Source organism: Klenkia sp. AC732 (assembly GCF_979256525.1).
On the sequence record NZ_CEEDOS010000012.1, the window covers coordinates 1 to 56,323 of the forward strand.

The window sequence follows — 56,323 nt, forward strand, 5'->3', positions numbered from 1 at the left end:
GTGTCGTGCCCGAGCCCACCGCGGCACCCGGCGCCCCCGCCCCGGACACCACGACTGCCGGCGCCTCCGCCGCCCCGGGCTCGCCGGGCAGCCCCCCCTCCGGCACGGCCGCGGCGGGCTCCGGGACCCCGGCAGCCACGGCGGCGGCCGGGACGGCCTCGGCCGGCTCGGCGCTGGCCACCACCGGCGTCGAGACCCTGCCGATGGTCGCCGCGGGCGCCGGCCTGCTGCTGGCCGGTGCGGGTGCGGTCGTCGCGGGCCGTCGTCGCGCCCGCCAGCACTGACAGTCCCCGCACCCACGATGACCCGTCCCGGTGGCTCGCTCTGGTACGCCCGCCACCGGGACGGCGACCTCGGGGTCCACGTGCTCACCGGCATCGCCTCCGACGCGTTCCCCGACGGCACCCTCGTCGACCTCCCCGGCGTCCCCGACCGGCCGCCGGGCTGGCAGGTGCAGGCCACCGTGCCGGTGGCCGGCCGGGTGCCGTCCCGGGTCGTCGTCTCCCGGGTCGTGCTGCCGCGGACCCCGCACCTGTGGTGCGTGCTGGTCCCGGCCGCAGCGGACCGTCCCGGGCGCCTGGACCTGGTCGGCTTCTCCACCGCCGACCACCCCGACGGCGCGGTCATGGGCCCGGACACCTTCACCGGCACCGGCATCGCCTGGTCCAACCAGGTCGGTGCCCTGCGCTGGGACCCGACGAGCGGCGTGGTCGAGCAGGTCTACGTCTCCCCCGCGCACCGCCGACTGGGGCTGGGCACCGCCCTCACGCTGGTGGCCGCCGGCATCCGGCGGTCGATGGACTGGGCGCCCCTGCGCAGCGATGGCCGGCTCACCGACCTGGGCGACACCTGGGCCCGGCAGGCGCCGGCCTGGTGGGCCTCGCGGGTGCCGCCGCGCACCGCCCACCTGCCGCCCATGACGCCGCCCGGCCCCGCCTGACCGCTGACGAACCAGCCGGCTGAACACCGAGACCAGCGGTATCGGTAAGACCGTGTTCTAGCGACTGTTTTCGCCCGGTTTTCCGCCCACTCCACCGCGCCACACCCGAGGTCCGGTCCGACTCGGGGGTTCCCAGCAGGCATTCCCCAGGACGTCTTGACGGTGACTCAACCCACACAGCAGGGTCACAGACGGCAATGACGCAATCGGTTTCGGTCACCTCGGCACAGCTCCGCGGGGCCCGGCCACCACCCTGAGGAGAGCCCGTGCAAAGACGCACGTCCGTCCTGACCGCCCTGGCCCTCGCCGTCGGGCTCGCGGTCACCACCCCCGCGAGCCCCGCCGTCGCGGCCGGCAACACGCTCACCGTCGACGTGGGCACGGCCGTCCGGCCGGTCACCCACGTCGGCGCCGGCGGCCTCTACTCGGTCGGGTCGGACTCCCGACCCACCACCGAGCAGCTGCTCCCGCTGAGCGTCAACCAGTTCACCCAGCCGCCGCCCGGCACCACCCACCTGGGCAACGGCGCGACCGAACCCTGCTGCTCGGGGCTCGACGTCGCCGCCAACATCACCCGGGCCGGCGGCCAGCAGTTCCTGCGCCTGCCCGACGTCTTCCCGACGTTCCCCTACCAGTGGACGTCCTGGGAGGACTGGGAGGGCAAGGTCCGCCAGATGGTCCAGGCCCGTCTCGCCGCCACGACCACGACGAACATCAACGGCTACGAGCTCTGGAACGAGCCCGACCTGACCTGGCAGCCCGACCGGGCCGGCCCCTACCTCGACGGCTGGACCCGCACCTACCGGCTGGTGGAGAGCCTGGACCCGGTCACCCCGATCGTCGGGCCCAGCTTCACCCGGTACGACACCGACAACATCACCAACTTCCTGCGCCACGCACGGGACACCAACACGCTGCCCGACGTGATGGTCTGGCACGAGCTCTTCGACATGGGTTGGACCGGCTTCGGTGACCGCGTCACGGAGTACCGCTCCATCGAGCGGTCCCTGGGCATCGCGCCGCTGCCGATCTCCATCAACGAGTACGGCTCCCCCAACCAGGTCGACATCCCCAGCGCCGCCGTGCACTGGCTGTCGGTCTTCGAACGCCACGACACGCGGGACGCGCAGCGGGCGTACTGGTACGAGGCGGGCACGTTCGACGGGCTGTTCACCACCTCCGGGCAGCCCACCGCCTCCTACTGGGCCTACCGCTGGTACGGGTCGATGTCGGGCAACGTCGTGCGCACCACCCCGCAGAGCTGGCTGGACGGGGTGGCCTCCTACGACGCCAGCCGGCAGGTCGTCACCACCGTCTTCGGCGGCGACTCCGGCAGCAACACCGTGCGGCTGACCGGTCTGGGGTCCTTCGGCTCCCAGGTCCGGGTGACCCTGGACTCGACCCCGGGCACCGGCCGCAACACCGCGGTCGCCGCCGCCACCCGGGTCTCCTCCACGACCTACCCGGTGGTGAACGGCGTGGTGACCGTGCCGGTGCAGGGCATGTCCGCCGAGAGCGCCTACCAGCTGGTCGTCACCCCGGTGAACGGCCCGACGACGCCGTTCCAACAGGTGTACGAGGCGGAGAACGCCACCGTCGTCAACGCCGCCACCCGCACCTCCCCGTCGGCCTCCAACGGGGCCTACGTCGGCGGCATCGACGGCAGCGGTGACGCCCGCCGGGACAGCTTCGTGGACTTCGTGGTGAACGTGCCCGAGGCCCGCTCGTACTCGCTGTCCATCCGCTACGCCAACGGCACCGGCGCAACGTCCACCCAGTCACTGGCGTTCAACGGCGGACCGTTCCGGACCGTGAGCTACCCGCCGACGGGCGCGTGGGGCTCATTCGGCTCGGCGGCCGTGACTGAACAGGTCACCCTGCGGGCCGGCTACAACGTCATCCGCCTGGCGAAGGGCTCCCCCTTCGCCACCGGTGGCACCGGGTTCGCCGAGCTGGACAGCATCACCGTCCGCTGACGCGACACCCGACGACGGGCCTCTCGACCACGGTCGAGGGGCCCGTCCCCGTCGCGACGGACACACCTAGGCTGCCCGGCGTGAGCCAGCCGAGCGTGACCGTCGTGGGCAGCCTCAACGAGGACGTCGTGGTGACCGTGCGACGGCTGCCCGGCCGCGGCGAGACCGTGATCGGCAGCGCCGTCGAGGTGCTGCCCGGCGGCAAGGGCGCCAACCAGGCCGCCGCCGCGGGCCGGCTCGGCGGGGGCGTGCACATGCTCGGCCGGGTCGGTGACGACGACGCCGGGGCCCGGCAGCTGGCCGCGCTGACCGATGCCGGCGTGGACGTGACCCGGGTGCACCGCACCGCCGGCGCCCCCACCGGGTCGGCCACCATCCCGGTGGAGGCCGAGGGCGGGGAGAACCTGATCGTCGTCGTCCCCGGTGCGAACGCCGCCCTGACCGCTGCAGACGTGGACGTCGAGCCCGTGCGCCGGGCCGGGGTCGTGCTGCTGCAGCTGGAAACCCCGATGCCCACCGTGCTGGCCGCGGCCCGGGCCGCCGGGGGCACCGTGGTGCTCAACCCGGCGCCGGCCCAGCCGCTGCCGGCGGAGCTGCTCGGCGTGGTCGACGTGCTGGTGCCCAACGAGCACGAGCTGGTGCAGCTGGCCGGGGCGGTGCCCGTGGCCCGCACGCACGCCGAGCTCGCGGAGCTGGCCCGTGGGCTGGCGGCGCGGTCGGTCGTGGTGACCCTGGGTGGGGACGGCGTCCTGGTGGTCCCGGCCGACGGGCCCGCCGTGCACCAGCCCCCGCTCGGCGTCGAACCGGTGGACACCACCGGCGCCGGGGACTGCTTCTGCGGCGCGCTGTGCCGGGCGCTGTCCGCCGGGCAGGAGCTGCCCGGGGCGGTGGGCTACGCGGCGACGGCGGCGGCGCTGTCCACCACCGGTCCCGGGGCGCGGGGCGGCCTGCCCGACGACGACGCCGTCCGCAGCGCGCTGGTCCGGCTGCCCGCCGCCCGCGCTGTCTGAGCCCTCGACGGTTGGCCCGCACACCCAGCGGGCAGGGGCAGGGCATGACCGAGACCACGCCCACGCACCCCGAGGACCCCGCCGAGGGCGCCGACACCACCAGCACCGACACCACCAGCAGCGACGGGGCCGGCCGCACCCCGCACCCGGACCAGCCCGCCGAGGGCGGCGACCCCGACACCGAGCAGCGCGCCTCCGACGGGCTGGACCCGGAGAACCGGGTCACCGGCATCTAGCCCTCGCGGACCCGCAGCTCCCGGCGCAGGATCTTGCCGCTGGGGGACTTGGGCACCACGTCGATGAACTCGACCCGGCGGACCCGCTTGTAGGGCGCGGTCCGCTCGGCGACGTGGGCCAGCACGTCGTCCTCGGTGAGCTGCGAGCCCGGCGCCCGGACGACGAAGGCCTTGGGCACCTCGTCGCCGCGCTCGTCGTACACCCCGATGACGGCGGCGTCGGCGACCTCCGGGTGGGCCAGCAGCACGGCCTCCAGCTCGGCCGGGGCGACCTGGTAGCCCTTGTACTTGATCAGCTCCTTGACCCGGTCCACGACGTGCCACCAGCCCTCGGCGTCGACAGTGCCGATGTCGCCGGTGTGCAGCCAGCCCTCGGCGTCGATGAGGGTGTCGGTCTCCTCCTGCCGGCCGAAGTAGCCCTTCATCCGCTGCGGGCCGCGGATCCAGATCTCACCGGGCTCGCCGTCACCGACATCGGCACCGGTGGCCGGGTCGACGAGGCGGCCCTCGGTGGAGGGGAACAACCGGCCGATGCTGGCCGGCGGGGCGTCGGCGGCCAGGCCGTCGGGCACCAGGTGCGTGCCCGGGGACAGCTCGGTCATCCCGTAGGCCTGGCCGACCTCGCAGCCCAGCCGGGCCGCGGCGGCGCCGGCCAGGTCGCCGTCCAGCGGGGCCGCGGCCGACATGAGGAACGTCAGTGCGGAGAAGTCCCGGCCCTCCACGGCGGGGTGCTTGGCCAGCGCCAGCACCACCGGCGGCGCCACGTAGGCCCGGGTGATCCGGTGCTGCTCCAGCACGTCGAGGAACTGGGTCAGGTCGAAGCGGGGCAGCACGACGACGGTGGCGCCGTGCCGCAGCGGCAGGTTCATCAGGATCGTCATGCCGTAGATGTGGAAGAACGGCAGGACGGCGATGACCCGGTCGCCCTCGTCGACCCGGTGCAGCGCGTGGATCTGAGCCAGGTTCACCCCGATGCTCGCGTGGGTGAGCATCACGCCCTTGGGCAGGCTGGTGGTGCCGCTGGAGTAGGGCAGCACCGCGACGTCGCTGCCGGCGTCGACGGGGACGTCGGGCACCGGGCCCTCGGAGTCCAGCAGCTCGGTCACGCAGCGGTGCCCCTCGACCCGGTCACAGGTCCACACCGGGCGGTCCCCGGCGGCCTCCACCGCGACCGGCAGCAGCGCGCCGACGGTGACCACCAGCGAGGCCCCGGAGTCGCTGAGCTGGTTGGCCATGTCCTTGGCCGTGGTCATCGCCGACAGCGTGGTGACCGTGGCGCCGGCGCGGCTGGCCGCGTAGTAGACGACCGGGTACAGGACCGTGTTCGGGCTGTGCAGCGCGACGACGTCCCCGGGCCGGACCCCGACCTCGGCGAACCCGGCGGCCATCCGGTCGACCATCGAGGCCAGCTGGGCGTAGGTGATGGTGTCCCCGGTGATCCCGTCGACCAGCGCCGGGTGGTCCCCGCGGGCGGCGGCCCCGTCGAGCACCAGCCGGTGGATGGGCTCGGTGGGGACGGCGACCGGGGGCTGGTCGGACAGCAGCACCCGGCCCGCGGACGGCGTCGTGCGGCGGGGCGGGGCGGTGGGCTTGCGCACCTGACCGGCGGGCTCGATGGGCATGGTCTGGCCTCTCAGTAGGACCGGGGCAGCTGGAGGTCGTGCTGGGCGATGAAGTTCAGGACCATCTCCCGGCTCACCGGGGCGATCCGGGAGAAGCGGGAGGAGGTGATCAGCGCACCGATGCCGGTCTCCTGGGACAGGCCGGACCCGCCGTGGGTCTGCACCGCGGCGTCCACGGCGTGCACCACGGCCTCGGCGGCGGCGTACTTGGCGCTGTTGGCCGCCGACGCCGCGTCCGCGCCGGTGTCGATGAGCCAGGCCGCCTTGAGCGTCATCAGCCGGGCCAGCTCGACCTCCACCTGGGCGGCGGCCAGCGGGTGCGAGACGCCCTGGTGCGCACCGATCGGGGTGCCCCAGACCCGGCGGTCCCGGGCGTAGGCGGCGGCCTTGGCCAGCGCCAACCGGGCGGTGCCCAGCGAGTAGGCCGCACCCATCACCCGCTCGGGGTTGAGCCCGGCGAACAGCTGGGCGATCCCGGCCTCGGGCGAGCCGACGATCGCGTCGGCGGGCAGCCGGACGTCGTCCAGGAAGAGCTGGAACTGGTGCTCGGGGCTGACCAGCTCCATGGGGATCGGCGTCCTGGACAGTCCCGGCGCGTCCACCGGGACGACGAACAGCGCCGGCCGCAGCGTGCCCTTGGCCGAGTCCGCCAGCTTGGCCACGACGAGCACCGCGTCGGCGACGTCGACACCGCTGATCCACACCTTCTGGCCCGACAGCACCCACCCGTCGCCGTCCCGGCGGGCCACGGTGGTGATCTCGTGGCTGTTGGAGCCGGCGTCGGGCTCGGTGATGGCGAAGGCCATGGTCAGCGACCCGTCGGCGATGCCGGGCAGCCAGCGGTCGCGCTGCTCGGGGGTGCCGTAGCGGGCGATGATCGTGCCGCAGATGGCCGGGCTGACCACCATCATCAGCAGCGGGCAGCCGGCCGCGCCGAGCTCCTCCAGCACGATCGACAGCTCGACCATGCCGCCGCCCCCGCCGCCGTGCTCCTCGGGCAGGTTGACCCCGAGGAACCCGGCCTTGCCGGCCTCGTCCCACAGCGCCCGGGTGGTCCCACCGGTGCGGGACTGCTCCAGGTACCAGGAGTGCCCGTACCGGGAGGCCAGGTCGGCGACCGCCGCGCGCAGGTCGCGCAGCTCGTCGCCCTCGTCGAAGTCCAGCGTCACGTCGTCTCTCCGCTCTCCAGGACGGTGAGGACCGCGCCGGCCTCCACCTGGGCGCCGACGGCCACGTCCACGCTGACGACGACGCCGTCGGCGGGTGCGGTCACCGGGTGCTGCATCTTCATCGCCTCGAGCACCAGCAGCCGCTGGCCCGCCGTCACCCGGTCCCCGACGCCCACGTGGACGGCGACGACGGAGCCGGGCATCGGGGCGACCAGCGATCCCGCGGCGACCGCGGTCGAGGGGTCGGGGAACCGGGGCAGCACCCGCAGCGCCACCGACCAGCCGTCGCCGTCGACCCACACGTCGTCCCCGTGGACGGCGACGGCCAGCCGGCGTTCGACGCCGTGCACGGCCAGCACCACCTCGTCGGGCCCGGCGGACACCAGCTCGACGCCCTCGGGGCCCTGCAGGCCGTCGCGGGTGAGCCGGTAGCTGACCTCGGCCGTCTCGAACGCGGTCCGCTGCGGCTGGGAGGCCACGTTGCGCCAGCCGCTGGGCAGCCCGCCCAGCACGACGGCGTCCCGGCGTCGGGCGGCGGCGAGCCCGAGCGCGGCGGCCAGCGGGGCCAGCACGGCCTCCTCCTCGCCGGCCAGCGGCGCGGCGAGCGCATCCAGGCCGTGCCGGTCGAAGAACGCGGTGTCGGTCTCCCCGGCCAGGAACGCCGGGTGCCGCAGCGAGCGGACCAGCAGGTCGCGGTTGGTGGTCGGGCCGTGCAGCCGGGCCCCGGCGAGCGCCGCCGCGAGCCGGGCGGCGGCCTCGGCCCGGGTGGGCGCCCAGGACACGACCTTGGCCAGCATCGGGTCGTAGTGCGTGGACACGGCGCTGCCGGCGACCACTCCGGCGTCCACCCGGATGCCGGGGCCCGGCGGCACCGCGAACGCCGTCCCCGGGACGTCGAAGCCGTGCACCGGCCCGCTGACCGGCCGCCAGTCCTGCGCCGGGTCCTCGGCGTACAGCCGGACCTCGATCGCGTGCCCGGTCGACGCCGGGGGCTCCGCGGGCAGCCGCTCCCCGGCGGCGATCCGCAGCTGCCAGGCGACCAGGTCCAGGCCGGTGACGCACTCGGTGACCGGGTGCTCCACCTGCAGCCGGGTGTTGGTCTCCAGGAAGAAGAAGGCCCCGTCGTCCCGGACCAGGAACTCGACCGTGCCGGCCCCGACGTAGTCGATGGCCCGGGCCGCGGTGACGGCGGCCCCGCTCAGCGCGGCCCGCAGCTCCGGCGTCACGAACGGTGACGGCGTCTCCTCGACCACCTTCTGGTGCCGGCGCTGCAGCGAGCACTCCCGCTCCCCCAGCGACCAGACCGTGCCGTGCGCGTCGGCGAGCACCTGCACCTCGATGTGCCGGCCGGCCTCGACGTAGGGCTCCACGAACACGGTGGGGTCGCCGAACGCCGACGCGGCCTCGGCGCGGGCGGTCCCGATCTCGGCGTCCAGGTCGGCCAGCGCGCGCACGACCCGCATCCCGCGGCCACCGCCCCCGGCCGAGGCCTTGACCAGCACCGGCAGGTCGGCCTCGGTGACCTCGTCCAGCTGCAGCACCGGCACCCCGGCGGCGGCCATCAGCGCCTTGGCCTCCACCTTGGACCCCATCGCGTCGATCGAGGCGGGCGGCGGGCCGATCCAGGTCAGCCCGGCGTCGAGCACGGCGCGGGCGAAGTCGGCGTTCTCGGACAGGAACCCGTAGCCCGGGTGCACCGCGTCGGCGCCGGAGGCCTCCGCCGCGGCGATCAGCAGGTCGGCGCGCAGATAGGTGTCGGCCGGCGTCGCCCCCGGGAGCCGGACGGACCGGTCCGCCTCGGCCCGGTGCGGGCTGCCGGCGTCCGGGTCGCTGTAGACCGCGACGGTCCCGATGCCCAGCTCCCGGCAGGTCTGGAACACCCGCCGTGCGATCTCCCCCCGGTTCGCCACCAGCACCCGCGTGACCGGCCCTCCGCGCCCTGGCATGGGATCCCCCGCATATCGCTGAGCGCGTGATCCGTATGCGGGGGATCCCATGCCATCGCGCGGGGTGGAGGCGGTCACGGGCGGAACACCCCGTAGGCGGGGGTGCCGTGGCCGGCGCCGGTGCCGGCGACCTCGCCGGACGCGATCGCGGACAGGCACATCCCGAGCACCGTGCGGGTGTCGCGCGGGTCGATGATGCCGTCGTCGTAGACCCGGCCGGACAGGAACTGGGGCATCGACTCCGCCTCGATCTGGGCCTCGACGGCGGCGCGCATCGCGGCGTCGCCGTCCTCGTCGAACGGGGTGCCGCGGGACTCCGCCGCGGCCCGGGCCACGATCGAGAGCACGCCGGCGAGCTGGGCCGGGCCCATGACAGCGGACTTCGCCGTCGGCCAGGCGAAGAGGAAGCGCGGGTCGAACGCACGGCCGCACATGCCGTAGTGCCCGGCGCCGTAGGAGGCGCCCAGCAGCACCGACAGGTGCGGCACCCGGCTGTTGGAGACGGCGTTGATCATCATCGCGCCGTGCTTGATGATCCCGCCCTGCTCGTACTCCCTCCCGACCATGTAGCCGGTGGTGTTGTGCAGGAAGAGCAGCGGGGTGTCGCTGGCGTTGGCCAGCTGGATGAACTGGGTGGCCTTCTGCGCCTCGGCGCTGAACAGCACGCCCTGCGCGTTGGCCAGCACGCCGACCGGGTGGCCGTGGATGCGCGCCCAGGCGGTGACCAGCGAGGGCCCGTAGCGCGGCTTGACCTCGTCGAGGTCGGAGTCGTCGACGACCCGGGCGAGCACCTCGCGGGGGTCGAAGGGCTGGGACAGGTCGGTGCCGACGACGCCGAGCAGGTCGTCCTCGGCGTACCGCGGGGGGACGACGGCCGCGGGCGCCGGCCCGCGCTTGCGCCAGTTCAGCCGGGCGACGACCCGGCGGCCGATCCGCAGCGCGTCCACCTCGTCGACGGCGACGTGGTCGGCCAGCCCGGACACCCGCCCGTGCATCGCGGCACCGCCCAGGGACTCCTCGTCGGCGACCTCGCCGGTGGCCATCCTCACCAGCGGCGGGCCGCCGAGGAACACCTTCGCGCCGCCGTCGACCATCACCACGTGGTCGCTCATGCCGGGCACGTAGGCGCCGCCGGCGGTGGAGTTGCCGAAGACGATCGCGATCGTCGGGATGCCGGCCGCGGACAGCCGGGTGAGGTCGCGGAACATCTGCCCGCCGGGGATGAAGATGTCCTTCTGGGTGGGCAGGTCGGCACCGCCGGACTCGACCAGGCTGACCAGCGGCAGCCGGTTCTCCCGGGCGATCTGCATGGCGCGCAGCGTCTTCTTCAGCGTCCACGGGTTGCTGGCCCCGCCGCGGACCGTCGGGTCGTGGGCGATCACGACGACCTCGACGCCCTCCACCACGCCGACGCCGGTGACCACGCTGGCGCCGACGGTGAAGTCGGTGCCCCAGGCGGCCAGCGGGGAGAGCTCCAGGAACGGGCTGTCGGCGTCCAGCAGCAGCTCGACCCGCTCCCGGGCCAGCAGCTTGCCCCGCGTGCGGTGCCGGGCGACGGCCTTCTCCCCACCCCCGGCCACAGCACGGGCGTGCTCGTCGTCCAGCGCGCGCAGCGCGGCGAGCACCGCGGTCCGGTTGGCGGCGAACTGGTCGCCGGCGGTGTCCAGGGTGGAGCGGAACACGGTCATGCGGGGGCCTCCGAGTAGCCGAGGAGCCGGCCGGCCAGGTCGGTGAGCACCTCGGTGGCGCCGCCGCCGATGCCGAGGATCCGGACGTCGCGGTAGTGCCGCTCCACCTCGGAGTCGCGCAGGTAGCCCATCCCGCCGTGCAGTTGGACGGCCTGGCTGCAGACCCACTCCCCGGCGGCGACGGCGGCGTTCTTGGCCAGGCAGGCCTCGGCGGCGACGTCCTCCCCCGCGGCGTGCCGGACGACGACCGAGCGGGTGTACGTGCGGGCCAGCTCGACCCGGGAGTGCATCTCGACCAGCCGGTGCACCACGGCCTGCCGGCCGGCCAGCGGGACGCCGAACGTCGTCCGGTCCCGGGTCCAGGCGCGGGTCAGCGCCAGCGCGCGGTCGGCGACGCCGTAGGCGTGCACGGCCAGCGCCAGCCGCTCGGTGACGAACTGCCGGGTGATCTGGCCGAACCCGCCGCCCTCGGGGCCGACCAGCTGGGACGCCGGCACCCGGACGCCGTCGTAGGCCAGCTCCGCGGTGTCCGAGCAGTGCCAGCCCATCTTGGGCAGCGCCCGGGAGACGGTGAAGCCCGGCGTCCCGCGGTCGACGACCAGCAGGCTGACCCCGCGGGCGCCCGGGCCCCCGGTGCGCACCGCGGTGGTGACGAAGTCCGCGCGGGTGCCGCTGGTGATGAAGGTCTTGGTGCCGTCGACGACGAAGGAGTCCCCGTCCCGGACCGCGCGGGTGCGCAGCGCGCCGACGTCGGAGCCGGCGTCGGGCTCGCTGACCGCCAGCGACCCGATCAGCTCCCCGGCCAGCGTGGGCCGGACGTACCGCTCGACCAGCTCGGGGTCACCTGCGGCGACCAGGTGCGGCAGCGCGATGGAGTGCGTGAACAACGCCGCCAGCAGCCCGGAGGACGCCCCGGCCGCCAGCATCGCCTCCATCACGGTGACGACGTCGACCAGGTCGCCACCCTCCCCGCCGACTTCCTCGGGGAAGCCGATGCCCAGCAGCCCGGCGTCGGCGGCGGCCCGGTGCAGCTCGCGCGGCACCGCGCCGGCGGCCTCCCAGGCGTCCAGGCCGGGCAGCACGTGCCGCCGCACGAACCCCGCCGCGGACTCCCGCAGCTGCACCCGCTCCGCCGACTCCCAGCTCACAGCAGGTGCTCCGGGATCTCCAGCTCGCGCCCGCGCAGCCACTCGCCGACCGCCTTGCCCTGCGGGTCGAACCGGGTGCTGGCGGCCACCCCCTGACCGAGCAGGCCCTCGACCACCACGTCCACGGCGCGCAGGTTGGGCAGCGGGTGCACGGTGACCGGCAGGTCCGCGGCCTCGGGCAGCAGCTCCCGGACGACGTCGGGGGTCAGCGCGGCGGCCAGCCAGGCGGCGCCCTCGTCGGTGCGCGCCCAGAGGCCGATGTTCGCCGTCCCGCCCTTGTCGCCGCTGCGGGCCCGGGCGACCGCACCCAGCGGCGCCCGCCGGGTCGGACCCGGCTCCACGGACGGGGCGGGGACGGCGGGCAGGTCGGCCAGCGGTGCGGTGACCGCGGGCGGTGCGACGTCGACCCGGGTGCCGTCGGCCAGCACCGCGACGTGCGGCACCGCGGTCTGCGGCACGTAGGCCGGCGTGTAGACGCCGTACGCCGAGCCCGAGCCGGGCGGCGCGGTCAGGTGGAAGCCCGGGTAGGAGGCCAGCGCCATCTCCACCGCGGCGCCGGAGAACGCCCGGCCGACGACGTCGGCGCTCGGGTCGGTGGCCTGGGCGCGCAGCAGCACGCTGGCGCCGGCCTCGGTGTCGGCGTCCGGGCGCTGCACGCCGACGGTCGACCAGACCAGCTCGGCCGGGCGCGGGTCCAGCGCGGCCTCGAACTGGGCCCGGGCCAGCGCCGCCTTGACCTGGATCCGGTCGCCGGTGAGCACGAAGGTGACCTCGTTGCGGTGTCCACCCAGGGCGTTCAGGCAGACCTTGACGTCCGGCGGCGGCGCCTCGCCGCGCACGCCGGACAGCAGCACCCGGTCCGGGCCGTCCGGGGTCAGCCGCACGGTGTCGAACCGGGCGACGGCGTCGGGCCCGGCGTACCGGGCGCCGGTGATCTCGTAGAGCAGCTGCGCGGTGACGGTGTCGACGTCGACCACGCCGCCGGTGTCCGGGTGCTTGGTGATCACGCTGGACCCGTCGGCGCGCAGCTCGGCCAGCGGGAAGCCGGGGTGCAGCAGCTGCTCCAGCGGGTGCTCGTCGAAGGCGGACAGGTTGCCGCCGGTGGCCTGGGTGCCGCACTCCAGCACGTGCCCGCAGGCCATCGCGCCGGCGATCGCGTCGTGGTCCTCCCGCCCCCAGCCGAAGTGCGCGATGCCCGGGCCGACGACCAGCGAGGCGTCGGTGACCCGCCCGGTGACCACGACGTCGGCGCCCGCGCGCAGGCACTCGGCGATCCCGAAGGCGCCCAGGTAGGCGTTGGCGGTGATCGGCTCGCCGAACCCGAGCTCGGACGCGCGGGGCAGCAGGTCGTCGCCCTCGACGTGCGCGACCGCCGTCGGCACGCCGAGCCGGTCGGCCAGCGCCCGGACCGCGTCGGCCAGCCCGGCCGGGTTGGTGCCGCCGGCGTTGACCACCAGCCGCACCCCGCGGTCCCGGGCCAGGCCCAGGCACTCCTCCAGCTGCGCCAGGAACGTGCGGGCCCAGCCTCGGGAGGCGTCGCGAGCCCGGTCCCGGCCCAGGATGAGCATGGTCAGCTCGGCCAGGTAGTCCCCGGTCAGCACGTCCAGCGGCCCGCCCTCGAGCATCTCCCGGACGGCGGCCCGCCGGTCGCCGTAGAAGCCCGACGCGTTGCCGACCCGCAGCACCGGCGGCGTCACCGGGCCTCGCTGCCGGCGCCGGGCTCGCCGGCGAAGGCCTGGGCCACGGCCATCCAGCGCTCGGCGGCCGGTCCGGTGGTGACCAGCGCGAGCGAGGCGAGGGGACGGCGCTGGGTGACCCGCAGGCAGAAGTCCAGCGCCGGACCGGTCACCCGGTCGGCCGCGGACTCCTCGCCCCAGCTCCACACCGCCCCGGACGGCGCGACCAGCTCGACCCGCACGTCCCCGGTCGGGGCCGGCAGGCCGTGCTGGGCGTGCGCGAAGCTGCGGGTGACCACGCCCAGGTGCGCGACCGCCCGCAGCCGGTCGGTGGCCGAGACCGGCAGCCCCAGCGCGTCGGTCACGTCGACGCCGTGCGCCCAGGTCTCCATCAGCCGGGCGGTGGCCATCGAGGTCGCGCTCATCGGCGGGCCGTACCAGGGCAGCTTCTGGCCCGGGGGGACCGCCGCGAGCGCCGCGGCCAGAGCGGCGCGCCCGGTCCGCCAGCGGTCCAGCAGCTCGGCCGGGGGGACGGCGGCACCGGCGGCGGCTTCCTCGTCCACCAGGCCCTCGGTGTCGGGCAGGGCCAGGAAGGCGTCCGGGTCGGTGCCGGCCAGCGCGGCGACGTCGTCGGTCCAGGCGAGGTGGGCGACCTGGTGGGCGACCGTCCAGCCGGCGGCCGGGGTGGGCGTGGCCCAGCCGGCGTCGTCCAGGCCGGCGACCACGTCGTCCAGCGCGGCACTCTCCGCGGCGAGGTCGGCCAGCAGCCCCTCGAGCAGTCCTCCGGCAGCCATCCCGACCTCCTCGCCGCGACGTGAGCGGAGTCACTGACCGCCCGTACGGTCAGCTTGTCGGGTGCCCCGGTCCGCCGTCAAGGGCATCGGCCGCCCGACCTGCGGCGAGCGCCTCGTCGACCACCGCCACGACCGCACCGGAGGGGTCGGCCAGTGCGGCCGCCCGCCCCGGGTCGGCCAGCACCCCACCCAGGAAGGTGTCCACGTAGGAGGCCGCGACCTCGGCGACCGGCAGCGACCCGGCCGGGTCGAACCAGGTCCACATCCAGTGCACCGAGCCGAACACCTGCAGGGTGCGCAGCCGGTCGTCGCCGGGGCGGAACACCCCGGCGGCCACCCCGTCGGCGAGCACCCCGACGACCAGCCCGCGGTACTCGTCGCGCAGCCCGCGCGAGGTCTCCATGCCGGCGGCGTCGGCGAACCGGCGGACCTCGCGCTGGAAGGCGACCGTCGCCGTCCGGTCCACCACCTGGTAGCGGACGCCCAGGTGCAGGAAGGCGGCCAACCGCTCCGCCGGGTCCGCCAGCGCGTCCCACACCACCCGGACCTCGGCCAGCCGGCGGCGCATGTAGGTCTCGTGCAGCTCGGTGAGCAGCTGCTCCTTGGTGCCGAAGTGGTGCACGATCGTGCCCTTGCTCATCCCGAGCCCTGCGGCCAGGTCACCGAAGTTGGTGCCGTCGTAGCCCCGCTCGGCGACCATCGCGGTGAAGGCGGCCAGGATCTCCCCGCGCCGGCTGTCCCGCCGGACCGGCATCGCGCTCATGGGGGCTGACCGTACGGACGGACGGCGGTCGCTGGCCAGCAGCGTCACCCGTGCGGCAGAGTCCGGTCATGCTGCTGGACGCGTCACTGCTGACCGCCGGGACCGACGACGTCGCGGGCACCGCACGCCGGCTGGAGGAGCGGGGGTACGCCGGCGTCTGGGCCTCCGAGGTCGCCCACGACCCGTTCCTGCTGCTGCACGCCGCCGCACTGTCCACCGAGCGCGTCCAGGTCGGCTCGGCCATCGCGGTGGCCTTCGCCCGCTCCCCCATGACGGTGGCGTACACCGGCTACGACCTGCAGCGGTACAGCCGCGGCCGGTTCGTGCTGGGGCTCGGGACGCAGGTCAAGGCGCACGTGGAGCGGCGCTTCTCCATGCCGTGGAGCTCCCCGGCCGCCCGGATGCGGGAGTACGTCGGCGCCCTGCGCGCGATCTGGGCCTCCTGGGAGGACGGCACCCCGCTGCGCTTCCGCGGCGAGCACTACCAGCACACCCTGATGACGCCGACCTTCACGCCGCCCCGGCACGAGTGGGGTCCGCCGCCGGTGCACCTGGCCGCGGTCGGGCCGCTGATGACCCGGGTCGCCGGCGAGCTGTGCGACGGCCTGCTCGCCCACGGCTTCACCACCGAGCGCTACCTGCGCGAGCGGACGCTGCCGGCCCTGCAGGAGGGACTCGAGACCGCCGGCCGCTCGCGCGCGGAGGTGCAGGTCAGCCTGCCCGGCTTCGTCGTCTCCGGCCGGGACGACGCCGAGCGGACCCGGGCCGCGGACGCCGTCCGGGCGCAGATCGCCTTCTACGGGAGCACCCCCGCCTACCGCCCGGTGCTGGAGCTGCACGGCTGGGGCGCGCTGGGTGAGGAGCTGCACGCGCTGTCCACGTCCCGCCGGGAGGACAAGTGGGAGGCGATGGCCGCCCTGGTGGACGACGAGGTGCTGGGCACGTTCGCCGTCGTCGCCGAGCCCGGGCAGGTCGGCCCGGAGGTGCTGCGCCGCTTCGAGGGCGTCGTGGACCGGTTCAGCGTCTACAGCGGTGCCGGGCTGCCGATGGAGGTGTGGGACCCGGTGCTGGCGGCCCTGGGCCGACCCCCGCTGGAGCCCCCGTCGACGGCCGGGTGATACTGGTTCTGAGAATCATTCCCGGCATCACCCAGGAGTCCCATCGTGTCCCGCCGTTCCACCGTCCTCGCCGTGCTGGCCGCCAGCTCCCTGGGCCTCGCGGCCTGCTCCTCCGACGGCTCGGGCGGTGCCAGCACCGCTGAGGCCGACGCCGCCAACTGCCCCGGCGACGTGCTCGACGTCGTCGTGTCGGTCGACCAGTGGGGTGACGTCGTCCAGGCGCTGGGCGGGGACTGCACGAACGTCACCACGGTCATCAACTCCACCGCCGTGGACCCGCACGACTACGAGCCGACCACCGGGGACATCGCTGCCTTCGAGGGCGCCGACCTCGTCGTCGTCAACGGCGCGGACTACGACCACTGGGCCTCCGACGCGGTGCAGAACCTGGACCCGCAGCCCGTCGTGGTGGACGCTGCCGAGGTGGTCGGCATCGAGGAGGAGCACGCGGAGGACGAGCACTCCGAGGACGACGGCCACGCCGAGGGCGAGGAGGGCCACGGTTCGGTGAACCCGCACCTCTGGTACTCCCCCGAGTACGTGCAGCAGACCGCCGACGCCGTGACCGCCGAGCTCAGCGACCTCTCCCCCGACGCCGCGGACTACTTCGTTGACCGGGCCACCGCCTGGACGACGGACCTGCAGCCCTACACCGACGAGCTGACCACGATCGAGGGCCTGGCCGCGGGCAAGACCTACGCGGCCACCGAGACCGTCTTCGACTACACCGCGGCCGCCGTCGGGCTCACCGACGCGACCCCCGAGGGCTACCGGGACGCCGCCAGCAACGAGAGCGACCCGGCCACCGGCGACGTCGCCGCCTTCGAGGCCGCCCTGGCCGACGGCAGCATCGACGTGCTGGTCTTCAACACCCAGACCGAGGGCTCCGTCCCCGACCAGCTGCGCAGTGCCGCCGAGGCCGCCGGGGTCCCGGTCGTCGAGGTCACGGAATCCGTGCCCTCCGACGACGGTTCCTTCGTCCAGTGGCAGCTGTCCCAGCTGCAGCAGCTCGCAGACGCACTCGGTGGGGGTCAGTGACGCAGGCACACCCGACGGCGACCCCGTCCGGCCCGGGCTCCCCCGCCCTGGTGCTGGACGGGGTCTCCGTCGTCCGCGGCGGGCGCACCGTCTGGTCCGAGGGCACCCTGGCGGTGCCGGCCGGCTCGGTCGTCGGGGTCATCGGCCCCAACGGCGCGGGCAAGACGACGCTCTTCCAGGTCGCGCTGGGCCTGCTGCCGGTGGCCGGCGGACGCGTCGAGGTGCTCGGCGCCCCGCCCCGGCGGGGCAACCGGCGGATCGGCTACGTGCCGCAGAACTACACCGCCGCCCTCGGTGAGGCCGTGCGCGCCCGCGACCTGGTCGCCCTGGGCCTCACCGGCAGCCGCTTCGGAATCCGGCGCAGCACCCCCGCGGAGCGCGCCCGGGTCCAGGACGCCCTGCGCCGGGTGGGGGCCGCCGACTACGCCGACCGGCGGATGAGCGAGCTGTCCGGCGGCCAGCAGCAGCGGGTCGCCATCGCCCAGGCCATCGTCGACGACGCCGACCTGCTGCTGCTCGACGAGCCGCTGGCCAACCTGGACCTGCGCAACTCCCACGAGATCGTCACGCTGCTCGGTGAGCTCCGCCGCGAGCGCGCGGTGACGATCATGGTCGTCGCGCACGACCTGAACCCGCTGCTGCCGGTGCTCACCGACGCCGTGTACCTGCTCGACGGTCACCCGCACCACGACCCCATCGGCGAGGTCGTGACCGAGGACCTGCTCACCCACCTCTACGGCACACGCGTGCGCGTCGTGCGGACCGCCCAGGGTGACCTGTTCACCCGCAGCGGCTGAAGGGAACACCCCCGTGCACCTCGACGTGCTGGCCGCCGTGCAGTTCCAGGACAACTGGCTGCAGGTGCTGCAGACGACCTTCATGCGGCACGCCTTCCTGGGCGGCTCGATGGTGGCGGTCGCCGCCGGCCTGATGGGCTACTTCGTCATCACCCGGCAGAACGCCTTCGCCGCCCACGCGCTGGCCCACATCGGGTTCCCGGGTGCGACCGGGGCGATCCTGGTCGGCGCGCCGGTCACCCTGGGCCTGGCCGTCTTCTGCGTCGGCGGCGGGCTGCTCATCGGCCTGTTCGGCAAGCGGGTGGCCGAACGCGAGATCGCCACCGGCACCATCCTCGCCTTCGCCACCGGACTGGGGGTGCTGTTCGCCTCGCTGGCCACCGCGAACGCCAGCACCACCACCAACGTGCTCTTCGGCAACCTGCTGGCCATCGGGCGCGACCAGCTGTGGGTGTTCGGCGGGTTCACCCTGCTGGTCGTCGTCGCGCTGGCCGTCATCGCCCGGCCGCTGGTCTTCGCCTCGGTCGACCCGGCCGTCGCCGAGGCCCGCGGGGTGCCGGTCCGCGCCCTGGGCGTCGCCTTCGTGGTGCTGCTGGCCCTCACGATCACCATGGCCGTCCAGGTCGTCGGCACGCTGCTGCTCTTCGCCCTGGTCGTCACCCCGGCCGCGGCTGCGCTGCGGCTCACCGCCCGGCCCAGCCGGGTGGCCGCGCTGGCCGTGGTGTTCGCGCTGGTGTCGGTGTGGGTGGGCCTGGTGCTCTCCGCCCTGGTGAACCTGCCGCCCAGCTTCTTCGTCGTCACGATCGCCGTGCTGATCTGGGGCGGGGTGCTGCTGGCCACCCGCGACCGGCACGAGGTGCGCCCGGGCCGGGACGCCGACACCGCCCACGGTGCGCTCCCGCGGGTCCCCGAGCACACGCACTGACGTCTGCCCGCCGACCTCCTCGCGCGTTGTCGGCAGTCCGTCGCCAGGTGTGACGGACCGGTGTCACACGAGCCCCAGGGACCCCCTCGAACCCGGGTGGCACAGGGGTCCACGTGACTCTCAGTCGCGAGTCCGACACACCGGCGTGCCGTGAACTGCTCCGTCACGTCCGCGTGCACCATCGACGACGTGACCGCCGCACTCGCCTTCGACGCCAGCGCCGACCTCTCCCTCGGCTCCCTCGCCGCGGAACCGCACGGCGCCCCCGTGCCGGTGCGCCGCAGCCGGGCCGAACGGCAGGCGATCGTGCTGGACACCGCCGAGCGGCTGTTCGCCGGCCGCAGCTCGCGCAGCGTCGGCATGGACGAGCTGGTCCGCGAGACCGGCCTGGGCAAGATGACGGTGTACCGGCTCTTCAAGAGCAAGGACGACCTCGTCGGGGCCTACCTCTCGCGCAAGGCCGCCACCCTCCTGGGCTTCATCGACGCCCAGCTCGGCCACTTCGCCGAGGACCCGCGGGGCGCGCTGATGGCGATCGTCGACGTCGTCGAGCGCGACGTGACCCGCACCGGCTTCCGCGGCTGCCCCTTCACCAACGTCAGCAGCGAGTACGACGACCCGCAGCACCCGGCCCGCTCCGCCGCCGCGGACTACAAGTACGAGCTGCACATGCGCCTGGTGCACCTGGCCGAGGAGCTGGTGCCCGGCGGTGGCGACGACCTGGCCGCCCAGCTGCACCTGATCATCGACGGGATGCAGCTCTCCGGTGGCCTGCTGGGCCCCGACGGCCCGGCCAGCCACGGCCGCCAGCTCGCCGAGCGGCTCATCGACGCGGCCAGGGCCACGCCCCACGCCTGAGACCGCAGACACCGGCCGGCGCCGGGGCTTGAGGCCGGTCCCGACGGGGCACGGTGCCGTCGTGACCGACCGATCCCGTCCGGAACTGGACGACACCACCGTCGAGGCGCTCGGCAAGCTCTCCGAGGCCCTGGAGACCGTGGAGCAGGCCCGCGGCTTCCTCTACGCCTTCCACCAGCTCTCCGGCAAGGCCGACATCCTGCTCGGTGAGTCCCTGGACTCCTTCCGCGAGGCCGGCGCCACCGCGCTGGCCGACGACCTCGAACGCGACCTGCTGGGCCGCAACGTCGTCGCCGACCGGTGGACCTTCCAGCTGGTGGAGGACTACGACGCCGGCTACTGGTCGACGTTCCGCGACTTCGACGCCCGGGCCCGGGACGAGCTGGCCGGCGGTGACCGGCACGTGCTCGAGGCCCGGATGAAGCAGCGCGAGCGGACGCCGGGACACCCGCGGCACGAGGCCGGGCCCGCGCTCGAGGACTGAGTGGCCGGACCCGGCTCCGGGCCCCAGCATGGACGCCGTGACCAGCCCCGCGACCGACCCGACCACCCCGCAGACCGCCCCCTCGCGCAGCCGCCGCAGGACCGCCGGGGCGACGCTCAGCGCGGTGCTGCTGGTCGCGCTCACCGTGGTGCTGGTGCTCTTCGTCGTCTTCAACACCCAGTCGGTCACCGTGTCGCTCGTGTTCGGGGAAGTACAACTGCCGCTGGTCGTCGCGCTGGTGGCCGCCGCCGTCCTGGGTGGGCTGATCGCCGCGCTGGTCGTCCTGCGCGCCCGTCGCCACCGCTGACCCGCATGACCCTCGCGACGGCGGGCACGAGGAACGCATGAGCGATCCCCAGGGCAGCGAGAGCACCACCCCGCCGATCAGCGAGGAGACCAGCGCCGCCGGCAGCGGGGGCGACCTCGCCACCAGTGGTGACGACGACGACACCGCCGGTGTGCACGACGGCGTACCGCTCACCCGGGAGGCGGCGCTGCAGCGCGACGACCCCGACGACGACCTGCCCGCCCGGGGCGCCGACGACGTCACGGCCAGTCAGGAGTCCGGCCCCTCCTGAGGTGTGCGCGGGCGACGGAGTGGGCAGCGGACCGGCATGACCGACCCGATCACCGACCCGGCCGACTCCCCGCGCAACGACGAGAACCTGGTCGACGGCCGTCCGGGCGACGACGCCCCGGACCTGGGCGCGACCGACACCGGCGACCCCACGCTGACCACCGACGACGAGGCGCAGGCCGACGACCGGGAGATCCAGCCCGGCAACAGCTGAGCGGAGTGCGGGGGCGCAGGGACCCTGCGCCGTCACCCTCCGGTCAGATCCAGCCGTGCCGGCGGGCGGCGTCGACGGCGGCGTGCCGGTTGGGGGCACCCAGCTTGGTGGCCGCCGCCGACAGGTGGTTGCGCACCGTGCCCGGGGACAGGTGCGCCCGGGCGGCGATCTCCTCGACCGGCGCGCCGCCGGCGGCCAGTTCCAGCACGTCGGCCTCCCGCGGCGTGAGCGGGGAGTCCCCGGCGCTGATCGCCTCGGCGGCCAGCTCCGGGTCGACGTAGCGCCCGCCCCCGTGCACGGTCCGGACGACGTCGGCGAGCACGGCGGCGTTCACCGTCTTGGGCAGGAACCCCCGCACCCCGGCCTCCAGGGCCCGCTTGAGGTGCCCGGGCCGACCGTGCCCGGTGACGATCACGACCCGGCAACCGGGCAGCACGGTGCGCAGCTCCCCGGCCACCGAGATGCCGTCCCGGTCGGGCATCTGCAGGTCCAGCACGCAGACGTCGGGGGTGTGCGCCCGGGCCATCGCCAGCGCCTCGGCGCCCGACGCCGCCTGGGCGACCACCTCGACGTCGTCCTCCAGGCCCAGCAGGGCGGCCAGCGCGGAGCGGATCAGGTTCTCGTCGTCGGCCAGCAGCACGCGCACGGTCACGCCGGCACCCCCGCCCGGACGGTGAACCCGGTGTCCGCCGGGCCGGCCTCCAGACGACCCCCGCCGGCGGCCAGCCGCTCGGCCAGACCGGTCAGCCCGTTGCCCCAGCCGGTCGGCGCGCCTTCACCGTCGTCGTGCACGGTCAAGATGGTCCCCCCGGGGTCCTGGGTGAGGGTGATGTCGCAGCGGCCGGCCGAGGAGTGCCGCAGCACGTTGGTCACGGCCTCCCGGACCACCCAGCCCAGCAGCTCCTGGGTGGCGGCCGGCACGGCAGCGACGTCGTCCTCACCGGTGACGGTGGTGGTGACGCCGGCCGAGCGCAGCACCGAGCGCGCCCCGGCCAGCTCGGAGGCCAGGTCGGTGGCCCGGTAGCCGCGGACCACCTCGCGGACCTCCCGCAGCGAGGACTCGGCCAGCGAGCCGACGCCGTCCATCTCCTCGGCGGCGCCGTCCCGGCCGCGGCGGGTCAGCTCGGCGGCCAGCTGGCTCTTGACCGCGATGGCCGAGAGGTTGCGGCCCATCACGTCGTGCAGGTCGCGGGCGAAGCGCAGGCGCTCCTCGGCCACGGCCAGCTGCAGCTGCACGCCGCGGGTGCGGTCCATCTCCTGGACCACCTCGAGGATCCAGACGGTGAACCGGAACGCCGAGGCCACCGCGACCAACGCGATGGCGATCGCCACCCCGGAGGCGACGGCCGGGCCGGGGAGGGCGCCGTCGACCAGCGCGACACCCGTGGCCAGCGCGCCGCAGCCCAGCGACGCCCAGGTCAGGCGGCGCATCGACCAGGTGACCGACAGCGCCATCAGCACCGCCCCGCCGAGCATGCCGACGGCGCCGGGGGCCGAGGGCGTGGGCTCCGGCCCGCCGGTGACCGCGGCGACGGCGACCACCGCGGTCAGCCCGGCGACCGTGCCGACCACGGCGAGCTGGCCGGCCGTCGGCATGCTGGCCGGCGCCGCGGCCCGGGCGTCGAGCCCTGCGCGGGTCAGCCAGGTGCAGGCCAGGGCGGTGGCCACGGTGCCCACGACCAGCAGCAACGGCAGCACCAGGCCCGACGCCGACCAGCCGGGGGCGACGGCGAAGAGCAGCAGCGGGGGCAGGCCGAGGTACGCGGCGTAGTAGGACCACCGGGTGTAGAGCTCGATCCGCTGCGGGTCGGTGCGCGTGCGCCACCAGCGCGAGACGGTCGGCACGGCGCTCATGCTGCCGTACCGACCGTCCCGCAGGGCCGAGGTCACCGGCGCGGGGCCCACCGGAAGCCCCGGGCGGCGGCGACGCCGGCCACGACGAGCCAGACCGCGAGCACGGCGGCCGGCTGCAGGGCCGCGGCCCACAGGTCCCCGCCGGAGACGGTCTCGCCGTCCCAGGTGGTGCCGGCCAGGCCCAGCTGGACCAGCTCGATCACCGGGGTGACCGGCAGCAGCCGGGCCACCGTGGCCAGCCAGTCCGGGAAGACGCTGATCGGGTACAGCAGGCCGGACAGCGCAGTGTTGACCAGCACGATCGGCAGGGTGGTGATCTGCGCGGACTCCGGGGTCCGGGTGAACGACGTGCTCGCCGCGGCCAGCAGCACCATCAGCAGGATGCCGGCCAGCACGCCGACGACGGGCAGGACGACGTCGGCGGGGGCGGTCCACTCCCCCAGCGCCAGCACGCCGACGGCGACGACGGCCAGCTGGCCCACGGTGATGAGCAGCGTGGGGGCGGCGGTGGCGGCCAGCACCTCGGTGCCGGTGAGCTCGCCGGTGCGCATCCGCTGGAGCACCAGGTCCTCGCGCCGGGCCACGTAGGTGGTGACCAGGTTGTAGTAGGTCAGGTAGATGAGAGTGATGCCGACGGCGGCCTGCAGCAGCAGCGGGCCGAGGGCGACGCCGTCCTCGCCGGCGCCCAGGACCGGGACGGCGGCGACCAGCAGCAGCGGCAGCACGACGGAGTTGACCAGGGCGGTGCGGTTGCGCAGCAGCAGCCGCGTCTCGGCGGCGGTCATCGGTTCTCCTCCGGGGTGGTGGCGACGGCGGGGTGGGCGCCGTCGGCGACGGCGAGGAAGGCCTGCTCCAGGGAGCCGGCCCGGGCGAGCAGGGTGCGCAGCACGACCCCGTGCTGGGCGGCCCAGGCGAGCAGCTCGGCGAGGACCGGCTGCAGGGAGCCGGTCTGCCACTCGACCCGGCGGCCGGTCGAGACGACCTGGACGCCGGCGGGCACCGGCGGCTGGGGGGCGTCGTCGTCCAGGACGAAGCGGACGGTGGCGGGCTGGGTCTCGGCGATCTCGGCCTGGGTGCCCGACAGCACGACCTGGCCGGCCCGCATGACCGCGACCCGGTCGGCGAGCACCTCGGCCTCCTCCAGGTGGTGGGTGGTCAGCAGCACCGCGGCGCCGTCGGCGACCAGGCCCTGCACCAGCTCCCACACCTGGCGGCGGGACTCGGGGTCCAGCCCGGTGGTCGGCTCGTCCAGGACGACGACGCTGGGGCGGCCCAGCAGCGCCAGGGCCAGGTCCAGCCGGCGGCGCTCGCCGCCGGACAGCGACCGGACCCGGACGTCGGCCCGGCCGGTCAGGCTGACCTGGGCGAGGGCCTCCTGGACCGGGCGGGGCGCGGTGAGCGTGCCGGCCCAGGTGCGCAGGGTCTCGGCGACGGTGAGGTCACCGGGCAGCCCGCTGGTCTGCAGCAGCACGCCGAGCTCGCGGCGGACCCGGGCCCGGTCACGGACCGGGTCCAGGCCCAGCACCCGGACGGTGCCGCCGCCGGCCGGTGCGAGGCCCTCCAGCACCTCCAGCGCGGAGGTCTTGCCGGCGCCGTTGACACCGAGCAGGGCCAGCACCTCGCCGGGCTGGACCTCGAAGGAGATGCCGCGGACGGCCTCGAAGTCGCCGTAGCTGCGGCGCAGGTCGGTGACCTCGATGGCCGGGGTGGTGCGGGTGCTCCGGGGTGCCGGGGGTGCGGTGGCGGGCTGCATCGTCGTCCTCCTGGGTGGGTCGTCGTCCGTCACCACCGACGGTGCCCGCCCCCGGGCCCCGGGGGAGGTGCCGTCCTCCACGACCTGCGCGGAGGGTCTGCACGGTCCACCCGTGAGGTTCGTCAGGGGTGGGGCGTGTCCGCAGGAGCGAGCAGCAGCGCGAGGGCCCGGTCCAGCGCCCGGAGGACCTCGTCCGCGGCCTCCGGGGCGTAGAGCAGCCGCGTGGTCCACCCGTCGGCCAGCGCGACGACGGTGCTGGCGACCGCTGCCGGGTCCGGCTCGTCGGGGCGCGCGTGGCCGACGGCCCCGGTCAGCCAGCCCAGCACCGTCGCGTCCTGGTCCCGCAGCACGTCGGCCATCCAGGGGACGGTCGCGGCCCGGCCGGCCACTGCGGTCCAGACCAGGCCCTCCTCCCGGCGGACGGCGTCCAGCGGCAGGGTCTCCTGGACCAGTGCGGCGACGTCGGTGGCCAGGTCCCCGGTCTGCGGGAGCGCGGCCATCCGGGCACCGACCCGCTCGGTCATCCGCTCGACGGCAGCCGTGAGCAACTCGTCCTTGGTGCCCAGGGTCTTCTGCAGCGCCCCCGCCGACCAGCCGGCCTCGGCCGCGACCGTGCGGATGCTCACCGCCTCCAGTCCACCGCGGGCCACCAGACGCAGGGCGGCGTCGGCGAACTCGGTGCGCCGGGTCATGGATACGACTGTATCCTGTTTCGCATGAGCACCGACCACCGCCCCGGCACCGAGCTCCGGGCGACGTCCCTGGACCGCCTCGGCAGCGCCCTGACCACCGGCGAACTCGACCTGGAGGAGTACGAGCGGCGCACCGGCCTCGCCCGGTCCACCACCTCGACGGCCGAGCTGACCGGGCTCACCGCCGACCTCGCCGAGGACCCCCGCGCCGCCCGCCGCCGAGACCGGCGCGAGTGGGTCGAGGAGTGGCGGTGGTGGCTGGCCGGCGTCGTGGTGCTGGTCGGCGCATGGGCGGCACAGAGCGCCGTCGACGGCGTACCGCGGGCGTTCTGGCCGGGCGTGCCGCTGGGGGTCTGGGCCGCCGTCCTGCTCGCGCTCGCCGTCGTCCCGCGCGGTCGGGACTGACCCGCCCAGCCGCGCGCCGGGACGCCGTCCTGGATAGGTTCGCCCCGTGCCCGACACCGACCGCTGGCTGGCCCTGCAGGGGACCGCGAACACCCGCGACCTGGGCGGGCTGCCGCTGGTCGGCGGCGGGGCGACGGTGCCGGGCCGGGTGCTGCGCAGCGACGACCTGCAGGAGCTGACCGAGCAGGACGTGCACCTGCTGGTCGACGAGCTGGGCGTGACCGACGTCGTGGACCTGCGCACCAGCGCCGAGGTCCGGATGGAGGGCCGCGGGCCGCTGCGGGGTCTCCCGGGCGTCAGGCACCGGCACTTCACGCTGATCCCCGAGGCCGGGGAGCACACCGACGTCTTCGCCGCCGAGGACCCGCAGGCCGACGTCGACCTGCCCTCGGACTGGGTGGAGACGCTGCTGCCGCGGGCGGTCGCGGCCGGCGACGAGGACGAGACCCCGGCGGTGAAGTCCTACCTGGGCTACCTGTCCGACGGCGCCGAGAACGTGGTGGGTGCGCTGCGCGCGGTGGCCGCGGCACCCGGCGCGGCGGTCGTGCACTGCGCCGCTGGCAAGGACCGCACCGGCGTGGTGTGCGCTTTGGCCCAGTCGGTCGCCGGGGTGGAGCGGGAGGCCGTGGTCGAGGACTACGCGCTGACCGCCGAGCGGATCCAGGGCGTGGTGGACAAGCTGTCGGCCCGGTCGACCTACGCCCAGGACATGGCCCGCCGGGACGTGGCCAGCCACACCCCGCGCGCGGAGACGATGCGCCGGGTGCTGGACCTGCTCGACGAGCGGGACGGCGGCCCGCTGGGCTGGCTGACCGCGCACGGCTTCGGCCCCGAGGAGCAGGCCGCGCTCCGGGACCGGCTCACCCGGCCCTGAGCCCGGCCCCACCGGGCCCGGACGGCGAACGACCCCGCACTCCGCGAGGGAGTCGGGGTCGGTTGCCGTGCGCCGTCGGGACGGCGCTGCGTCAGCGGATGACGGCGGTGAACTGGCTGCTGTTCGCCAGGGTCAGCAGGTCGTCGCGCATCGCGGGGCTGCTGCTGCGGGCGAGCGCCTTGTCCAGGGCCCGACGGGTCCGCGACGCCTGACGACGCTGACGCCAGGTGCTGGTCACGCTGCTCATGGTGTGTCCCTCTTCCGTACTGCTGCGGTTGTTGTTACGCCTGTATTAAAGCAGGCGAGCGTCCGTTTGTTCCAACGGAACGGAGGTGATGTCGGCGTTTGATCTACGGATGTTCACCCGAAAGCAGCAGGGACCTACGAATGGTGTCCGGCGCCACACGCTGGGGGTGGCCCCGGACACCCCGGCGCCGGGCGCGCCGTGCCCAGGGCCACAGCGGGCCCGCGCGTGTCGACCCCGGACACGACGAGCCCCCGCCGACCGGGTGGTCGACGGGGGCTCGGCACAGAGCGGCGCGGCGCGGCGTGGTGCGGCGTGGCGCGGCGCGGGGTCAGGCAGCGGCGTCCAGCACCTCGCGCACGGCGGCGCGGGCCGCCGTCGGGTCGTCGGCCGCCAGCGCCACCTCGGCGGCCTGCTGACAGGTGGCCAGCGTGACCGTGCCGAGCTTGGCGCCGACCCCGGCGACCGAGGACGCCGCGCACGACAGCGACGTGATCCCCAGACCCACCAGCACGCAGGCCAGCAGCGGGTCGGCCGCTGCCTCGCCGCACACCCCGACCGGCTTGCCCACGCGCTGCCCGGCCTCGGCGGTCAGCTGCACCATCCGCAGCAGCGCGGGCTGCCACGGGTCGGTGAGGTCGGCCAGGTCGCCGGAGAGCCGGTCGGCGGCCAGCGTGTACTGGGAGAGGTCGTTGGTGCCGATGGACAGGAAGTCCAGGTGCTGCAGGAACCGGTCGGCCAGCAGCGCGACCGAGGGCACCTCGACCATGACGCCGGGGACCATGCCGCGCTCGCGCACCAGGGCGGCGAACTCGGCGGCCTCGGCCACCGTGGAGACCATCGGCGCCATCACCCAGGGGGTCGCACCGGTCCGCTCCGCGGCCTGGGCGACGGCGTCCAGCTGGCGGGTCAGGATGCCGGGGTCCAGCCGCGAGGTGCGCAGTCCGCGGACGCCGAGGGCCGGGTTGGCCTCGTCCGGCGGGGTGGCGAAGGCCAGCGGCTTGTCCGAGCCGGCATCCAGGGTGCGCAGCACGACCTTGCGACCGGCGAAGGCCTCGAAGACCTCCGCGTACCCCTTCGCCTGCTCCTCGACGCCGGGCTCCTCGGAGTGACCCAGGAAGGCCAGCTCGGTGCGCAGCAGGCCGACGCCCTCGGCGTGCGCGGCGACCGCGGCACGCGCCCCGGCGCCGTCCTGCACGTTGGCCAGCACCTGCACGGCGTGCCCGTCCGACGTCGTCGCCGGGCCCTCGTAGCCGGCCAGCGCCTGGGCCGCCTGCCGGGCAGCCTCCACGCGGGAGCCGGCCTCGGCCGGGTCCGGGTCGACGGTGACGGTGCCCTGCTCGCCGTCGACGAGCACGACGGCACCCTCGGGGACGTCGGAGAGCCCGCCCACGGCGACGACGCAGGGCAGCCCGAGCTGGCGGGCGATGATCGCGGTGTGGCTGGTGGAGCCGCCCAGGCGGGTGGCCAGCGCGACCACCCGGGTCGGGTCCAGCCCGGCCGTGTCGGCGGGGGCCAGGTCGTCGGCCAGCAGCACCGACGGGGTGTCGGGGTTGGTGACGCCGGGTTCGGACTGCCCGGTCAGCTCGGCGACGATCCGGTCCCGGACGTCGTTGACGTCGGTGACCCGCTCGGCCATCAGACCGCCCAGGCTGGCGAACAGCTCGGCGAACTGCTGAGCCGCGCCGACCGTGGCCACCGGCGCGGACGCCCCACCGTCGATGCGCTGCTCGACGGTGGACAGCAGGCCGCGGTCGCGGGCCAGGCCCGCGGTGGTGCCCAGCACGGCGGCGCTGACGCCGCTGGCTGCGGCGGCCCGCTCGGACAGCCGGGTGGCGACCACCTCGGCGGCGGCACCGAACCGCGCCTTCTCCGCGGCGCGGTCGCCCTCGGCGACCGGCTCGGCGTCCTCGGTCGGCAGCTGGACCGCGCCGTGCGGCCGGATGACCGGCCCCCACGCCACACCGGGGACGACCGGGGTGCCGGTGAGCACCGTCGGGCCGTCGGCGCTCGGGGTGACGGCGGCGTCGGGGGTGGTGGTCGACATCGTGTGCGGGGCCTCTCTGTCGGGCTGCGGAGCGGCCGGTGGCCGTTCACGGGCGGACTGCGCGGTGGTGCGGTGCGTGCGCCGGCGCCGGTGCCGGACGAGTGCGGGGCGTGCGGGGAGCGACACGGCGGGCGTTCGTACACCCACCGCGGGCCCCGGTGACCAGAGTCACGACAAGGCCTTGACTTGTCAACGTAACCAACGTAAAACAACACCAACACAGACGCGAAGCCACACGAACGGGCAGCGAGACGTGACCCGGACGACGCCGAGGAGGTGACCGTGTACGCAGAGGAACGCCAGCAGGCCATCGCCGGTCTCGTCGCCCAGCGCGGACGGCTCGCCGTCACCGCCGTCGCCGAGCGGTTCGGCGTCACCACCGAGACCGTCCGCCGCGACCTCGCCGTCCTCGAGCGCGCCGGGATGCTGCGCCGGGTGCACGGCGGCGCCGTCCCCACCGGCGCGCTGACCGTCGTCGAGCCCGGCCTGGGCGAGCGGCGCGGCACCCGCACCGAGCACAAGCGGCGGATCGCCTCCGCCGCGCTGGCCCTGGTGCCCGACGTCGACGGCAGCCTGGTGCTCGACGGCGGCAGCTCCACCGCCGCGCTGGCCGAGATCCTGCCCGCTGACCGCCGCCTGCTGGTGGTCACCAACTCGGTGCCCATCTCCCACCGGCTCACCGTCGCCCCCGGCGTCAGCCTGCACGTGCTCGGCGGCCGGGTCCGCGGCATCACCCAGACCGCGGTCGGGGAGAGCACCGTGGCCGCCCTGGCCGACCTGCGCGTCGACGTCGTCTTCCTCGGCGCCAACGGGGTCAGCGCCGGCCACGGCTTCTCCACCCCGGACGAGACCGAGGCCGCCAGCAAGCGCGCCATGGTCCGCGCCGCCCAACGCGTGGTGGTCCTGGCCGACAGCAGCAAGCTCGGCCGCGAGCACCTGGTCCGCTTCGCCAGCGTCGACGACGTCGACGTCCTGGTCACCGACGACGAAGCCGACCCGGACGTCGTCGCCGAGATCGAGTCTCACGGGATCGAGGTGCTCACCGCATGAGCAACACCATCGTCACGCTGACCGCCAACCCCAGCCTGGACCGCACGCTGGAGCTCCCCGGGCCGCTGGAGCGGGGCCTCGTCGCCCGGCTGGGCGTCAGCCACACCGAGCCCGGCGGCAAGGGGGTCAACGTCTCCCGCGCCGTCGCCGCCGCCGGCGCCGACGTGGTCTCCGTGCTCCCGGCCGCCGACGAGGACCCGATGGTCCGCGCGCTGCAGACCCTGGGCCTGCGGCTGGCCACGGTCGCGATCACCGACGCCGTCCGCACCAACTACACCCTCACCGAGCCCGACGGCACGACGACGAAGCTCAACGAGCCCGGCGCCCGCCTGGACGACGCCGTCCGCGCGGCGCTGCTCGCCGCCGTCGTCGAGCACGCCGCGACCGCCTCCTGGGTGGCGCTGTGCGGCTCGCTGCCCCCGGGCACCCCGGTCGGCTGGTACGCCGACCTGGTCCGGGCCGTCCGCTCCACCGGCGCCCGGATCGCCGTGGACACCTCCGAGGGGCCGCTGCTCGCCCTGCTGGCCGCCGGCCCCGACGCCGCCCCGGACCTGCTCAAGCCCAACACCGAGGAGCTGGCCCAGCTCGCCGGGGTCGACGAGGCCACCGTCGTCGCCGACCCCGACGCGGCGCTGGCCGCCGTCGCCACCCTGCACGAGCGCGGCGTGGGTGCGGTGCTGCTGACCCTGGGCGGCGACGGCGCCGTCCTCAGCACCGCCGACGGCGGCCTGTTCTCCGCCCGTCCGCCGGCCATCACCGTGCGCAGCACGGTCGGCGCCGGTGACTGCAGCCTGGCCGGCTACCTGCTCGCCGACCTGGCCGGCGCCCCGCCGGCCGACCGGCTGCGCAACGCCGTCGCCTACGGGTCGGCCTCGGCCTCCCTCCCCGGTTCCGCCGTCCCCACCCCGGCCCAGGTGGACGGCGCCGCCGTCCGGGTCACCGCCGGCCTGCCCGGCAGCAGCACCGCACCGCCGCACGAGCACGCCCCCGCGCACTGACGCACGCCGCGCACGCACCCGAGCCACCCCGACCGCGAACCACCCCACCGCGACCCATGGAGCACCCGTGTCCGCACTGATCACCACCGACCTGGTGGCGCTCGACGTCAGCCCAGGCGCTGACAAGACCGCCGTCATCCGGCACCTGGCCGGGCTGGTGTCCGCCACCGGGCGCGCGAGCTCGACCGAGGGCCTCTACGACGACGCCATGGACCGCGAGTCCAAGGTGGCCACCGGCCTGCCCGGCGGCATCGCGATCCCGCACTGCCGCTCCGAGGCCGTCACCGAGGCCTCGCTGGCCTTCGCCCGGCTCTCCCCGCCGGTGGACTTCGGCGCCTCCGACGGCCCCGCGGACCTGGTCTTCCTGATCGCCGCGCCGGCCCACGGCGACGCCGACCACCTCACTCTGCTCACCGCGCTGGCCCGCGCCCTGGTCCGGCCGGAGTTCGTCGCCTCGCTGCGCGCCGCCTCCTCCGACACCGAGGTCGTCGCCCTGGTGCAGGACGTCGTCTCCCCCGAGCCGGCGACCGCCACCACCGCCACCGCGCCGGCCGCCGGCGCGCACGCCGCCCCGGCCGCTGCCACCCCCGCCGCTGCCACCCCCGCCGCGTCGGCCGACCGCCCGGTGCTGGTCGCCGTCAGCGCCTGCCCGACCGGCATCGCGCACACCTACATGGCCGCCGACAAGCTGGCCGCCGCCGCCCGCGAGATGGGCGTCGAGCTGCACGTGGAGACCCAGGGCTCCTCCGGCGCGACCCCGATCGACCCCTCCGTGGTCAGCAAGGCCGCCGCGGTCATCTTCGCCGTCGACGTCGGCGTCCGGGACCGGGAGCGGTTCGCCGGCAAGCCGGTCGTCCAGTCCGGCACCAAGCGGGCCATCCAGGAGCCCGAGGTCATGATCCGCGAGGCCCTCGCGGCCGCGCAGGACCCCAACGCCCGCCGCGTCCCCGGCGCCGGCGCCTCCTCCGACGCCCCGGCGACCACCGGCGGCCGCCCGAGCGCCGGCTCGGAGATCCGCCGCTGGCTGCTCACCGGCGTCAGCTACATGATCCCGTTCGTCGCCGCCGGTGGTCTGCTCATCGCGCTGGGCTTCCTCTTCGGTGGCTACCAGATCGTCAACGGCGACCCCTCGGCCGAGGGCCTGAGCTACGGCCAGAACTGGCTGCTCAACAACAACCTCTTCGACCTGCCGGTGGCCCCGGGCATCGAGGGCCTCAACGACGGCTTCCTCGGCTACCTGGGCGCGCTGTTCGTCGTCCTGGGCCAGGCCGCGTTCGGCTTCCTGGTCCCGGCCCTGGCCGGCTACATCGCCTTCGCCATCGCCGACCGCCCGGGCATCGTCCCCGGCTTCGTCGTCGGTGCGGTCTCCCTGACCGTCGGCGCCGGCTTCCTCGGCGGCCTCGTCGGCGGCATCCTGGCCGGCTTCGCGGCCAAGTGGATCGCCGGCTGGAAGCTCCCCGCCGGTGTGCGCGGCCTGCAGCCCGTCGTGATCATCCCGCTGCTGGCCACCGTCATCTCCAGCGGCCTCATGGCCCTCGTGCTCGGCCGCCCGCTCGCCCTGGCCCTCGAGGGCCTCAGCAGCTTCCTCACCGGCCTGTCCGGCTCCTCGGCGATCCTGCTCGGGGTCATCCTCGGCCTGATGATGTGCTTCGACCTCGGTGGCCCGGTCAACAAGGCCGCCTACGTCTTCGCCACCACCGGCATCGGCGTCGCCGACCCCAGCCCCGCCTCGCTGCGCATCATGGCGATCGTCATGGGCGCCGGCATGGTCCCGCCGCTGGCCATGGCCCTGTCGACCTTCCTGCGCAAGCAGCTCTACACCCCCGCGGAGCGGGAGAACGGCAAGGCCGGCATCCTGCTGGGCCTGTCCTTCATCTCCGAGGGCGCCATCCCGTTCGCCGCCGCCGACCCGCTGCGGGTCATCCCCTCGATGATGCTGGGCGGGGCCACCTCCGGTGCCCTCATCGCGGCCTTCGGCACCGAGCTGCGGGCGCCCCACGGCGGTGTCTTCGTCTTCTTCGCGATGACGAACTTCTTCCTCTTCCTGCTCGCCGTCCTCATCGGGGCCGTCGTCGGTGGCATCGCCGTCACCGTCGCCAAGGGCATCGGCCGCACCCCGGAGACCACGCCGGCAGCGGCCACCCCGGACGCGATGGTCGGGGACGCCGGCACGACCCGTGGTGCCACCGTCGGCGCCAACTGACACGATCAGTGCCAGAACTCGACGCAGAGGAGCGCACCGCATGCCCAGCCAGACCGTGACCGTCGGATCCGCCGTCGGCCTGCACGCCCGCCCCGCCGCCCTGATCGCCGAGGCCGTCGGCAAGTCCGGGGTGCCCGTCACCCTGGCCACGCCCGGTGGCAACCCGGTCGACGCCGGCTCCCCGCTGATGATCATGACCCTGGGCGCGAAGAAGGGCGCCGAGGTCGTCGTCACCAGCGACGACGAGGCCGTGCTGGCCGACATCGCCGGCATGGTCTCCCGGGACCTCGACGCCGAGTAGCAGCCCCACACGACGCCCCGTCCCCCTCACGGGGGGCGGGGCGTTCGTGCGTCCGGGCCCGGCGGAGGACGAGGCAGAGGAAGCTCTACACCCCCCTTGATGGCCACGAGGGGGTGCAGAGCTTCCTCTGCCGCAGGTCCACCGGCGGCGGAGGACGGGTGGGGCCTCAGGGCAGCAGGGACGCCGCCACGCTGCCGCGGACCGGGCGGTCGGCGCCCAGCAGGAGCATCTGGGCCAGGTGGTAGGCGTCGGGCTGGCCGGTCCAGGTGCCGGTGCCGACCTCGCCGGTGGGGGTGAGCTCGTGGTGCCAGCTGCCGGTGGAGCGGTCCAGGAAGTGCGCGTCGCCGTGCGCCTCCCAGGTGTGCTGCAGCCCGGCGGCGCGCGGGTCCCCGGTGACCGCGTAGCGGACGGCGGCCGCGGCGACCGCCTCGCACAGCACCCAGTGCATCCGGGCGACGACGACGGGCCGGTCCGACCAGTCCAGCGTGTACGGGAAGCCGGGGTGGCCGTCGGCGGCCCAGCCACGCTCGGTGGCGGCGGTGAACAGGGCGGCGCTGTCGGCGCGCAGCCAGCCGGGCGCGCGCTCACCGAGGACGGCGTCCAGGTGCAGGCACAGCCGAGCCCACTCGAACTGGTGCCCGACGGTGACGCCGTAGGGCCGGAACGGGTCGGCCTTCGCGTCCGCCGAGTGCTCGGGCAGCGGCGTCCAGTCGCTGGTGAAGTGCTCGGGCAGCCGCCAGTCGGCCTCACGCGCCCAGCCGTGCACGATCCGCTCCGTCGAGCGCAGCGCGTGGCTGCGCAGCCGGGCGGTGGTCTCCGGGTGGGTGCCGGCCAGGGCGTCGGCGGCGGCCAGCGCGGCCTCGACGCCGTGCATGTTGGCGTTGGCGCCGCGGTAGTCCTCGGTCTGCGACCAGTCGGGGGTGGACGACTCCCGGGCCAGGCCCTCGGCGTCGTCCCAGAAGCGGTCCTCCCAGACGGCGAGGGCCTCGTCCAGCAGCTCGGCGGCTCCCGGCACGGCCGCGGTGGTCGCCGAGGAGGCGGCCAGCAGCACGAACGCGTGCACGTAGGCGGCCTTGGACCGGTCGCTGGTGCTGGCACCCCAGCCGCCGTGCTCGCCGTCCCGCAGCGGCCCCGAGGCCAGCGCCCGGACGCCGTGCTCGGCCAGCTCCAGTGCGCCCTCCCGGCCCGACAGCGCGGCCAGGGAGAACACGTGCGTCATCCGCGCGCTGATCCAGGTCTCCGTCGGCCGCTCCTCGACCACCCCGTCGGCACCCAGGTACCCGAACCCGTCGGGCACCCGGGCGCGCGCGGCGAAGGCGAGCAGCGGCCCGAGCTCGGTCTCCATGCGACCGACCCTAGAAGGCCAGTGCGGTCCCCGGGTCGTGGAGCACGGCGCCGATGTCGGCCAGGAAGCGGGAGCCCAGCTCGCCGTCGACGACGCGGTGGTCGAAGGACAGCGCCAGCTGGGTCACCTGGCGCACGCGGATCTTGCCCTTGTGCACCCACGGCATCTCACGGACCGCACCGAAGGCCAGGATCGCCGACTCACCCGGGTTGAGGATCGGCGTCCCGGTGTCGACGCCGAACACCCCGACGTTGGTGATCGTGATCGTCCCGCCGGACATCGCGGACGGACTGGTCCTCCCCTCCCGTGCGGTGGCGGTCAGGTCGGCCAGCGCGCCGGCGAGCTCGGCCAGCGACAGCCGGCCGGCGTCCTTGACGTTGGGCACGATCAGCCCCCGCGGGGTGGCCGCGGCGATGCCGAGGTTCACGTAGTCCTTGACCACGATCTCCTGGGCCGCCTCGTCCCACGAGCTGTTGATCATCGGGTGCCGCTGCACGGCCAGCAGCAGCGCCTTGGCCACGAAGAGCAGCGGGCTGACCTTGAGCCCGGCCAGCTCGGGGCGGGCGGCGAGCCGGGTGCGCAGCTGCATGGTGCGGGTGACGTCGACGGTGAGGAACTCCGTCACGTGCGGCGCGGTGAACGCGCTGGCGACCATCGCGGCCGCGGTGTGCTTGCGCACGCCCTTGACCGGGATCCGCTGCTCGCGGCCCTCCGTGCCGGCGTCGGCCACCGGGAAGCGGACGACGGTGCCGGCGTCGGCGGCCAGCTCCGCCGGGGTGCGCGCGCCCGAGCCGCGGGCGGCGTCGACGTCGGCGCGGGTGATGACCCCACCGGCGCCGGTGCCGGTCACGGTGGTCAGGTCGACCCCGACGTCCTTGGCGTACTTGCGCACCGGCGGCTTGGCCAGCGGGCGCGGGGCGCCCCGGCCGGGGGCGACGGTGCGGCTGGGCGCGGCCTCCACGTCGGGCCGGGCGGCCGCGGCGGCCTCGGCCTGGCGGCCGGTCTCCAGGCCGCCGTGCCGGACCGGCTTGGTCGTGGCGTCCGGGGCGGTGGCCAGCAGCGGCGGGCGCTCGGACCCCGGGCCGGTGTTCGAGCCGTAGTCGGCCTCGGGCAGCACCTGCGGCGCGGTGGCCCGCTCGGCGGCAGCCGCACCGGAGCGGCGCGGACGGCGGACGGCCTCGGTGTTCCTCGGGCCGTAGCCGACCAGCACCGAGGTGCGACCACCCGGTGCGGGCCCGCCGATCAGCCCGGCCGCCGGGGTGTCGTCGTCGGCTGCGGGGGCGGCGGGGGCGGCGTCCCCGCCGAGGTCGATGGTGATGATCGGGGCGCCGACGTCGACCGTCGTCCCCGGCTCGTGCAGCAGCTCCACGACGGTGCCGGCGAACGGGCTGGGCAGCTCGACGGCGGCCTTCGCCGTCTCCACCTCGCACAGCGGCTGGTTGGTGACGACGACGTCGCCGACCGCCACGAGCCACTGCAGGATCTCGCCCTCGGTCAGCCCCTCGCCGACGTCGGGCAGCTTGAACTGGCGCAGGTCGGCCATCTCAGAACCCCATCGCTCGGTCGACGACGTGCAGCACCCGGTCCAGGTCGGGCAGGTACTCCTCCTCGAGCTTGGACGGCGGGTAGGTGACGTCGTAGCCACCGACCCGCAGCACCGGGGCCTCCAGGGAGTGGAAGCAGCTCTCGGTGACCCGGGCGGCGATCTCCGCGCCCAGGCCCAGGTTGGTCTGCGCCTCGTGCACCACGACGCAGCGGCCGGTCCGGCGCACGGACTCCTCGACCGGGCCCAGGTCCAGCGGGGACAGCGTGCGCAGGTCGATGACCTCGATGGACTGGCCGTCGGACTCCGCGGCCTGGGCGGCCTGCAGCGCCGTCTTCACCATCGGGCCGTAGGCCAGCAGGGTGAGGTCGTCCCCGGCGCGGACCACCCGGGAGCTGAACAGCGGCGGCGGGGGCACGTCCAGGTCGACCTCGGCCTTGTCCCAGTACCGGCGCTTGGGCTCGAAGAACACGACCGGGTCCGGGCAGGCGATGGCCTGCTGCAGCATCCAGTAGGCGTCGGCCGGGTTGGAGACGGCGACGACCTTCAGGCCCGTGGTGTGCGCGAAGTAGGCCTCGGGGCTCTCGCTGTGGTGCTCGACCGCGCCGATGCCGCCGCCGAAGGGGATCCGGATGGTGATCGGCATGGGCAGCCGGCCGCGGGAGCGGGCGTGGATCTTGGCGACCTGGGTGACGATCTGGTTGTAGGCGGGGAAGACGAACCCGTCGAACTGGATCTCGCAGACCGGCCGGTAGCCGCGCATGGCGAGCCCGACCGCCGTCCCCAGGATGCCGGCCTCGGCCAGCGGGGTGTCCACCACACGCGCCTCGCCGAAGTCCTTCTGCAGGCCGTCGGTGATCCGGAAGACCCCGCCGAGCTTGCCGATGTCCTCCCCCATGAGCACGACCTTCGGGTCGTCCTCCATGGCCTTGCGCAGGCCGTGGTTGAGCGCCTTGCCCAGCGTCAGGGTGGTCACTGCTCTGCTCCCTCGAAGCCGGCGTGGTAGCTGAGGAAGTCCGCGCGCTGGGCGGCGATCTCCTCGGTCTGCTCGGCGTAGACGTGGTCGAACATCTCGGTGCCGGCCGGGTCGGGCATCTCCAACGTGCCCTTCCGGATGCGGACGGCGAGCTCGTCGCCCTCGGCGTCGACGGCGTCGAAGAAGGCGGCGTCGGCCTTGCCGGAGCGGGACAGGTACGCCTTGACCCGGGCGATCGGGTCGCGCAGCTTCCACTCCTCCAGCTCACCTGCCAACCGGTAGCGGGTGGGGTCGTCGGAGGTGGTGTGCGCGCCCATCCGGTAGGTGAAGGCCTCGATGAACGTGGGACCCGAGCCCTCCCGCGCGCGCGCCAGGGCCGCGCGGGTGACGGCGAGGACGGCGAGGACGTCGTTGCCGTCGACCCGGACGCCGGGGAAGCCGAAGCCGGCGGCGCGCTGGAAGAGCGGCACCTTGGACTGGCGCTCGATCGGCACGCTGATCGCGTACTGGTTGTTCTGGCAGAAGAACACCACCGGGGCGTCGAAGGTGGAGGCCCAGATCAGCGCCTCGTTCACCTCGCCCTGGCTGGTGGCGCCGTCACCGAGGAAGGCCAGCGCGGCGGCGTCGGCGCCGTCGCGCTGGATGCCCATCGCGTAGCCGGTGGCGTGCAGGCACTGCGCACCGATGACGACCGTGTAGAGGTTGAAGCCCAGCTGCACCGGGTCCCAGCCGCCCAGGTCGTTGCCGCGGAAGAGGCTGATCACGTGCAGCGGGTCGACCCCGCGCGCCCAGGCCACGCCGTGCTCGCGGTAGGTCGGGAAGGCCATGTCGTCGGCGCCCAGCGCCCGGCCGGCGCCGATCTGCGCGGCCTCCTGGCCCAGCAGCGAGGCCCAGATGCCCAGCTCGCCCTGCCGCTGCAGGGCGGTGGCCTCGACGTCCCAGCGGCGGACCAGCGCGAGGTCGCGGTACAGCGCGCGGAGCTCGTCGTCGCCGATCTCCAGCGCGTAGTCCGGGTGCTCCACGCGCTCGCCCTCGGGGGTGAGCAGCTGGACCAGGTCGGGCTGGGCGGGCAGGTGCGGCGCGCCCGCCCCGGGGACCGGGTCGACCATCTCGCGCACGTCGGGTACTGCGGTCACGACTTTCTCCTCGCCGTCGTCCCGCGGCCACCGGGGTCTCCGGCGCCACGGTCGGTGGACGTCTCCAGCACCTCGCGGCACCGGTGTGCAGCACATCACTGTGCCGCAGATCTGCGCAAGGCCCCGGCGTCCGATTGCGCAGGATGCTCGGTCGGACCCGACTATGGCGTGGCACACTGAGCACCGTGCCCGGCATCGACGCCACTGACGCGCGCCTCCTGCTCGCCCTGTCCGAGGACCCCCGGGCCACGGTGATGGCGCTGTCCCAGGAGCTGGGGCTGGCCCGCAACACCGTGCAGACCCGGTTGGCGCGACTGGAGTCCGGCGGCGTGCTGGACCCCTTCGAGCGGCGGGTCCGGCCCGAGGCGCTGGGCTACCGGCTGGGCGCCTACGTGACCGTCACGGTCATCCAGACCTCCCTGGCCGAGGTCAGCGCCGGCCTGGCCGACATCCCCGAGGTGCTCGAGGTCATCGGGCTGTCCGGGGTGGCCGACCTGCTGGTCCAGGTGGTCGCCGTCGACGCCGACGACCTGTGGCGGATCAGCGAGCAGGTGCTCGCCATCCCCGGTGTGCAGCGCACCGACACCAACCTGGCGCTGCGCCGTTTCGTCGACCACCGGATGACACCACTGCTCCGCCGGGCCGCCGGGCTCTGACGCCGGTCTAGGGTGCGCCGTGCTCACCCGTGCGGCCCGGCCCCTCGCCAGCGTCCTCCTCGCCCTGCTGCTGGCCGGCTGCGTGACCACGGTGCCCGGGTCGCCGGCCCCCCGGGAGAGCGGCTGGACGTTCGTCGGCGAGGAGCCGTGCGACGACGCCGGTGCGGTGGGCGCCGACGAGTTCTCCTGCGTGACCCTCAGCGTGCCGGTCGACCACGCCGAGCCGACCGGTGAGCACTGGGACGTGACCTTCGGGCTGCGCCGGGCCGACGGGGACAGCCGCGGCGTCCTGGTGACCGCGACCGGCGGGCCCGGGTCCAGCGGCCTGTCGGTGGCCGATCTCTACCTGGGTTCCCGCTACCCGGCCGCGGTGGCCGAGCAGTACGACACGGTCTTCTTCGACCAGCGCGGGATCGGGCTCTCCCAGGAGTTCCGCTGCGACGACACGTACTACGGGTCCTTCGCCGAGACCGTCGACACCTCCTCCACGGCCGCCGACCGCACCGCGTACGCCGAGGCCGCCACGACGTTCGGGCAGGAGTGCTTCGCCGAGGCCGGGGTCGACCCGGCCACCGCACCCCGTTACGCCACCCGACAGGCCGTCGAGGACCTCGAGGACTTCCGCGAGTGGCTGGGCGCCCCGGCCCTGGTGCTCTACGGGGAGAGCTACGGGACGCAGTACGTGCAGACCTACGCCGCGGCGCACCCGGACCGGGTCGAGCGGGTGGTGGTCGACGGGGTGGTCGACCTGACCACCGACATCCAGGACTTCGCGCTGGGCTCGGCCCGCGCCGACTCCGAGATCCTGGCCCGCACCCTGCTGTCCTGCGACACCCAGCCCGCCTGCGCCGACGAGGCACCCGGGACCTCGCTGGCGGACTACGACGAGCTGCAGGCCCGGCTGGCCGCCGAACCGGTCACCCTGGACGACGGCACCGTCGTCGACGAGGCCACCCTGAAGAGCGCGGCCTTCGGGTGGATCAGCGACCCGTACTCCCGGACCGAGCTGCAGGTCGCGGTCAACGAGGCCGTGCTCGGCGACTACTCGGCCCTCGTCGACCTCGCCGAGGACGGCGGGGGGTTCGGCCCCACGGACGACTTCTCCGACGCGCTGTTCTACGCCGTCGAGTGCCAGGACTACGACTTCGTGCCCCAGGGCGGCGACGGCGCCGCCGCCCTGGACGGCTGGCTGGACCGGGCCGCCGCCGAGGGCGTCGACCAGCTCCGGCTGGGCGACTACTACTACGGCGACACCCCCTGCCACTTCTGGCCCGGCGTCGCGGACTCCCCCGACGTCCCGCGCCCGGCCCCGGTCACCGACCCGCCCTACCCGGTGCTGGTGGTCAACGCCGACGCCGACCCGAACACCCCGGTCGCCGGTGCGCTCGGCGTCTTCCGGGACCTGACGCCCGGCCAGGGCCCCGAGGACGCCCTGGTGCTGCTGCAGGGCGGGTTCCACGTGGTCTGGGGTGCCGGCGACCCCTGCGTCGACGGCCCGGTCGACGCCTTCGTGCTCGAGGGGACCGTGCCCGCGGAGCGGTTCACGAACTGCCCCGGTGACATCGCCGACCCCTACCCCTGAGCCGTTTCCGCCCCCACCGGGGCCGGGTAGCGGAGCGGCATGGCAATCGAGACCCCGTTCGGGGCGATCGGCAAGGGCAAGCGAGGCATCTCCACCGGCGGCTGGCTGCTGCGCGGTGCCGCAGCAGGAGCGGCCGGGACGACGGTGCTCAACACCGTGACCTACCTGGACATGGCCGTCCGTGGCCGGGGCACCAGCTCCACCCCGGAGCAGACCGTCGAGGCGCTCGCGGACAAGGCGCACGTCGGCATCCCCGGCGAGGGCGAGACCCGTGACAACCGGGTCTCCGGGCTCGGCCCGCTGACCGGCATCGTCGCCGGGGTCGGCGTGGGCGCCCTGTCCGGTCTCGCCCGCGCATTGGGCTTCCGGCCGAACCCGGTGGTCGGCGGGCTCGCCGCCGCCGTGGCCGCCCTGATCGGGGCGAACGGGCCGATGGCGGTGCTGGGCATCAGCGACCCGCGGACCTGGTCGGCCACCGACTGGGCCGCCGACGTCGTCCCGCACCTGGCCTACGGCTTCGCCACCCACTCCACCCTGGCCGCCCTCGACCGCGCCTGACCCGCCGCCCCGGGGGGAGGCAACGTCCGGTTCCCTGGGTGGACACAGCCATCCGGACGTGGAGCCGGTGCACGACGCGGCTCAACGTCCGGCGAGGCAGGTCGACCCAGGGAACCGGACGTTGACCGGCGCTGCGGGGGTCAGGCGGTCCAGCCGGCCTCGTCGACGCCGCCGGGGACCGGGGCGGCGGGGTCGTAGGGCTGGCGGGTGAAGGTGAAGGTGGCCAGGTCCAGGTGGTCGCCGGCGATGCGCAGGGTCTCTCCGGCGTAGTAGCCGTCCAGCCCCACCCAGCCGCCGTCGGCCCGGCGGGCGAACCGGCTGGCCCGGCCGCCGCGGCCGGGGAGCGGGCCCAGGTGCAGCAGGCCGCCGCCCACCGCGCGCAACAGGTGCGGGGCGGGGCCCCAGAACCAGACGCCGAGGTCGCTCAGGGGCACCGGGGGCTCTGCCGGCGTCCAGGCGTCGACGACGCGCGGCTCGGCTGCCCGCAGGTCGGCCAGCAGCCCCGGCACCAGCGGGTCCAGGCCGCTGGTGGTGTTGGCGAGCATCAGCGCGCCGGCCTGCTCCTCGCGGTCGACGAACACCCCGGCCAGGAACCCGGGCATCGAGCCGCCGTGCCCGACGAGGGTGGCGCCGTCGACCCGGAGCACCTGCAGGCCCAGCCCGTAGGCGGACCATCCCGGCGCGGAGCTGTCGACGCCCGCCGGGACGGCCATCTCGGCCAGCGTGGATCCGGCGAGCACGTCGCCGGTGTCCCCGAGCAGGAACGCGGCGAACCGGCCCAGGTCGGTGAGCGTCGACCACAGCTGGCCGGCGGCGTCCATCACCCCGGCGTCGTGCTCGGGCTCGGGCAGCACCACGTCCGCCCACGGGTGGACGGCGGTGCCCCGGGCGGCCGCGCCGCTGGGCCGCGGCGTCGTGCGGGTCATGCCCAGGGGGGCGAGCACCTCGGCGGTGACGACGTCGGCCCACGGGGCGCTGCGGTGCCGGGCGACGAGCTCACCGAGCAGGCCGAAGCCCAGGTTGGAGTAGTGGAACCGGCGGGCGGCGCCCAGCACGACGTGCTCGGGGGCCAGGGCCAGGTCGGCCAGCGTGCCGCCGGGCACCCGCTCCCACCAGCCGCCGGGGCTCTCGCTGGAGGCGCCGGACAGGTGGCTCAGCAGCTGACCCACGGTGCGGTCGCCCAGCGGGGTGCCGGGGACGTGGGTGTCCAGCGGGTCGTCCAGGCCGAGGCGGCCCTCGTCGCGCAGCCGCATGACGGCGACCGCCGTGACGGTCTTGCTGATCGAGCCCAGCCGGTACTGCACGTCGGTCGGGTCACCGGGGACCTCGCCGCGCCCGGCCGACCAGGCCAGCCCGCCGTCCCGGACGACGCCGGCGACCAGGCCGGGGGCGCGGCCGTCGCGCTGGACCCGGGCGGTGCGGGCCAGCAGGGTGCGCGCGGTGGTGGGTTCGACCATGCCCGGCAGGCTAGCCAGCCGCGGGGACCCGGGGGGCGTCCACCGGCAGCCGGCCGGTCTTCACGGCCCAGCGCTCGAACCAGACGGTCACGAACGGCGGGATCGAGGCGATGAGCGCGAGGGCCACGGTCCGCAGGTCCCAGCGCAGCACCCGCCAGGCCAGGAGGGTGACCAGGACGTAGACGACGAAGACCGCGCCGTGGATCGGGCCGGCGACCTGGACGCCGACCTCGGAGGTCTGCAGCACCCACTTCACGAACATGCCGGCCAGCAGCAGCGCCCAGGTCACCGCCTCGGCCAGGGCGACGAAGCGGAAGACGCGGGCGACGGTGCGGGGTGCGGTCAGGGCGCTCACGTCACCCCCCAACGCCCCGGGGCCGCTCCGGGTCCCCGGGTGTGACCGACCTCCCGCCGGGGTGTCCCGGACAGCACGAGGCGCCGGACAGCACGAGGCCCCCGACAGCACGACGCCCCGGACACCAGGCGGTGTCCGGGGCGTCGTGGTGCAGCGGGTGGGTCAGCCGGCGAGGCGACGCATGGCGGTGATGCTGCCCATGGTGTCGATGCTGGCGACCTTGACGACGTCGCCCGAGGTGGGCGCGTGCACCATCTGGCCGTTGCCGATGTAGATGCCGATGTGGCTGACCGGGCTGTAGAAGGCGATCAGGTCACCGGGCTGCAGGTCGGCGCGGGAGACGGCCTGGCCCATCGAGGCCTGCATGCGGCTGGAGTGCGGCAGCGAGATGCCGGCCGCGGCGTAGGCGTACTGCACCAGACCCGAGCAGTCGAAGCTGTTCGGCCCGGAGGCGGCCCACACGTACGGGTCGCCGCGCTGGGCCATCGCCGTGTCGACGGCGATCTGGGCGGCAGCGCTGTTGGCGACCACGGTCGAGCCGCCGGACGCCTCCTCGGAGGCGGGCGCCGATCGGCTCGACGACGACGACGAGGAGGAAGACGACGCCGACGACGAGGAGCTGCTGGTGGCAGCCGGGGCGGCCGCTGCCGCGGCTGCGGCCGCCGCCTGGGCGGCCTGCTGCTCGGCGGCCGACAGCGCGGAGTACTGCGCCTGGTAGTCGGCGATCTGGCTGTTCAGCGCGGCCTGCTGGGCGGTGACGCTGTCCAGCTGGGCCTGCGCGTCGGCAGCGGTCTGCTCGGCGGTCTGCTGCGCGGCGGCGGCGGAGTCGTTGGCGGACTGGGCGGCGTCGAGCACCTCGGTGCTGTGCGCGGAGAGCTGGTCCAGCGTGGTCATCTGGTCGACGAACTCACCGGCGGATCCGCTGGTCAGCATCGCCTGCAGCGAGCTGAGCTGGTTGCCGCCGGTGTAGGCGGTGCGGGCCACCGAGGTGACCGACTGCTGGGCCCCGGAGTAGGCCTGCTGCGCGGCGGCGGCGTCGGTGGCGGCCTGCGCGGCGGCGGCCTGGTCGGCGGCCAGTTCCTCGCGGGCGGTGTTGAAGTCCTCGGTGACGACCTCGAGCTCGTGGCCCTTGGCGGCGATGAGCTGGGCGGCCTCGGCGGCGGTGGTGGGCTCGCTCGCCGGGGCGGACTCGGTGGTGGCCGGCGCGTCGGGGGCGGCCAGCGCCGGCGTGGAGGTCAGGACGACCCCGGCGGCGGCGAAGAGGGTGATCGCTGCGCGACGTCCGCGGAGGGCGGGACGGCGCGCGGGCATGCTCGAACTCGCCATGTGAGGCGGGTGGTCCTTTCTTCCAACGAGCCGCCTACCGGGTTAGCTGACGGATTCGGACGGGAAGGTCGCCCGGCACGTCCGACCCTGGGTGGGTCGGGAGTGCTTCACCCCAGTGCTGCGGTGGGTCCCCGGTCCGCTGCTCCTCGGTGCCCGACCCGGGGGTCGGACGGTGTTCCGGTGTGGTGCGCGAGGGGCGTGCGGTTCGGCGGCGTCCGGTCGGTGTCACCCAGGGAGGGCGACGGATGAATCCGTCCGGACTGGCCGACCGTAGGTCGGTCACGTAGTCATGACAACCGGCGGGGGTGCTTTTGTGGACATCTTCATGCGCGTCGTGTGGACACGCTCACAACGGGTGAGGAGCTGACTCCGTGCGGGGACTGGCACGCCGCGAGTTCTGCCTGGTCCTGCTACGCCGGATGAGCGACCTCCGACCCGACCTGGTGGCCGACGCGCTCCCCCGAGTGGAGGCCACCCGGGCCCAGGCGCACGCCGCGCACACCCGGTGGCAGGCCCTCCAGCACGCACCGGGCGGACCCCGCGGCGGCGCGGCGTTCACCGCCGTCCTCGGCCCCCCGGAGGAGGAGACCGCCAGCGCCTGGGGCGACCTGCCCCTGCTCGTCCGGCGGTGGCCGCTGCCGCTGTGGCCGCAGTTGCGCTGGGAGGTCGTCGCGGGCCCCGACGGTCAGGTGCTGCGCACCCAGCTGGTCCGGGCGCCCGGCTCGACGGTGCCGCCGGCCACGGTGGACGACCTGCGCGTCTGGGAACACGTCGTGGACGACGTCGGCGCCGTCGAGGGCGCCACCGTCGTCGACGCCGAGGTGCCCACCCGGGACGAGCTGCACCTGCCACGCGGCGTCCGCACCCGGTTCGTGTGGGGCCTGCTGCAGGACGTCCAGCGGGCAGGATGACCGGCGTGCCGACGCTCTCCCCGACCACGTGGTCCGACCCCCGGGTCCAGGCCCTCTCCGACGCCCAGCAGGCAGAGCTGCGGGACCGCTACGACGGGCGAGGGGAGTCCGGCACCCCACCGACCGCCGAGGACGTCGCCGTGGTCCTGCTGCTGACCGAGGAGGACGGGACCCCGGTCGGCTGCGGCGCGCTGCGGCCGCTGGAGCCCGGCGTCGCCGAGCTCAAGCGGATGTACGTGGCACCTCCAGCACGCGGGCGTGGGCTGTCCCGGCTGGTGCTCACCGGCCTCGAGGACGTCGCCCGCGAGCGCGGCTGGGGCACGCTCCGCCTGGAGACGGGGCCGCTGCAGCACGAGGCGATCGCGCTGTACGAGCGGTCCGGGTACCGCCCGATCGAGGCCTTCGGCCACTACCGGGACGAGCCCGACGAGTGGTCCCGCTACTACGAGAAGGAGCTGGCGTGACCCTTCCGCCCGGGACCAGCAGCAGGTACGACGTCGTCGTGGTCGGGGGCGGGCACAACGGCCTGGTCGCCGCGGCCTACCTGGCCCGGGCCGGACGCTCGGTGCTGGTCCTGGAGCGGCGGGCCGGCCTGGGCGGCGCGGCGGTCAGCGAGCGGGTGTTCCCCGGCGTCGACGTCCGACTGTCGGCGTACTCCTACCTGGTCAGCCTCCTGCCCGACCGGATCTGCGCCGACCTGGGCCTGGACCTGGCCCTGGCCGACCGCGCGGTCAGCTCCGCCACGCTGCTGGGCGGTCGGGCCCTGGTGGTCGAGCGGGACCCCGGCCGCGCGACGGCGGAGTCCTTCCGGGCGCTGACCGGCTCGGACGCCGAGTGGGACGGCTGGCAGCGCTTCTACGGCCGGCTGGCCGAGCTCGCCGAGGACCTCTCCCCCACCCTGGTCGAGCCGCTGCCCAGCGCGGCGCAGCTGGAGGCCCGGCTGCGCGACCCGGGGCTCTACCGGGACCTGGTCGACCGGCCGCTGGCCGACGTCGTCGCCGACCACCTGGACCACGACGTCACCCGCGGCATCGCGCTCACCGACGGGCTGATCGGCACGTTCGCCGACGTGCACGCCGCCGACGGCCTCGCCGGCCGCTGCTTCCTGTACCACCTGGTCGGCAACGGCACGGGCCTGTGGCGGGTGCCGGTCGGTGGGATGGGCGCGGTCAGCGGGGCGATGGCGGACTCGGCCCGGCGGGCCGGCGCCGAGCTGGTCACCCGGGCCACCGTCACCGCCGTCGAGACCCGGGACGACGGGGCCACCGTGCACTGGACCGACGACGACGGGACGGCGCACGCCGCGGACGCCGGGCACGTCGTCGCCGGGTGCGCGCCCGCCGTGCTCGACGAGCTCACCGGCGCGACGGCCGGCCCCCGGCCCGTCGGCGCCCAGCTCAAGATCAACATGGTGCTGACCCGGTTGCCCCGGACGCGCTCGGGCCTGGACCCGGCGGTGGCGTTCGGCGGCACCTGCCACGTCGACGAGGCGGCGTCCCAGATCGACGCGGCGTACGCCCGGGCCGCGACCGGGGCACTGCCCGACGTCGTCCCGTTCGAGGTGTACTGCCACTCGCTGACCGACCCGGGCATCGTGGGCGACACCGGGCTGCACACGCTGACCGTGTTCGGCCTGCACACCCCCGCCGATCTGTTCCGCGCCGACCCCGTCGGCACCCGGGAGGAGGCGGTGCGCCGGGTCGTCGCGCAGCTGGACGCCCAGCTCGACGAGCCGCTGGCGGACTGCCTGGCCCGCGACGCCGACGGCCGGCCCTGCCTGCAGGCCGCCTCCCCGCTGGACGTCGAGGCCTCCCTCGCCATGCCGGGCGGGCACATCTTCCACGGCGACCTGGCCTGGCCGGTCGGCACCGACGCCCAGCCGGCCGGCACCTGGGGCGCGGCGACCGCCCACCCCCGGGTGGTCGCGGCCTCCAGCGGCGGCACCGTCCGGGGCGGCGCGGTCAGCGGCCTGGGCGGGTACGCGGCGGCGCGGCACCTGTTAGACACCTGACGTGGAGACGACGGGCGCAGTGCTGCGCGGTGCCGGTGACCAGTACGAGCTCGTGACCCTGGAGGTCGGCGACCCCGGCCCGGGCGAGGTGCTGGTCGAGATGGCCTACGCGGGGCTCTGCCACTCCGACGAGCACCTGCGGCACTCCAACCCCGGCGGGCGGTACCCGGTCGTCGGCGGCCACGAGGGGTCCGGCGTCGTGCTCGCCGTGGGCCCGGGCGTGCGCCGCGTCGCCCCCGGGGACCACGTCGTCGCCAGCTTCCTGCCGGCCTGCGGGGTGTGCCGGTGGTGCGCGTCGGGCCGGTCCAACCTGTGCGACCTGGGCGCCACCATCGCCACCGGGCAGCTGCCCACCGGCACCTGGCCCTTCCGGCTGGACGGCGAGCCGCTGGGCGGGTTCTGCATGGTGGGCGCGTTCGCCCGCCACTCGCTGCTGTCCGAGGCCTCGGTCATCCGGCTGGACCCCTGGGTCGCCCTGGACACCGCCGCGCTGATGGCCTGCAGCGTGCCCACCGGCTGGGGCTCGGCGGTCTACGCCGGCGGCACCCGGCCCGGGGACACCGTCGTCGTCGTGGGCTGCGGCGGGGTCGGGGTCAACGCCGTCCAGGGCGCGGTGCACGCCGGTGCCTCGCACGTCGTCGCCGTCGACCCGGTCGCCTTTCGGCGTGACTTCGCACGGTCCGTCGGGGCCACGCACGCCGTCGAGGACACCGGGGCCGCGGCCACGCTGGCCCGGGAGCTCACCCGGGGCAACGGCGCGGACGTCGTCGTCCTCGCCGTGGGCGCCACCGACGCCGACACCACCCGCGCCGCCGCCCGCTGCCTGGGCAAGGGCGCCACCCTGGTGCTCACCGCGCTGGCCGACATCGGCTCCGACGTCACCGTCGCGCTGCAGGGCAACGGGCTCACCGTCTTCGAGCACCGGGTGCAGGGCGCGCTGTTCGGCAGCTGCAACGCCCACCGCGACGTCCCGATGCTGCTGCGCCTGGCCGCCGAGGGGAAGCTCGAGCTCGACCGGCTGGTGACCCGCCGGTACTCCCTGGACCAGCTCACCCAGGGCTTCGCCGACCAGGCCGCCGGCGAGACCATCCGCGGCCTCCTGGTCCACGCCGACTGACCCCGCCCCCTGCGGCGTCAGCCCTTCACGCCGCCCTCGTTGGCGCCGGCGACGAAGTAGCGCTGGAAGACGAAGAACACGACCGCCACCGGGATGGTCATCAGCAGCGCCGCGCCCAGGGTGAGCGGGAACTGGTTGCCCGAGCCCAGCTGGCCGGTGGTGAGCGTCGCGACGCCCTTGGTCAGCGTGTAGAGGTCGCGGTCCTGGGACGCCACGATGAAGTGCGGCAGCTCGTTCCAGGACGCCTGGAAGCTCAGGATCGTCAGGGTGATGAGGGCCGGGCGGGCCATCGGCAGCACGACGGACCAGAACACCCGGAAGGTGCCGGCGCCGTCGATCCGGGCGGCCTCCTCGATCGACGCCGGGACCGACTCGAAGAACTGCTTCATGATGAAGATGCCGGCGGCGTCGGCGACCAGGGGCAGGAACAACGCCACCGGGGTGTCGTAGATGCCGAGCTGGTTGAGCACCAGGAACTTCGGGATCAGCAGCACGACGCTGGGCACGGCCATCACGGCCAGGATCGCGGTGAACACCGCCGACCGGCCGCGGAACCGCAGCCGGGCCAGTGCGTAGCCGGCGAGGGAGTCCAGGAACACCCGCAGGCCGGTGACCAGCACCGACACCCACACCGAGTTGAACGCCCACAGGGTGAAGTCGGTCTCCAGCAGTCGGCTGAAGGCCGCCGTCGTCACCGGGTCGGGCAGCAGCGTCAGCGGGGAGTTCGTGGCGTCGCTGTTGGTCTTGAACGACGTCACGATCTGGATCAGGAACGGGTACAGGTAGACGATGGAGAAGAAGACCAGGACGACGTAGGCCAGGAACCGGCCCACCTGGCGCAGCGGCCGCCCCCCGGACCGGCGGGGCGCCGGCGCCGGGGTCTCGACGGGGGCTTCGAGCGTGGTGGTCACGGCTGCCTCACTGACCGGCGTGGAAGAAGGTGGTCTTCGACGGCGACCGGCGGGCGACGGCGCGGGCCGCCTTCTTCTCCGCGATCGCGTCCTTGTCGCGCATGACGAAGCGCTGCACCGAGGTCAGCACGATGATGATCGCGAAGAGCACGAACGACATCGCCGCGGCCCGGCCCCACTGCCCGGTCTCGAACGCCGAGGTGTAGCTCAGGTACGCCGGGGTGAGCGTGGTCTTGGCCGGGTTGCCCTGGCTGATCAGGTACACCTGGTCGAACACCTGCCAGGTGCCGATCAGGCCCAGCGTGATCACCAGGAACAGCGTCGGCTTCAGTGCGGGCAGGGTGACGGCCCGGAAGCGCTGCCAGGGGTTCGCGCCGTCCATGACGGCGGCCTCCTGCACGTCCTTGGGCACGTCCTGCAGAGCGGCCAGGAACATCAGCATGTAGCCACCGGCCGACGTCCAGACGACCAGGACGATCAGCGCGGCCAGCGCGATGGAGGGCCCGGACAGCCAGTCCCACCAGGACAGGCCCAGCGGACCGCCGTCGGTGAGGGCCGCGGGCGGGTTGCCGGCGTCCCACAGGCCGACGCCGTCACCGAGCAGGTGCACCAGGCCGCGGCTGTCGCTGAACCAGTTGGGGCCGTCGATGCCGACCAGCCCGAGCAGGCCGTTGACGGCACCACCGCCGGTGAACAGGAAGATGAAGACCAGGCTGATCGCGACCGAGCTGGTCACGGTGGGGAAGTAGAACGCCGTCCGGAAGAAGCTCTTGGCCCGGATCCGGCTGTTGAGGACGACGGCCAGGCCGAGCGCGATGGCGGTCTGCAGCGGGACGACCAGCAGCACGTACCAGCCGTTGTTGCGCAGCGCGGTCATGAAGTCCTGCCGGGGCAGGCCGGGCTCGGTGAGGATCGTGGCGTAGTTGTCCAGGCCGACGAACCCGACGGCCGAGGAGAACGGTGACCCACGCCCGCGCCAGTCGGTGAGGCTGACCCAGAAGGCCATCAGGATCGGGACCAGCACGAAGAGGCCGATGAGCACCAGACCGGGGCCGGTGAAGGCCCAGGCAGCACGGCCCTGCCCGGCCCGGGACGAGCCCCGGGACCGGGTGGGACGTGGCGCGACGACGCCGCCCGGCCCCCGCGCCGGGGCGTTGCCGAGGCCCCCCGCGGGAGCCGGGACGGCGGTCATCCGCCGATCGCCTGCTCGAGGTTGGTCTGGGTGGACTCCAGGACCGCCTGCGGGTCGCCGGTGGCCAGGCCGCTGAGCTGGCTGTCGAAGTCGATCAGCACCTGCTCGACGCCGGGGGCGCTGACCGGGCCCTGGGCGTACTCGGCGCCGTCGATGTAGGCCTGCCGCTCGGGGAACTGCTCGAGGTAGGCGTCGGCCAGCGACTGGCGGGAGGGCAGCACGCCGGTGTCCTGGGTCTGTGCGGTCATCGCGTCCGGGCTGGTGAGGAAGGTGGCCAGGTCGACGGCGGCGTCCTGCGCGTCGCTGTCCGCGGCCACGCCGAGGCACTGGGTGAAGGACAGCGTGCCCGGGCCGGCCGGGCCCTCGGGCAGCGGGACGACGGTGTAGCCGACGTCGGGGTAGTCCGCGGCCATGGCGCCGACCAGCCAGTTGCCCTCGATGGTCATCGCGGCCTTCCCGGTGCCGAAGGCCTCGCCGCCCCAGCCCGCGTCGACGGCGCCCGGGTAGGCGAAGGAGCCGGCGGCCAGGTTGGACTGGACGTACTCCAGCGCCTCGAGGTTCTCCGGGCTGTCGGTGGTGACCTCGGTGCCGTCCTCGTCGACGAACCAGCCGCCGGCCTGGGTCATGAACGCCCCGACCCGGTCACGGGTGTCGCCGATGACCAGTCCGGTCTGCCCGCCGGTGGTCAGCGTCTGGGCGACCGTGGACAGCTCCTCCCAGGTGGTCGGGTGGTCGGCCTCGGTGAGGCCGGCGGCCGCCCAGGAGGCGTCGTTGATCTCCAGCGCCAGGGTGGAGAAGTCCTTGGGCGCGCAGTAGACCTCGTCCTGGTAGGTGAAGGTGTCCACCAGATTGGGGTAGAAGTCGTCCAGGTCGTCGATCTGGTCGCCGTAGGGGAACAGGTTCCCGGCGTCGGCCTGGTCGGCGAGGCGGGTGGCGTCGAGGTAGAAGACGTCCGGCGGGTTGCCACCGGCGAAGCCCTGGGCCAGCTCCTGCTGCAGGTCCGCGGCCACCTGCACGTCCACGGTGTTGCCGGACTCCTGCTCGTAGGCGTCGACCTGGGCCTGCACGGCCTGGGTCTCGGCGTCACCGGAGCTGGCGATGAGCATGGTGAGCGAGGCGCTGCCCGACTCCTGCTGCTCGGCGGTGTCGTCGAAGCCACCGCCACCGCAGGCGGCGGCCAGGGACAGCGTGGCGACGGCGACGAGCGCCTGCGCGGACCGGCGGATGGGGTGTCTCACTCGGGGTTCCTCCTCTGCGGGCGACCGCGGCGTCGGTGCCGGCGGTCGGGTGGTGCGGGTGCGGGGCGGTTCAGGGGGACGGCGGGAAGGGCAGGCTGGTCGCTGCCGCCGCGGGGTCGGCGCCCCGGTCGGAGGACGCCCGGACCACCAGGCGCGGGGGCAGCAGCACCGGCTGGTCGACGGCCGGCGACCCGGGCGGGCCGGGGTCCAGCTGGCCGCGCAGCAGGTCGATGCAGGCCGCGGCCGCCGCGACGACGGGCTGGGCCACCGAGGTGAGACCGAGGGCCGCGGCCACCGGGCTGTCGTCGAAGCCCACGACGGCGACATCGCTGCCGGGCCGGCGGCCCAGCTCGCGCACCGCACCGAGGGCGCCGAGGGCCAGCGAGTCGCTGGCGCAGACCAGGGCGGTGACCCCGCGGGCGGCGACGAGCCCCAGCGCGGTGGCCTGGGCGACGGCGAGGTCGTCGGGCAGCCCGGCCTCCAGGCCGGCGACGGGCAGGCCGGCCGAGGACATGGCGTCCACCCAGCCGGCCCGCCGGTCATCGCCGGTGCCCGAGCCCGCGGGCCAGCCGAGCCAGGCGATCCGGGTGTGGCCCTGGGCCAGCAGGTGCTCGACGGCGGCACGGGTGCCGGCGGCGCCGTCGACGTCGACCCAGCTGCGGCCGTCCGGGTCGTCCCAGGGCCGGCCGAAGCTGGCCACCGGCAGCCGGCGGCGGCGCAGCCAGGCGGTGCGGGGGTCGCCGTGGGAGGTGCCGGTGAGCACGAAGGCGTCGACGGCGAAGGAGGCGACGAGCTCGTCGTAGGCGCCCACCTCGGCCTCGGCGTCGTCGGCGGTGAAGAGGACCAGGCGTTGACCGGACTCCTCGGCGCTGCGGGTCAGCGCGTGCAGGAACTGGTCGAGCACGCTGCCGCCGAAGGCCTCGCGGACCGGTTCGATGCGCATGGCGATGAGCTGGGAGCGGTGGCTGCGCATCTGCTGGGCTGCCCGCAGCGGGCGGTACCCGACCTCGTCGATGACGGCCTGGACCCGCTCGAGTGTGGCGCCGCTGACCAGGTGCGGGGCGTTGAGCACGTTGCTCACGGTCTGCTTGGAGACCTGGGCCAGGGCCGCGACGCTGGCCAGGGTGGGGCGGTCGGTGCCGTCGTCCTGCACGTCGCCCTCCTCCGGTGCGGACCGGCCCAGGATTGGACCGATCAAGGTGATGGCAGGCACACTGCGCCGGGTCAACGTGCCTGTCAAGTCGCCACCCTGGGCACGGGACGACCGCGGATCCGGCCCGGGATCGTCCGAGGTTGGACCGTTCCAACCCGCTGAGAGCACCGGCACCACCGATGAGAGAGGGTCGACCCGTGACGCCGACCGAGACGACCGACCGCACCCCGACCCCCGCCCCCGACGCCTCGGCGGCCGGTCTGCAGCCCCTGGTCCACGAGCTCGACGTCTGCCTGCTCGCCCCGGTGACGGTGCTCGGCGGCCGGGACGGCGCGGTCCGCGGCCGGGGCGCCGAGGGCGTGTTCTGCGGCGACGTCCGGGCGCTGTCGGTGGTCGGGGTGACCGTCGCCGGGCGGCGTCCCGACGGCATCGGCGGGGGCAGCACCGGCCCCGGGACCAGCACGCACGTGGCCGTCGTCCGCGGTCTGGGCGACCCCGGCCCGGACCCCACCGTCCGCCTGGAGACCGTCCGCCGGCTCGCTGCCGACGGGCTCACCGAGACCCTGCGGCTGGTCTCCACCGCGGCGGAGCCGGTGGCCGCCGAGGTGGTGCTGACCCTGGGCACCGACCTGGCCACCGTCGAGGAGGTCAAGAGCGGGCACCTGCGCCCGCTGCTGCCCCCGGGCGAGGACGGCTGGTCCGGCCGCGGCGTCAGCGTGGCGGTGCCCGGCCTGCAGGCCGGCGGCGACGTGGGCCGGCTGACCTGGTCGGTCGTCGTCCCCCCGCGGGAGGCCGTGGAGCTGACCTGGACGGTCACCGTGACCGACCCCGGCGGCGTCACCGCCGCCCCCCGCACGCCGCGCAGCTGGTCCACCCCGCGGGTCACCGCCGACGACTCCCGGCTGGCGGTGCTGGTGGCGCAGTCCCTCGAGGACCTGGCCGGGCTGCGGATGGCCACCACCACCGACCCCGACGACGTCTTCGCCGCCGCCGGCGCCCCCTGGTACCTCACCCTGTTCGGCCGCGACAGCCTGTGGACGGCACGGCTGCTGCTGCCGCTGGGCACCGACCTGGCCGCCGGCACGCTGCGCACGCTGGCCGCCCGGCAGGGCACCCGCCGGGACGACGCGACCGGGGAGGAGCCGGGCAAGATCCTGCACGAGATCCGGCGCCCGCCCGTCGCCGAGGAGGGCACCACCCCGTTCCTGCCCCCGGTCTACTTCGGCACCGTGGACGCCACCCCGCTGTGGGTCTGCCTGCTGCACGACGCCTGGCGCTGGGGCCTGGACCCCGCCGTCGTCACCGAGCTGCTGGACCCGCTGGAGCGCGCGCTGGGGTGGCTGGCCACCGACGGCGACCCGGACGGCGACGGGTTCCTGGAGTACCTGGACCGCTCGGGCGCGGGACTGGCCAACCAGGGCTGGAAGGACAGCGCGGACTCGGTGCGCTTCGTGGACGGCACCGTCGCCGACGGGCCGATCGCGCTGTGCGAGGCGCAGGGCTACGCCCACGAGGCAGCGCTGGCCGGGGCCGCCCTGCTGGAGGCGTTCGGACGACCCGGCGCCGAGCGCTGGCGGACCTGGGCCGCCGAGCTGGCCGAGCGGTTCCGCGGCGCCTTCTGGGTCGCCGACGACGAGGGCCGCTACCCCGCCATCGCGCTGGACGGCAGCAAGACCGCCGTCGACGCCCCCACGTCCAACATCGCCCACCTGCTGGGCACCGGCCTGCTCACCGCTGCCGAGTCCGCCGAGGTGGCCGCCCGGGTCGGGTCCCCGGCGATGGACTCCGGGTTCGGGCTGCGCACCATGGCGACCACGGCCGGCGGCTACGGCCCGCTGACCTACCACTGCGGCTCGGTGTGGCCGCACGACACCGCGATCGCGCTGACCGGCCTGGCGCGGGAGGGTCACGACGCCGTCGCCGGCTCCCTGGCCCGCGGGGTGCTGGCGGCCGGGGAGTCCTTCGACTGGCGGCTGCCCGAGCTGTTCTCCGGGGACGGGTCCGACGTCGTCCGGCGGGCGCTGGCCTACCCGGCGTCCTGCCGGCCGCAGGCCTGGTCGGCGGCCGCCGCCGTGGCCGTGCTGACCGCGGTGCTGGGCCTGCGCCCCGACGTCCCGGCCGGGCGGCTCGTCGTCCGTCCGCTGCGTCCGGCGCCGTTGGGCGCCGTGCGGGTGGAGGGCCTGCGGGTCGGGGCGGACGACGTCACCGTGGCGGTGTCGGCGGACGGCTCGGTCGAGGTGACCGGCTTTTCCGGCGAGGTCGTCACCGGCTGACCCGCCTCGCCGGGCGCGCCGCCCCGCGGGGTGGTGGAGTGGAGGGGATGACCGACCGCCCGTCCTGGCACGCCCGCTGGCGGTCGGAGTCCCGGTTCCTGATGCGCTCGGTGCGCCGCGGCCTGCAGGGCCGCGACCTGTCGCTCATCGCGGCCGGGCTGACGTTCTACGCGGGCATCTCGGTGGTCCCGCTGCTGCTGCTGGCGATGGCGCTGACCTCGCTGCTCGCCGGTGCCGGCTGGGTCCGCGACCAGCTGGACACCCTGGGCGGTGTGCTGCCCTCGCAGCTGGGTGCACCGGACGCGCTGGCCCGGCTGGCCGAGGCCGGCACCACGATGACGCTGCTGGGCGGGCTGCTGGCACTGCTGCCGATGACCTTCTACGGCGAGGGTCTGCGCCGGGCCCTGCTGCGCTTCACCGACGAGCGGGACACCTACACCGGCTGGCGCGGACGGTTGGCCGTCGTCCCGCTGCTGCTGGTGTCGCCCTTCCTGCTGTACCCGGTGCTGCTGGTGGTCCCGGTGCTGGCCGACCTGCAGGCCGAGGGCGGGTTCTGGGCCGGGCTGGGCGGGGTGGCGCTGGGGTTCTACTCGGTGCTCTTCGCGCTGGTCGGGCCACTGGTCTGGGGTTTCCGGTTCGTCGCGGCCGGCATGCTGCGCTGGCAGGCGGTCCTGGTCGGGGCGTTCTTCACCGCGGCGTCCCTGGCCGGGTTCCTGCAGGGCTTCGTGCTCTTCCTGCGGCTGCCGCTGTCGATCGGGGCGCCGTTCGGCGGGCTCGACGTCGTCGGCGGCGTCGTCGCCCTGGGGCTCTGGCTGTTCCTGCTGCACCTGGTGGTGATCGCCGGCTGGCTGCTCACCCAGGCCCTGGACGAGCGCCTCGCCCTGGCCCACGCGCAGCGGGCCTGAACGACACCGGGGGCTCAGTTCGTCGGCGGCACCGGGACGGGCACGGCCGGCGGTGGCGGCGGTGCGGGAGCAGGGGGCCGGTAGTCGGCCCCGTTGCTGACCAGGATCGTCACGACCTGGCCGACGACGGCACGACCCCCGGCCGGCGGGCTGGTGCCCAACAGCGTGCCCGACGGTGTGCTGCTCTCGCTGCGCACCACCTGGGGCACGAAGCCGGCCCCCGCCAGCGCCGACTGGCAGGCACCCACCGACCGGCAGCCGGGCACCGGCCTGGTGTT

56 protein-coding genes and 1 riboswitch (1 of these 57 cut by a window edge) are annotated in these 56,323 nt (G+C 75.0%); of the genes, 29 read left to right on the forward strand and 27 right to left on the reverse strand.

Features of this window, described 5'->3' with window-relative positions; translation table 11 throughout:
* The 5 genes from AC0IVP_RS07425 to AC0IVP_RS07445 form a co-directional block, all read left to right on the forward strand.
* Positions 1–284, forward strand: a 284-nt coding sequence (locus tag AC0IVP_RS07425) for an LPXTG cell wall anchor domain-containing protein (RefSeq protein ID WP_471755605.1), incomplete at its 5' end; no start/stop codon positions are given.
* Positions 285–301: 17 nt separating this feature from the next.
* Positions 302–940, forward strand: a complete 639-nt coding sequence (locus tag AC0IVP_RS07430) for a GNAT family N-acetyltransferase (protein ID WP_471755607.1) — start codon at positions 302–304, stop codon at positions 938–940.
* A 266-nt stretch (positions 941–1,206) separates the two neighbouring features.
* Positions 1,207–2,916: a CBM35 domain-containing protein gene (locus AC0IVP_RS07435; protein ID WP_471755609.1), complete on the forward strand. Its 1,710-nt coding sequence runs from the start codon at positions 1,207–1,209 to the stop codon at positions 2,914–2,916.
* Between the two features lie 80 nt (positions 2,917–2,996).
* Positions 2,997–3,926 (forward strand): ribokinase, encoded by a 930-nt coding sequence (locus AC0IVP_RS07440; protein ID WP_471755611.1) that lies wholly within the window; start codon positions 2,997–2,999, stop codon positions 3,924–3,926.
* Positions 3,927–3,970: 44 nt separating this feature from the next.
* The gene (locus tag AC0IVP_RS07445) at positions 3,971–4,162 is read left to right on the forward strand and encodes a hypothetical protein (protein WP_471755613.1); all 192 of its coding nucleotides are present in this window, start codon (positions 3,971–3,973) and stop codon (positions 4,160–4,162) included.
* Here AC0IVP_RS07445 and AC0IVP_RS07450 read toward each other — a convergent pair.
* From AC0IVP_RS07450 to AC0IVP_RS07485, 8 genes are all read right to left on the reverse strand, one after another.
* The gene (locus tag AC0IVP_RS07450; protein WP_082557217.1) at positions 4,159–5,784 is read right to left on the reverse strand and encodes an AMP-binding protein; all 1,626 of its coding nucleotides are present in this window, start codon (positions 5,782–5,784) and stop codon (positions 4,159–4,161) included. The genes AC0IVP_RS07445 and AC0IVP_RS07450 overlap by 4 nt on opposite strands.
* Before the next feature lie 11 nt (positions 5,785–5,795).
* The gene (locus tag AC0IVP_RS07455; protein WP_471755615.1) at positions 5,796–6,953 is read right to left on the reverse strand and encodes an acyl-CoA dehydrogenase family protein; all 1,158 of its coding nucleotides are present in this window, start codon (positions 6,951–6,953) and stop codon (positions 5,796–5,798) included.
* Positions 6,950–8,899: an acetyl/propionyl/methylcrotonyl-CoA carboxylase subunit alpha gene (locus AC0IVP_RS07460; protein WP_471755617.1), complete on the reverse strand. Its 1,950-nt coding sequence runs from the start codon at positions 8,897–8,899 to the stop codon at positions 6,950–6,952. The genes AC0IVP_RS07455 and AC0IVP_RS07460 overlap by 4 nt, the downstream gene beginning before the upstream one ends.
* A gap of 74 nt (positions 8,900–8,973) precedes the next feature.
* Entirely contained in the window at positions 8,974–10,587 is a 1,614-nt protein-coding gene (locus tag AC0IVP_RS07465; RefSeq protein WP_471755619.1) for an acyl-CoA carboxylase subunit beta, read from the reverse strand.
* Positions 10,584–11,735 (reverse strand): acyl-CoA dehydrogenase family protein, encoded by a 1,152-nt coding sequence (locus tag AC0IVP_RS07470; protein WP_471755621.1) that lies wholly within the window; start codon positions 11,733–11,735, stop codon positions 10,584–10,586. Before AC0IVP_RS07470 ends, AC0IVP_RS07465 begins: the two co-directional genes overlap by 4 nt.
* Positions 11,732–13,432, reverse strand: coding sequence for an acyclic terpene utilization AtuA family protein (locus tag AC0IVP_RS07475; protein ID WP_471755623.1), 1,701 nt, complete (start codon positions 13,430–13,432; stop codon positions 11,732–11,734). Before AC0IVP_RS07475 ends, AC0IVP_RS07470 begins: the two co-directional genes overlap by 4 nt.
* Complete coding sequence (locus tag AC0IVP_RS07480; RefSeq protein ID WP_471755625.1) at positions 13,429–14,205, reverse strand: TIGR03084 family metal-binding protein; 777 nt, start codon at positions 14,203–14,205, stop codon at positions 13,429–13,431. Before AC0IVP_RS07480 ends, AC0IVP_RS07475 begins: the two co-directional genes overlap by 4 nt.
* A 49-nt stretch (positions 14,206–14,254) precedes the next feature.
* Positions 14,255–14,968, reverse strand: a complete 714-nt coding sequence (locus AC0IVP_RS07485) for a TetR/AcrR family transcriptional regulator (protein WP_471755627.1) — start codon at positions 14,966–14,968, stop codon at positions 14,255–14,257.
* 68 nt (positions 14,969–15,036) lie between these two features.
* Between AC0IVP_RS07485 and AC0IVP_RS07490 the strand changes: the two genes are divergently transcribed.
* The 9 genes from AC0IVP_RS07490 (at position 15,037) to AC0IVP_RS07530 (ending at position 20,979) form a co-directional block, all read left to right on the forward strand.
* Positions 15,037–16,086, forward strand: coding sequence for a TIGR03617 family F420-dependent LLM class oxidoreductase (locus AC0IVP_RS07490; RefSeq protein ID WP_056300766.1), 1,050 nt, complete (start codon positions 15,037–15,039; stop codon positions 16,084–16,086).
* Between the two features lie 45 nt (positions 16,087–16,131).
* On the forward strand, positions 16,132–17,124 hold the full coding sequence (locus AC0IVP_RS07495; protein ID WP_471755629.1) for a metal ABC transporter solute-binding protein, Zn/Mn family: 993 nt from the start codon (positions 16,132–16,134) through the stop codon (positions 17,122–17,124).
* The gene (locus AC0IVP_RS07500; protein WP_082557219.1) at positions 17,121–17,921 is read left to right on the forward strand and encodes a metal ABC transporter ATP-binding protein; all 801 of its coding nucleotides are present in this window, start codon (positions 17,121–17,123) and stop codon (positions 17,919–17,921) included. The genes AC0IVP_RS07495 and AC0IVP_RS07500 overlap by 4 nt, the downstream gene beginning before the upstream one ends.
* A 13-nt stretch (positions 17,922–17,934) precedes the next feature.
* Complete coding sequence (locus tag AC0IVP_RS07505) at positions 17,935–18,846, forward strand: metal ABC transporter permease (RefSeq protein ID WP_056300562.1); 912 nt, start codon at positions 17,935–17,937, stop codon at positions 18,844–18,846.
* A gap of 189 nt (positions 18,847–19,035) precedes the next feature.
* Positions 19,036–19,704 (forward strand): TetR/AcrR family transcriptional regulator, encoded by a 669-nt coding sequence (locus AC0IVP_RS07510; protein WP_471755631.1) that lies wholly within the window; start codon positions 19,036–19,038, stop codon positions 19,702–19,704.
* A gap of 61 nt (positions 19,705–19,765) precedes the next feature.
* Entirely contained in the window at positions 19,766–20,188 is a 423-nt protein-coding gene (locus AC0IVP_RS07515; RefSeq protein WP_471755633.1) for a hypothetical protein, read from the forward strand.
* A gap of 28 nt (positions 20,189–20,216) precedes the next feature.
* The gene (locus tag AC0IVP_RS07520) at positions 20,217–20,495 is read left to right on the forward strand and encodes a lipopolysaccharide assembly protein LapA domain-containing protein (protein ID WP_471755635.1); all 279 of its coding nucleotides are present in this window, start codon (positions 20,217–20,219) and stop codon (positions 20,493–20,495) included.
* A 37-nt stretch (positions 20,496–20,532) separates the two neighbouring features.
* A complete protein-coding gene (locus tag AC0IVP_RS07525) occupies positions 20,533–20,766 on the forward strand; it encodes a hypothetical protein (protein WP_471755637.1) in 234 nt (77 codons plus the stop codon).
* Positions 20,767–20,802: 36 nt separating this feature from the next.
* Positions 20,803–20,979 (forward strand): hypothetical protein, encoded by a 177-nt coding sequence (locus tag AC0IVP_RS07530; RefSeq protein WP_471755639.1) that lies wholly within the window; start codon positions 20,803–20,805, stop codon positions 20,977–20,979.
* Between the two features lie 43 nt (positions 20,980–21,022).
* Here the strand turns inward: AC0IVP_RS07530 and AC0IVP_RS07535 are convergent, their stop codons facing one another.
* From AC0IVP_RS07535 to AC0IVP_RS07555, 5 genes are all read right to left on the reverse strand, one after another.
* Complete coding sequence (locus tag AC0IVP_RS07535; RefSeq protein WP_056300577.1) at positions 21,023–21,631, reverse strand: response regulator transcription factor; 609 nt, start codon at positions 21,629–21,631, stop codon at positions 21,023–21,025.
* Positions 21,628–22,824: a sensor histidine kinase gene (locus AC0IVP_RS07540; RefSeq protein WP_471755641.1), complete on the reverse strand. Its 1,197-nt coding sequence runs from the start codon at positions 22,822–22,824 to the stop codon at positions 21,628–21,630. The genes AC0IVP_RS07535 and AC0IVP_RS07540 overlap by 4 nt, the downstream gene beginning before the upstream one ends.
* Before the next feature lie 41 nt (positions 22,825–22,865).
* Positions 22,866–23,618, reverse strand: coding sequence for an ABC transporter permease (locus AC0IVP_RS07545; protein WP_471755643.1), 753 nt, complete (start codon positions 23,616–23,618; stop codon positions 22,866–22,868).
* Positions 23,615–24,586 (reverse strand): ABC transporter ATP-binding protein, encoded by a 972-nt coding sequence (locus tag AC0IVP_RS07550; RefSeq protein ID WP_471755645.1) that lies wholly within the window; start codon positions 24,584–24,586, stop codon positions 23,615–23,617. The genes AC0IVP_RS07545 and AC0IVP_RS07550 overlap by 4 nt, the downstream gene beginning before the upstream one ends.
* 122 nt (positions 24,587–24,708) lie before the next feature.
* The gene (locus AC0IVP_RS07555; RefSeq protein ID WP_471755647.1) at positions 24,709–25,278 is read right to left on the reverse strand and encodes a TetR/AcrR family transcriptional regulator; all 570 of its coding nucleotides are present in this window, start codon (positions 25,276–25,278) and stop codon (positions 24,709–24,711) included.
* 24 nt (positions 25,279–25,302) lie between these two features.
* Here AC0IVP_RS07555 and AC0IVP_RS07560 point away from each other — a divergent pair, with 24 nt between their 5' ends.
* Both AC0IVP_RS07560 and AC0IVP_RS07565 read left to right on the forward strand, forming a co-directional pair.
* The gene (locus AC0IVP_RS07560; RefSeq protein WP_471755649.1) at positions 25,303–25,683 is read left to right on the forward strand and encodes a DUF1707 SHOCT-like domain-containing protein; all 381 of its coding nucleotides are present in this window, start codon (positions 25,303–25,305) and stop codon (positions 25,681–25,683) included.
* A gap of 46 nt (positions 25,684–25,729) precedes the next feature.
* Complete coding sequence (locus AC0IVP_RS07565) at positions 25,730–26,557, forward strand: tyrosine-protein phosphatase (protein ID WP_056300588.1); 828 nt, start codon at positions 25,730–25,732, stop codon at positions 26,555–26,557.
* A 91-nt stretch (positions 26,558–26,648) separates the two neighbouring features.
* On the opposite strand, the gene AC0IVP_RS07570 is transcribed toward AC0IVP_RS07565, so the two are convergent.
* Both AC0IVP_RS07570 and AC0IVP_RS07575 read right to left on the reverse strand, forming a co-directional pair.
* Positions 26,649–26,795, reverse strand: a complete 147-nt coding sequence (locus AC0IVP_RS07570; RefSeq protein ID WP_157519649.1) for a hypothetical protein — start codon at positions 26,793–26,795, stop codon at positions 26,649–26,651.
* Between the two features lie 337 nt (positions 26,796–27,132).
* Positions 27,133–28,848 carry a phosphoenolpyruvate--protein phosphotransferase gene (locus AC0IVP_RS07575; protein WP_471755651.1) on the reverse strand — a complete coding sequence of 572 codons (1,716 nt, stop codon included), beginning with the start codon at positions 28,846–28,848 and terminating at the stop codon, positions 27,133–27,135.
* Positions 28,849–29,130: 282 nt separating this feature from the next.
* On the opposite strand from AC0IVP_RS07575, the gene AC0IVP_RS07580 reads away from it, so the two are divergent.
* From AC0IVP_RS07580 to AC0IVP_RS07595, 4 genes are all read left to right on the forward strand, one after another.
* Positions 29,131–29,898 (forward strand): DeoR/GlpR family DNA-binding transcription regulator, encoded by a 768-nt coding sequence (locus tag AC0IVP_RS07580; RefSeq protein ID WP_471755653.1) that lies wholly within the window; start codon positions 29,131–29,133, stop codon positions 29,896–29,898.
* Positions 29,895–30,896 carry a 1-phosphofructokinase family hexose kinase gene (locus AC0IVP_RS07585; protein WP_056300593.1) on the forward strand — a complete coding sequence of 334 codons (1,002 nt, stop codon included), beginning with the start codon at positions 29,895–29,897 and terminating at the stop codon, positions 30,894–30,896. The genes AC0IVP_RS07580 and AC0IVP_RS07585 overlap by 4 nt, the downstream gene beginning before the upstream one ends.
* Before the next feature lie 67 nt (positions 30,897–30,963).
* Entirely contained in the window at positions 30,964–33,099 is a 2,136-nt protein-coding gene (locus tag AC0IVP_RS07590; RefSeq protein ID WP_471755655.1) for a PTS fructose transporter subunit IIABC, read from the forward strand.
* Between the two features lie 40 nt (positions 33,100–33,139).
* Positions 33,140–33,400, forward strand: a complete 261-nt coding sequence (locus AC0IVP_RS07595) for an HPr family phosphocarrier protein (RefSeq protein ID WP_056300598.1) — start codon at positions 33,140–33,142, stop codon at positions 33,398–33,400.
* A 166-nt stretch (positions 33,401–33,566) separates the two neighbouring features.
* Here the strand turns inward: AC0IVP_RS07595 and AC0IVP_RS07600 are convergent, their stop codons facing one another.
* From AC0IVP_RS07600 to pdhA, 4 genes are read right to left on the reverse strand one after another with little or no spacing between them, the layout of a single operon-like run.
* Positions 33,567–34,745 (reverse strand): AGE family epimerase/isomerase, encoded by a 1,179-nt coding sequence (locus tag AC0IVP_RS07600; RefSeq protein WP_471755657.1) that lies wholly within the window; start codon positions 34,743–34,745, stop codon positions 33,567–33,569.
* Between the two features lie 10 nt (positions 34,746–34,755).
* Positions 34,756–36,288 (reverse strand): dihydrolipoamide acetyltransferase family protein, encoded by a 1,533-nt coding sequence (locus tag AC0IVP_RS07605; RefSeq protein ID WP_471755659.1) that lies wholly within the window; start codon positions 36,286–36,288, stop codon positions 34,756–34,758.
* A gap of 1 nt (position 36,289) precedes the next feature.
* The gene (locus AC0IVP_RS07610; RefSeq protein WP_471755661.1) at positions 36,290–37,264 is read right to left on the reverse strand and encodes an alpha-ketoacid dehydrogenase subunit beta; all 975 of its coding nucleotides are present in this window, start codon (positions 37,262–37,264) and stop codon (positions 36,290–36,292) included.
* Complete coding sequence (pdhA, locus tag AC0IVP_RS07615) at positions 37,261–38,400, reverse strand: pyruvate dehydrogenase (acetyl-transferring) E1 component subunit alpha (protein ID WP_235565000.1); 1,140 nt, start codon at positions 38,398–38,400, stop codon at positions 37,261–37,263. Before pdhA ends, AC0IVP_RS07610 begins: the two co-directional genes overlap by 4 nt.
* 185 nt (positions 38,401–38,585) lie before the next feature.
* On the opposite strand from pdhA, the gene AC0IVP_RS07620 reads away from it, so the two are divergent.
* From AC0IVP_RS07620 to AC0IVP_RS07630, 3 genes are read left to right on the forward strand one after another with little or no spacing between them, the layout of a single operon-like run.
* Entirely contained in the window at positions 38,586–39,056 is a 471-nt protein-coding gene (locus AC0IVP_RS07620) for an Lrp/AsnC family transcriptional regulator (RefSeq protein ID WP_471755663.1), read from the forward strand.
* A 19-nt stretch (positions 39,057–39,075) separates the two neighbouring features.
* Entirely contained in the window at positions 39,076–40,638 is a 1,563-nt protein-coding gene (locus AC0IVP_RS07625) for an alpha/beta fold hydrolase (RefSeq protein WP_471755665.1), read from the forward strand.
* 39 nt (positions 40,639–40,677) lie between these two features.
* Positions 40,678–41,196, forward strand: a complete 519-nt coding sequence (locus AC0IVP_RS07630) for a hypothetical protein (RefSeq protein ID WP_200939176.1) — start codon at positions 40,678–40,680, stop codon at positions 41,194–41,196.
* Between the two features lie 140 nt (positions 41,197–41,336).
* Here the strand turns inward: AC0IVP_RS07630 and AC0IVP_RS07635 are convergent, their stop codons facing one another.
* The 3 genes from AC0IVP_RS07635 to AC0IVP_RS07645 form a co-directional block, all read right to left on the reverse strand.
* On the reverse strand, positions 41,337–42,653 hold the full coding sequence (locus tag AC0IVP_RS07635) for a serine hydrolase domain-containing protein (RefSeq protein ID WP_471755667.1): 1,317 nt from the start codon (positions 42,651–42,653) through the stop codon (positions 41,337–41,339).
* A 10-nt stretch (positions 42,654–42,663) separates the two neighbouring features.
* Positions 42,664–43,008: a DUF3817 domain-containing protein gene (locus AC0IVP_RS07640; RefSeq protein WP_056300611.1), complete on the reverse strand. Its 345-nt coding sequence runs from the start codon at positions 43,006–43,008 to the stop codon at positions 42,664–42,666.
* Between the two features lie 162 nt (positions 43,009–43,170).
* Positions 43,171–44,334, reverse strand: coding sequence for a C40 family peptidase (locus AC0IVP_RS07645; RefSeq protein WP_471755669.1), 1,164 nt, complete (start codon positions 44,332–44,334; stop codon positions 43,171–43,173).
* Between the two features lie 15 nt (positions 44,335–44,349).
* Positions 44,350–44,496, reverse strand: a riboswitch (cyclic di-AMP (ydaO/yuaA leader).
* 209 nt (positions 44,497–44,705) lie between these two features.
* Between AC0IVP_RS07645 and AC0IVP_RS07650 the strand changes: the two genes are divergently transcribed.
* From AC0IVP_RS07650 to AC0IVP_RS07665, 4 genes are read left to right on the forward strand one after another with little or no spacing between them, the layout of a single operon-like run.
* Positions 44,706–45,245, forward strand: coding sequence for a hypothetical protein (locus tag AC0IVP_RS07650; RefSeq protein ID WP_056300620.1), 540 nt, complete (start codon positions 44,706–44,708; stop codon positions 45,243–45,245).
* Entirely contained in the window at positions 45,242–45,709 is a 468-nt protein-coding gene (locus AC0IVP_RS07655) for a GNAT family N-acetyltransferase (RefSeq protein ID WP_056300623.1), read from the forward strand. Before AC0IVP_RS07650 ends, AC0IVP_RS07655 begins: the two co-directional genes overlap by 4 nt.
* Positions 45,706–47,256, forward strand: a complete 1,551-nt coding sequence (locus AC0IVP_RS07660; RefSeq protein ID WP_471755671.1) for a phytoene desaturase family protein — start codon at positions 45,706–45,708, stop codon at positions 47,254–47,256. Before AC0IVP_RS07655 ends, AC0IVP_RS07660 begins: the two co-directional genes overlap by 4 nt.
* Before the next feature lies 1 nt (position 47,257).
* On the forward strand, positions 47,258–48,373 hold the full coding sequence (locus AC0IVP_RS07665) for an NDMA-dependent alcohol dehydrogenase (RefSeq protein ID WP_471755673.1): 1,116 nt from the start codon (positions 47,258–47,260) through the stop codon (positions 48,371–48,373).
* A gap of 17 nt (positions 48,374–48,390) precedes the next feature.
* Here AC0IVP_RS07665 and AC0IVP_RS07670 read toward each other — a convergent pair whose 3' ends face one another.
* The 4 genes from AC0IVP_RS07670 to AC0IVP_RS07685 form a co-directional block, all read right to left on the reverse strand.
* Positions 48,391–49,284: a carbohydrate ABC transporter permease gene (locus tag AC0IVP_RS07670; protein WP_056300631.1), complete on the reverse strand. Its 894-nt coding sequence runs from the start codon at positions 49,282–49,284 to the stop codon at positions 48,391–48,393.
* Between the two features lie 7 nt (positions 49,285–49,291).
* Complete coding sequence (locus AC0IVP_RS07675; protein ID WP_471755675.1) at positions 49,292–50,476, reverse strand: carbohydrate ABC transporter permease; 1,185 nt, start codon at positions 50,474–50,476, stop codon at positions 49,292–49,294.
* Positions 50,473–51,714, reverse strand: coding sequence for a sugar ABC transporter substrate-binding protein (locus AC0IVP_RS07680; protein ID WP_056300633.1), 1,242 nt, complete (start codon positions 51,712–51,714; stop codon positions 50,473–50,475). The genes AC0IVP_RS07675 and AC0IVP_RS07680 overlap by 4 nt, the downstream gene beginning before the upstream one ends.
* Before the next feature lie 70 nt (positions 51,715–51,784).
* A complete protein-coding gene (locus AC0IVP_RS07685) occupies positions 51,785–52,867 on the reverse strand; it encodes a LacI family DNA-binding transcriptional regulator (protein ID WP_056300637.1) in 1,083 nt (360 codons plus the stop codon).
* Positions 52,868–53,064: 197 nt separating this feature from the next.
* On the opposite strand from AC0IVP_RS07685, the gene AC0IVP_RS07690 reads away from it, so the two are divergent.
* Both AC0IVP_RS07690 and AC0IVP_RS07695 read left to right on the forward strand, forming a co-directional pair.
* Positions 53,065–55,140, forward strand: a complete 2,076-nt coding sequence (locus AC0IVP_RS07690) for a glycogen debranching N-terminal domain-containing protein (protein WP_471755677.1) — start codon at positions 53,065–53,067, stop codon at positions 55,138–55,140.
* 47 nt (positions 55,141–55,187) lie between these two features.
* Positions 55,188–56,045, forward strand: a complete 858-nt coding sequence (locus tag AC0IVP_RS07695) for a YhjD/YihY/BrkB family envelope integrity protein (protein WP_471755679.1) — start codon at positions 55,188–55,190, stop codon at positions 56,043–56,045.
* 14 nt (positions 56,046–56,059) lie between these two features.
* Here AC0IVP_RS07695 and AC0IVP_RS07700 read toward each other — a convergent pair whose 3' ends face one another.
* A protein-coding gene (locus tag AC0IVP_RS07700; protein WP_471755681.1) for a penicillin-binding protein crosses the window boundary here: on the reverse strand, positions 56,060–56,323 show its final stretch. The gene runs 2,013 nt beyond the window's last position; the window shows 264 of its 2,277 coding nt (coding positions 2,014–2,277); its start codon lies beyond the right edge, outside the window; it ends in the stop codon at positions 56,060–56,062.

Excerpts from the sequence above, each read along its gene's own strand:
- AC0IVP_RS07430 (WP_471755607.1), top strand. The coding sequence starts at position 302 with ATGACCCGTCCCGGTGGCTCGCTCTGGTACGCCCGCCACCGGGACGGC.
- AC0IVP_RS07445 (WP_471755613.1), top strand. The coding sequence starts at position 3,971 with ATGACCGAGACCACGCCCACGCACCCCGAGGACCCCGCCGAGGGCGCC.
- AC0IVP_RS07450 (WP_082557217.1), bottom strand. The coding sequence starts at position 5,784 with ATGCCCATCGAGCCCGCCGGTCAGGTGCGCAAGCCCACCGCCCCGCCC.
- AC0IVP_RS07460 (WP_471755617.1), bottom strand. The coding sequence starts at position 8,899 with ATGCCAGGGCGCGGAGGGCCGGTCACGCGGGTGCTGGTGGCGAACCGG.
- AC0IVP_RS07465 (WP_471755619.1), bottom strand. The coding sequence starts at position 10,587 with ATGACCGTGTTCCGCTCCACCCTGGACACCGCCGGCGACCAGTTCGCC.
- AC0IVP_RS07480 (WP_471755625.1), bottom strand. The coding sequence starts at position 14,205 with ATGGCTGCCGGAGGACTGCTCGAGGGGCTGCTGGCCGACCTCGCCGCG.
- AC0IVP_RS07485 (WP_471755627.1), bottom strand. The coding sequence starts at position 14,968 with ATGAGCGCGATGCCGGTCCGGCGGGACAGCCGGCGCGGGGAGATCCTG.
- AC0IVP_RS07490 (WP_056300766.1), top strand. The coding sequence starts at position 15,037 with ATGCTGCTGGACGCGTCACTGCTGACCGCCGGGACCGACGACGTCGCG.
- AC0IVP_RS07520 (WP_471755635.1), top strand. The coding sequence starts at position 20,217 with ATGGACGCCGTGACCAGCCCCGCGACCGACCCGACCACCCCGCAGACC.
- AC0IVP_RS07525 (WP_471755637.1), top strand. The coding sequence starts at position 20,533 with ATGAGCGATCCCCAGGGCAGCGAGAGCACCACCCCGCCGATCAGCGAG.
- AC0IVP_RS07530 (WP_471755639.1), top strand. The coding sequence starts at position 20,803 with ATGACCGACCCGATCACCGACCCGGCCGACTCCCCGCGCAACGACGAG.
- AC0IVP_RS07545 (WP_471755643.1), bottom strand. The coding sequence starts at position 23,618 with ATGACCGCCGCCGAGACGCGGCTGCTGCTGCGCAACCGCACCGCCCTG.
- AC0IVP_RS07550 (WP_471755645.1), bottom strand. The coding sequence starts at position 24,586 with ATGCAGCCCGCCACCGCACCCCCGGCACCCCGGAGCACCCGCACCACC.
- AC0IVP_RS07555 (WP_471755647.1), bottom strand. The coding sequence starts at position 25,278 with ATGACCCGGCGCACCGAGTTCGCCGACGCCGCCCTGCGTCTGGTGGCC.
- AC0IVP_RS07560 (WP_471755649.1), top strand. The coding sequence starts at position 25,303 with ATGAGCACCGACCACCGCCCCGGCACCGAGCTCCGGGCGACGTCCCTG.
- AC0IVP_RS07575 (WP_471755651.1), bottom strand. The coding sequence starts at position 28,848 with ATGTCGACCACCACCCCCGACGCCGCCGTCACCCCGAGCGCCGACGGC.
- AC0IVP_RS07585 (WP_056300593.1), top strand. The coding sequence starts at position 29,895 with ATGAGCAACACCATCGTCACGCTGACCGCCAACCCCAGCCTGGACCGC.
- AC0IVP_RS07595 (WP_056300598.1), top strand. The coding sequence starts at position 33,140 with ATGCCCAGCCAGACCGTGACCGTCGGATCCGCCGTCGGCCTGCACGCC.
- AC0IVP_RS07600 (WP_471755657.1), bottom strand. The coding sequence starts at position 34,745 with ATGGAGACCGAGCTCGGGCCGCTGCTCGCCTTCGCCGCGCGCGCCCGG.
- AC0IVP_RS07605 (WP_471755659.1), bottom strand. The coding sequence starts at position 36,288 with ATGGCCGACCTGCGCCAGTTCAAGCTGCCCGACGTCGGCGAGGGGCTG.
- AC0IVP_RS07630 (WP_200939176.1), top strand. The coding sequence starts at position 40,678 with ATGGCAATCGAGACCCCGTTCGGGGCGATCGGCAAGGGCAAGCGAGGC.
- AC0IVP_RS07635 (WP_471755667.1), bottom strand. The coding sequence starts at position 42,653 with ATGGTCGAACCCACCACCGCGCGCACCCTGCTGGCCCGCACCGCCCGG.
- AC0IVP_RS07645 (WP_471755669.1), bottom strand. The coding sequence starts at position 44,334 with ATGGCGAGTTCGAGCATGCCCGCGCGCCGTCCCGCCCTCCGCGGACGT.
- AC0IVP_RS07655 (WP_056300623.1), top strand. The coding sequence starts at position 45,242 with ATGACCGGCGTGCCGACGCTCTCCCCGACCACGTGGTCCGACCCCCGG.
- AC0IVP_RS07675 (WP_471755675.1), bottom strand. The coding sequence starts at position 50,476 with ATGACCGCCGTCCCGGCTCCCGCGGGGGGCCTCGGCAACGCCCCGGCG.
- AC0IVP_RS07695 (WP_471755679.1), top strand. The coding sequence starts at position 55,188 with ATGACCGACCGCCCGTCCTGGCACGCCCGCTGGCGGTCGGAGTCCCGG.